At 68.1% G+C, this 56882-nt stretch carries 51 protein-coding genes (2 of these 51 cut by a window edge); 31 read left to right on the top strand and 20 right to left on the bottom strand.

Going from position 1 to position 56882, the window contains the following annotated elements; all coding sequences use genetic code 11:
* The 4 genes in view from BM115_RS17275 to BM115_RS17260 are tightly spaced (at most 29 nt apart) and all read left to right on the top strand, a layout consistent with a single transcriptional unit that may run on beyond the window.
* Positions 1-927, top strand: the 3' portion of a protein-coding gene (locus BM115_RS17275) for an arylsulfatase (protein ID WP_092296493.1). Its footprint begins 909 nt before the window's first position; only the last 927 of its 1836 coding nucleotides appear in the window; its start codon lies off the left edge, out of view; it ends in the stop codon at positions 925-927.
* Between the two features lie 29 nt (positions 928-956).
* Entirely contained in the window at positions 957-3488 is a 2532-nt protein-coding gene (locus BM115_RS17270) for a fused MFS/spermidine synthase (protein ID WP_092296838.1), read from the top strand.
* Complete coding sequence (locus BM115_RS17265; RefSeq protein ID WP_092296490.1) at positions 3485-4462, top strand: AAA family ATPase; 978 nt, start codon at positions 3485-3487, stop codon at positions 4460-4462. The genes BM115_RS17270 and BM115_RS17265 overlap by 4 nt, the downstream gene beginning before the upstream one ends.
* A gap of 13 nt (positions 4463-4475) precedes the next feature.
* On the top strand, positions 4476-5447 hold the full coding sequence (locus BM115_RS17260) for a DUF58 domain-containing protein (RefSeq protein WP_092296487.1): 972 nt from the start codon (positions 4476-4478) through the stop codon (positions 5445-5447).
* A gap of 168 nt (positions 5448-5615) precedes the next feature.
* On the opposite strand, the gene BM115_RS17255 is transcribed toward BM115_RS17260, so the two are convergent.
* From BM115_RS17255 to BM115_RS17240, 5 genes are all read right to left on the bottom strand, one after another.
* Positions 5616-6695, bottom strand: a complete 1080-nt coding sequence (locus BM115_RS17255; protein WP_092296484.1) for a glycosyltransferase — start codon at positions 6693-6695, stop codon at positions 5616-5618.
* An 85-nt stretch (positions 6696-6780) separates the two neighbouring features.
* Positions 6781-8001, bottom strand: coding sequence for a phage tail protein (locus BM115_RS17250; RefSeq protein ID WP_255370877.1), 1221 nt, complete (start codon positions 7999-8001; stop codon positions 6781-6783).
* Positions 8002-8296: 295 nt separating this feature from the next.
* Positions 8297-10531, bottom strand: a complete 2235-nt coding sequence (locus BM115_RS17245) for a phosphocholine-specific phospholipase C (protein WP_092296478.1) — start codon at positions 10529-10531, stop codon at positions 8297-8299.
* 45 nt (positions 10532-10576) lie between these two features.
* Positions 10577-10741, bottom strand: coding sequence for a hypothetical protein (locus BM115_RS27315; RefSeq protein ID WP_177219952.1), 165 nt, complete (start codon positions 10739-10741; stop codon positions 10577-10579).
* Between the two features lie 123 nt (positions 10742-10864).
* Positions 10865-11188, bottom strand: a complete 324-nt coding sequence (locus BM115_RS17240) for a hypothetical protein (protein WP_092296475.1) — start codon at positions 11186-11188, stop codon at positions 10865-10867.
* A 283-nt stretch (positions 11189-11471) separates the two neighbouring features.
* Here BM115_RS17240 and BM115_RS17235 point away from each other — a divergent pair, with 283 nt between their 5' ends.
* The 3 genes from BM115_RS17235 to BM115_RS17225 are packed head-to-tail and all read left to right on the top strand — an operon-like array spanning position 11472 to position 17577.
* The gene (locus BM115_RS17235) at positions 11472-13490 is read left to right on the top strand and encodes a lactonase family protein (protein ID WP_092296472.1); all 2019 of its coding nucleotides are present in this window, start codon (positions 11472-11474) and stop codon (positions 13488-13490) included.
* Between the two features lie 45 nt (positions 13491-13535).
* Positions 13536-15533, top strand: a complete 1998-nt coding sequence (locus tag BM115_RS17230) for a lactonase family protein (protein WP_092296469.1) — start codon at positions 13536-13538, stop codon at positions 15531-15533.
* 46 nt (positions 15534-15579) lie between these two features.
* Positions 15580-17577, top strand: a complete 1998-nt coding sequence (locus BM115_RS17225) for a lactonase family protein (protein ID WP_092296466.1) — start codon at positions 15580-15582, stop codon at positions 17575-17577.
* A gap of 12 nt (positions 17578-17589) precedes the next feature.
* On the opposite strand, the gene BM115_RS17220 is transcribed toward BM115_RS17225, so the two are convergent.
* Genes BM115_RS17220 through BM115_RS17210 form a run of 3 tightly spaced genes read right to left on the bottom strand, consistent with a single transcriptional unit; the run spans position 17590 to position 20863 of the window.
* Positions 17590-18339 (bottom strand): Coq4 family protein, encoded by a 750-nt coding sequence (locus BM115_RS17220; protein ID WP_092296463.1) that lies wholly within the window; start codon positions 18337-18339, stop codon positions 17590-17592.
* Positions 18340-18371: 32 nt separating this feature from the next.
* The gene (locus BM115_RS17215; RefSeq protein WP_092296460.1) at positions 18372-19340 is read right to left on the bottom strand and encodes an alpha/beta fold hydrolase; all 969 of its coding nucleotides are present in this window, start codon (positions 19338-19340) and stop codon (positions 18372-18374) included.
* On the bottom strand, positions 19337-20863 hold the full coding sequence (locus BM115_RS17210) for a flavin-containing monooxygenase (protein ID WP_092296457.1): 1527 nt from the start codon (positions 20861-20863) through the stop codon (positions 19337-19339). The genes BM115_RS17215 and BM115_RS17210 overlap by 4 nt, the downstream gene beginning before the upstream one ends.
* 73 nt (positions 20864-20936) lie before the next feature.
* On the opposite strand from BM115_RS17210, the gene BM115_RS17205 reads away from it, so the two are divergent.
* The 3 genes from BM115_RS17205 (at position 20937) to BM115_RS17195 (ending at position 23536) form a co-directional block, all read left to right on the top strand.
* The gene (locus tag BM115_RS17205) at positions 20937-21566 is read left to right on the top strand and encodes a TetR/AcrR family transcriptional regulator (RefSeq protein WP_092296454.1); all 630 of its coding nucleotides are present in this window, start codon (positions 20937-20939) and stop codon (positions 21564-21566) included.
* Positions 21567-21644: 78 nt separating this feature from the next.
* Positions 21645-22568, top strand: a complete 924-nt coding sequence (locus BM115_RS17200; protein WP_092296451.1) for a bifunctional helix-turn-helix transcriptional regulator/GNAT family N-acetyltransferase — start codon at positions 21645-21647, stop codon at positions 22566-22568.
* Entirely contained in the window at positions 22565-23536 is a 972-nt protein-coding gene (locus tag BM115_RS17195) for a DMT family transporter (RefSeq protein ID WP_255370876.1), read from the top strand. The genes BM115_RS17200 and BM115_RS17195 overlap by 4 nt, the downstream gene beginning before the upstream one ends.
* Here the strand turns inward: BM115_RS17195 and BM115_RS17190 are convergent.
* Entirely contained in the window at positions 23459-24334 is an 876-nt protein-coding gene (locus BM115_RS17190; protein ID WP_092296448.1) for a LysR substrate-binding domain-containing protein, read from the bottom strand. The two genes, BM115_RS17195 and BM115_RS17190, sit on opposite strands and share 78 nt — an antisense overlap.
* Positions 24335-24430: 96 nt before the next feature.
* On the opposite strand from BM115_RS17190, the gene BM115_RS17185 reads away from it, so the two are divergent.
* The 5 genes from BM115_RS17185 to BM115_RS17165 are packed head-to-tail and all read left to right on the top strand — an operon-like array spanning position 24431 to position 29471.
* Positions 24431-25309, top strand: a complete 879-nt coding sequence (locus BM115_RS17185) for an HpcH/HpaI aldolase/citrate lyase family protein (RefSeq protein WP_092296445.1) — start codon at positions 24431-24433, stop codon at positions 25307-25309.
* 49 nt (positions 25310-25358) lie between these two features.
* Positions 25359-26354 (top strand): tripartite tricarboxylate transporter substrate binding protein, encoded by a 996-nt coding sequence (locus BM115_RS17180; protein WP_092296442.1) that lies wholly within the window; start codon positions 25359-25361, stop codon positions 26352-26354.
* Between the two features lie 26 nt (positions 26355-26380).
* Complete coding sequence (locus BM115_RS17175; RefSeq protein WP_092296439.1) at positions 26381-27589, top strand: CaiB/BaiF CoA transferase family protein; 1209 nt, start codon at positions 26381-26383, stop codon at positions 27587-27589.
* A 28-nt stretch (positions 27590-27617) separates the two neighbouring features.
* Positions 27618-28472, top strand: coding sequence for an amidohydrolase family protein (locus tag BM115_RS17170; protein ID WP_092296832.1), 855 nt, complete (start codon positions 27618-27620; stop codon positions 28470-28472).
* A gap of 33 nt (positions 28473-28505) precedes the next feature.
* Positions 28506-29471, top strand: coding sequence for a tripartite tricarboxylate transporter substrate binding protein (locus tag BM115_RS17165; RefSeq protein ID WP_092296436.1), 966 nt, complete (start codon positions 28506-28508; stop codon positions 29469-29471).
* On the opposite strand, the gene BM115_RS17160 is transcribed toward BM115_RS17165, so the two are convergent.
* Positions 29443-30390 carry a 2OG-Fe(II) oxygenase gene (locus BM115_RS17160; RefSeq protein ID WP_255370875.1) on the bottom strand — a complete coding sequence of 316 codons (948 nt, stop codon included), beginning with the start codon at positions 30388-30390 and terminating at the stop codon, positions 29443-29445. The two genes, BM115_RS17165 and BM115_RS17160, sit on opposite strands and share 29 nt — an antisense overlap.
* Positions 30391-30773: 383 nt before the next feature.
* Here BM115_RS17160 and BM115_RS17155 point away from each other — a divergent pair, with 383 nt between their 5' ends.
* From BM115_RS17155 to BM115_RS17145, 3 genes are all read left to right on the top strand, one after another.
* Positions 30774-32924, top strand: coding sequence for an alkaline phosphatase family protein (locus BM115_RS17155; protein WP_092296430.1), 2151 nt, complete (start codon positions 30774-30776; stop codon positions 32922-32924).
* A 115-nt stretch (positions 32925-33039) separates the two neighbouring features.
* On the top strand, positions 33040-34425 hold the full coding sequence (locus BM115_RS17150) for a cytochrome-c peroxidase (RefSeq protein WP_092296427.1): 1386 nt from the start codon (positions 33040-33042) through the stop codon (positions 34423-34425).
* Entirely contained in the window at positions 34422-35090 is a 669-nt protein-coding gene (locus BM115_RS17145) for a hypothetical protein (protein WP_092296424.1), read from the top strand. The genes BM115_RS17150 and BM115_RS17145 overlap by 4 nt, the downstream gene beginning before the upstream one ends.
* A 10-nt stretch (positions 35091-35100) precedes the next feature.
* Here BM115_RS17145 and BM115_RS17140 read toward each other — a convergent pair whose 3' ends face one another.
* The 6 genes from BM115_RS17140 to BM115_RS17115 form a co-directional block, all read right to left on the bottom strand.
* On the bottom strand, positions 35101-35781 hold the full coding sequence (locus tag BM115_RS17140) for a GntR family transcriptional regulator (protein WP_092296421.1): 681 nt from the start codon (positions 35779-35781) through the stop codon (positions 35101-35103).
* Between the two features lie 79 nt (positions 35782-35860).
* The gene (locus tag BM115_RS17135; RefSeq protein ID WP_092296418.1) at positions 35861-36862 is read right to left on the bottom strand and encodes a TRAP transporter substrate-binding protein; all 1002 of its coding nucleotides are present in this window, start codon (positions 36860-36862) and stop codon (positions 35861-35863) included.
* 83 nt (positions 36863-36945) lie between these two features.
* Positions 36946-38211 carry a TRAP transporter large permease gene (locus tag BM115_RS17130; protein ID WP_092296416.1) on the bottom strand — a complete coding sequence of 422 codons (1266 nt, stop codon included), beginning with the start codon at positions 38209-38211 and terminating at the stop codon, positions 36946-36948.
* A 1-nt stretch (position 38212) separates the two neighbouring features.
* Positions 38213-38863: a TRAP transporter small permease gene (locus BM115_RS17125; RefSeq protein ID WP_092296413.1), complete on the bottom strand. Its 651-nt coding sequence runs from the start codon at positions 38861-38863 to the stop codon at positions 38213-38215.
* A gap of 120 nt (positions 38864-38983) precedes the next feature.
* The gene (locus BM115_RS17120; protein ID WP_255370874.1) at positions 38984-39925 is read right to left on the bottom strand and encodes a dihydrodipicolinate synthase family protein; all 942 of its coding nucleotides are present in this window, start codon (positions 39923-39925) and stop codon (positions 38984-38986) included.
* Positions 39926-40210: 285 nt separating this feature from the next.
* Positions 40211-41047, bottom strand: coding sequence for an amidohydrolase family protein (locus BM115_RS17115; RefSeq protein ID WP_092296407.1), 837 nt, complete (start codon positions 41045-41047; stop codon positions 40211-40213).
* Positions 41048-41148: 101 nt separating this feature from the next.
* Between BM115_RS17115 and BM115_RS17110 the strand changes: the two genes are divergently transcribed.
* The 4 genes from BM115_RS17110 (at position 41149) to BM115_RS17095 (ending at position 44233) form a co-directional block, all read left to right on the top strand.
* The gene (locus BM115_RS17110) at positions 41149-41919 is read left to right on the top strand and encodes a GntR family transcriptional regulator (RefSeq protein ID WP_092296404.1); all 771 of its coding nucleotides are present in this window, start codon (positions 41149-41151) and stop codon (positions 41917-41919) included.
* 35 nt (positions 41920-41954) lie between these two features.
* On the top strand, positions 41955-42929 hold the full coding sequence (locus BM115_RS17105) for a tripartite tricarboxylate transporter substrate binding protein (protein WP_092296401.1): 975 nt from the start codon (positions 41955-41957) through the stop codon (positions 42927-42929).
* Between the two features lie 45 nt (positions 42930-42974).
* Positions 42975-43976: a Bug family tripartite tricarboxylate transporter substrate binding protein gene (locus BM115_RS17100; protein ID WP_092296398.1), complete on the top strand. Its 1002-nt coding sequence runs from the start codon at positions 42975-42977 to the stop codon at positions 43974-43976.
* A gap of 62 nt (positions 43977-44038) precedes the next feature.
* Positions 44039-44233: a DUF1059 domain-containing protein gene (locus BM115_RS17095; protein ID WP_092296395.1), complete on the top strand. Its 195-nt coding sequence runs from the start codon at positions 44039-44041 to the stop codon at positions 44231-44233.
* 65 nt (positions 44234-44298) lie between these two features.
* Here BM115_RS17095 and BM115_RS17090 read toward each other — a convergent pair whose 3' ends face one another.
* Positions 44299-44517 carry a DUF2188 domain-containing protein gene (locus BM115_RS17090; protein ID WP_092296392.1) on the bottom strand — a complete coding sequence of 73 codons (219 nt, stop codon included), beginning with the start codon at positions 44515-44517 and terminating at the stop codon, positions 44299-44301.
* Positions 44518-44604: 87 nt separating this feature from the next.
* Here BM115_RS17090 and BM115_RS17085 point away from each other — a divergent pair, with 87 nt between their 5' ends.
* Positions 44605-45030, top strand: a complete 426-nt coding sequence (locus BM115_RS17085; RefSeq protein WP_092296389.1) for a MerR family transcriptional regulator — start codon at positions 44605-44607, stop codon at positions 45028-45030.
* Here the strand turns inward: BM115_RS17085 and BM115_RS17080 are convergent.
* The gene (locus BM115_RS17080) at positions 44999-45934 is read right to left on the bottom strand and encodes a LysR family transcriptional regulator (protein ID WP_255370873.1); all 936 of its coding nucleotides are present in this window, start codon (positions 45932-45934) and stop codon (positions 44999-45001) included. The two genes, BM115_RS17085 and BM115_RS17080, sit on opposite strands and share 32 nt — an antisense overlap.
* 99 nt (positions 45935-46033) lie before the next feature.
* Here BM115_RS17080 and BM115_RS17075 point away from each other — a divergent pair, with 99 nt between their 5' ends.
* The 6 genes from BM115_RS17075 (at position 46034) to BM115_RS17050 (ending at position 53669) form a co-directional block, all read left to right on the top strand.
* Entirely contained in the window at positions 46034-47023 is a 990-nt protein-coding gene (locus BM115_RS17075) for an SLAC1 anion channel family protein (RefSeq protein ID WP_092296386.1), read from the top strand.
* A 113-nt stretch (positions 47024-47136) separates the two neighbouring features.
* Complete coding sequence (locus tag BM115_RS17070) at positions 47137-47427, top strand: hypothetical protein (RefSeq protein WP_092296383.1); 291 nt, start codon at positions 47137-47139, stop codon at positions 47425-47427.
* A gap of 179 nt (positions 47428-47606) precedes the next feature.
* The gene (locus BM115_RS17065; protein ID WP_369823479.1) at positions 47607-47909 is read left to right on the top strand and encodes a helix-turn-helix transcriptional regulator; all 303 of its coding nucleotides are present in this window, start codon (positions 47607-47609) and stop codon (positions 47907-47909) included.
* 102 nt (positions 47910-48011) lie between these two features.
* Positions 48012-48659, top strand: coding sequence for a LysE family translocator (locus BM115_RS17060; protein ID WP_092296380.1), 648 nt, complete (start codon positions 48012-48014; stop codon positions 48657-48659).
* 173 nt (positions 48660-48832) lie between these two features.
* Entirely contained in the window at positions 48833-52519 is a 3687-nt protein-coding gene (locus BM115_RS17055; protein WP_255370872.1) for an autotransporter outer membrane beta-barrel domain-containing protein, read from the top strand.
* Positions 52520-52541: 22 nt separating this feature from the next.
* Positions 52542-53669: an NAD(P)/FAD-dependent oxidoreductase gene (locus tag BM115_RS17050; protein WP_092296374.1), complete on the top strand. Its 1128-nt coding sequence runs from the start codon at positions 52542-52544 to the stop codon at positions 53667-53669.
* Here the strand turns inward: BM115_RS17050 and BM115_RS17045 are convergent.
* A complete protein-coding gene (locus tag BM115_RS17045) occupies positions 53579-54115 on the bottom strand; it encodes an EF-hand domain-containing protein (protein ID WP_143093914.1) in 537 nt (178 codons plus the stop codon). The two genes, BM115_RS17050 and BM115_RS17045, sit on opposite strands and share 91 nt — an antisense overlap.
* Before the next feature lie 193 nt (positions 54116-54308).
* Positions 54309-55001: a type 1 glutamine amidotransferase domain-containing protein gene (locus BM115_RS17040; RefSeq protein WP_092296370.1), complete on the bottom strand. Its 693-nt coding sequence runs from the start codon at positions 54999-55001 to the stop codon at positions 54309-54311.
* Positions 55002-55125: 124 nt separating this feature from the next.
* Between BM115_RS17040 and BM115_RS17035 the strand changes: the two genes are divergently transcribed.
* Positions 55126-56028, top strand: a complete 903-nt coding sequence (locus BM115_RS17035) for a LysR family transcriptional regulator (protein WP_092296367.1) — start codon at positions 55126-55128, stop codon at positions 56026-56028.
* Between the two features lie 383 nt (positions 56029-56411).
* Positions 56412-56882, top strand: partial view of a cupin domain-containing protein gene (locus BM115_RS17030; RefSeq protein ID WP_218158040.1) — the 5' portion only. Its footprint extends 27 nt past the window's final position; only the first 471 of its 498 coding nucleotides appear in the window; its start codon is at positions 56412-56414; its stop codon lies off the right edge, out of view.

Genomic DNA, 56882 nt, shown 5'->3' with positions numbered 1-56882 from the left:
AACTTCACGCGCATGCACCTGTTCACGCACGTGCGCCCCGAGTACCGCGGCAAGGCCGGGCTGGGCGGCGGCCACGAGTACGCGGACGGCATGTGGGAGATGGATCAGAACGTGGGCAAGCTGCTCAAGTCGATCGATGACGCCGGCATCACCAACAACACCATCGTGGTCTACACCACGGACAACGGGCCGAACTTCTTCACCTGGCCGGACGCCGCCAATACGCCGTTCCGCAGCGAGAAGGATTCGAACTGGGAAGGCGCCTACCGGGTCCCGGCGATGATCCGCTGGCCGGGGAAGATCCAGCCGGGCACGGTTTCCAACGGGCTGATGTCCGGGCTCGACTGGTTCCCCACGCTGCTGGCCGCCGCCGGTGATGGTGATGTGAAGGATCGCCTGGTCAAGGGCACCACGCTGGGCGGCAAGAGCGCCAAGGTGCACCTGGACGGCTACAACCAGTTGCCGATGCTGACCGGCCAGACCGAGAAGAGTGCGCGCAACGAGTTCTTCTACTTCAACGACGATGCCGAACTCGTGGCCATGCGCTATGACGTGCTCACGCAGGGCGCCACCCAGCCCACCGCGTGGAAGGTGGTGTTCTGCGAGCAGCGGGCGCGGGGCGGTTTCGAGGTCTGGAAGGAGCCGTTCACCTGCCTGCGCGCGCCGAAATACTTCAACCTGCGCATGGACCCCTACGAGCGCGCGGACACCGGGCCGACCAATCTTTACCACCAGCTCGAAACCGAGAACCCGTACCTGTTCATCGAGGGTAACCGGCGCGCCATCCAGTTCCTGCAGACCTTTGTCGACTATCCGCCCAGCCAGTTGCCGGCCAGCTTCACGATTGACCAGGCCGAGGCAAGCGTGAAACGCAAGGTGGCCGAGCAGATGGCCAAGGCACAGTCCGTCCAACCGCAGAAGAAGTGACGGCGGCGGACCGGAAGCTGGAACCCGCCATGGGCGCGCGCCAGAGTCGTGGCACGCGCACCGCCGCCCAGGCGGCGGTGCGGGCCGGCACGGCCTGGCGGGTGCCCGCCGCGCTGCTGGTCCTGTCCGGCGCAGCCGGGCTGGTCTATCAGGTCCTGTGGGTCAAGCAGCTTTCGCTGGTGCTCGGCGTGGATGTGCACGCCGTCACCGTTGGCGTCAGCGCGTTCTTCGCCGGGCTGGCGCTGGGCGGCTGGACCATTGGCCGATGGGCCGACCGCGCCGCTTCGCCCTGGCGGCTCTACCTGTGGCTGGAATGCGCGATTGCCGTGCTGGCGCTGGGCGCTACCCTGGCGCTGGCCCACGCGGCGGCGCCGTTCGCGTGGCTGGAAACCCGCGCCGGCATCGTGGCGTGGGCCTTGCCCGTGCTGCTGGTGGCCCTGCCGGCGGTAGCCATGGGCGGCACCATGCCCGTGCTGCTGCGCGCGATCCGTCCTTCCGGAGAACTTGGCGCCCATGGCGGGCGGCTGTATGCCGCCAATACCGCCGGGGCGATTGCCGGCACGCTGCTGGCGGCGTTCGTCGCCATTCCGCTGCTCGGTGTGTTCGGCAGCGCCTGCGCGGCGGCAGGGCTGAACCTGCTGGCTGGTGCCGGGGCGCTCTGGCAGAGCCGGCGGGTGCAGGCCGTCGCTGTTGCCTCTCCTTCGCCATCCATCGCGCCTGCCACGGGCACCGCGCAGCGGCGGCTGGCGCTGGGGCTCTACGCCGTGGCGGGCGGCATCGCGCTGGGCTATGAAGTGGTCTGGTCGCAGGCCATCGTCCAATTCCTGAGTACGCGGGCGTTTGCCTTCGCGGTGGTGCTGGCGACTTATCTGGCCGGGCTGGTGCTCGGCAGCGCGCTGGTGGCGCGCCGCGTGGACCGTTCGCGTGACCCGTGGAGTGCCTTCGCGCTGCTGGTGGTCGGGGCGGGGCTGGTGGCGCTGGTCGAATTCGCGTGGCTCGGGGAATGGCTGCCGGCCCTGCAATCCGCCGCCTACGCGCGGGTGCTGGAGGGCACGGGCAACCTGCTCGTCGCCTCCAGCGCGCGCTTTGCCGTGGCGGCGCTGTGCATCGTCTTCGTGCCCACCGTGTTGCTGGGCGCGGCGTTTCCGTACGCGGTGCGGCTCTCGGTCGATCCGGCACGGGTCGGGGCCGGGCTGGGCGCCGTGCTGGCGCTCAACACGCTGGGCGGCATCGCCGGATCGGTGCTGGCGGGCGTGGTGCTGGTGCCGTGGATTGGCGTGGTGCATACGCTGGGCGTGCTCGCTGCCGCCAGCGCGCTGGTAGCCGTGCTGGCGATGGCCTTTGGCGATGGCGTCACGCGTCGCGCCCGGGTGGCGATTCCGCTGCTGGCCGTGATCACGCTGATGGTGGCCGTGGCCACGCCGGCAGACCGGCTGGCTCGCCTGCTGGCGCAGGCGCGTGGCGGCGAACTGGTGTTCTACGAGGAAAGCCGGGGCGCCACGGTGGCTGTGGTGGAGCAATCCAAGGGCACGCAGAGCTTCCGGCGGCTCTATATCCAAGGGGTGTCGAACTCGGGCGATACCATGACGTCGCTGCGCTATATGCGCCTGCAGGCGCTGTTGCCGCTGATCGTCCACAACGGCACGCCGCGCTCGGCGCTGGTGATCGGGCTCGGCACCGGCATTACCGCCGGCGCGCTGCTCCAGTACCCGGGCCTCGAACACCGCGTGGTGGCGGAGCTGCTGCCAGCCGTGGTGCGCGCCGCGCCGAACTTCCGGGGCAATTTCGACGCCAGCCACGACAAGCGCATCGACATCCGCCTGCGCGACGGCCGCCGCGAACTGCTGCAGGGCACGCAGCGCTACGACCTCGTCACGCTGGAGCCGCCGCCGCCGTCCGCGAGCGGCGTGGTCAACCTCTATTCGCGCGAGTTCTACCAGTTGGCCGCCAGCCGCCTGCAACCGGGCGGCATCGTCGCCCAGTGGCTGCCGCTGCCGACCCAGAACCGCGACGACACCCGCTCGCTGGTGCGCAGCTTCCTCGACGTCTTCCCGCATGCCTCGCTCTGGACTACCGAACTCCACGAGATGCTGCTGGTGGGCTCGGCCGAACCGCTGAAGCTCGATGCGCCGACGATCGCCGCCCGCTTCCAGCAGCCCGAAGTCGCCAGCGCGCTGCGCGCCGTCGGCGTGGCCTCGCCGGCGGCACTGCTGGCCACCTACATTACGGACCGCGATGGCCTCGACTGGTTTGCCGGCGATGCCCCCGCCGTGACCGACGACCGCCCGCGCATCGAGTACACCGGCTGGGTGCGCCAGAAGGCGTTCGTGCCAGTGCTGCGCGAGCTGCTGGCGCTGCAATCGGACCCGCCGCTCACCGGCGGCGACGATGCCCTGCAACAGGCGATCCGCCGGGAGCGCGACAACCTCCAGACCTTCTACGCCGCCGGCCTGGACGCCTACGAGGGCAACCGGCAAGCCTGGAGCCACCACATCACCGAGGCGATCCAGGCCGACCCCGACAATCCCTACTACCGCTGGTTCACCGGAGGCGGCCGATGAGTGCCCGCGACGACATCCTCACGCTGCAGGCCCGCATGGGCGAGTCCATCGTCGGGCAGGCGCGCATGATCGAACGGCTGCTGCTCGGCCTGCTGGCGGATGGCCACCTGCTGGTGGAGGGCCTGCCGGGGCTGGCCAAGACCCGGGCGATCAAGAGCCTGGCGCGCCATCTGGACGCGCGGCTCTCGCGCATCCAGTTCACGCCCGACCTGCTGCCGGCCGACATCACCGGCTCCGATATCTATGTGACGGACGCCGGCCGGGGCGACTTCCGCTTCCAGGCCGGGCCGATCTTCGCCAACCTGATCCTCGCCGACGAGGTCAACCGCTCGCCCGCCAAGGTGCAGGCCGCGCTGCTCGAAGCCATGGAGGAGCGGCAGGTGACCGTGGGGGGCCAGACACACAAGCTCGAGCCGCTGTTCCTGGTCATGGCGACGCAGAACCCGATCGAGCAGGAGGGCACTTATCCGCTGCCCGAGGCGCAGATGGACCGCTTCCTGATGCATGTGAACGTGGGCTACCCCGAGGCCAGCGCGGAGGCCGAGATCATCCGGCTGGCGCGCAGCGAGGAAGCGCCGCCGCCGCAGGCCGCTGGTGGCGCCCCGGCGGACAAGCTCTCGCCCGAGTCCGTGTTCGCGGCGCGGGCGGCCATCCACGGCATTGCCGTCAGTGAGCCGGTGGAGCGCTATATCGTCGCGCTGGTGCAGGCCACGCGTGACCCGGGCCAGTTCGACGATGACCTCAAGCGCTGGATTCAGGTGGGCGTGAGCCCGCGCGGGTCGATCGGGCTGGACAAGGTGGCGCGCGCCATCGCCTGGCTGCGCGGGCGCGATCACGTGACCCCGGACGATGTGCAGGCCGTGGTGCACGACGTGTTCCGCCATCGGCTGATCCTGTCCTACGAGGCCCACGCCGCGTCCGTCAGCGCCGATGCGGTGATCGACCGCCTGCTGCAACGCGTGGCCGTGGCCTGACAGCCACCCCACCATGCCGCGCGACTTCGCCGCCCGCGACCGAGCCGCCACCGGTGCCGGCGCGGCCCCCTCGACCGCCACGCCGGGCGTCAACGTCGACATGAACGCGCTGGCCGCCCTGGAGGCCACGGCCCGCGACTTCCACTTCCGCACGCGCCAGCCGGTGCACAGCCTGCTGTCCGGCCGGCACGGCTCACGGGTGCGCGGGCGCGGGCTGGCCTTCGAGGAGGTGCGCGGCTACCTGCCCGGCGACGATGTGCGGACCATGGACTGGCGCGTGACGGCGCGCACCGGCAAGCCGCACGTGCGCGTCTATGCCGAGGAGAAGGAGCGCCCGGTGCTGCTGGTGGTGGACCAGCGCATGAACATGTTCTTCGGCAGCCGGCGCGCGATGAAATCGGTCGTGGCGGCAGAAGTGGCCGCACTGGCCGCGTGGCGCATCGTGGCCGATGGTGATCGCGTCGGCGGCATCCTGTTCGGCGATACCGACCTGACCGCCAGCGCGCCGCGCCGCAGCCGGGATGCCGTGCTGCACCTGCTGGGCGATCTCGTCGCCCATAACCGCCGCCTGCATGCCGAGGCAACCGCCCGGCGCGGCGCCGACCAGTTCAACGCAGCGCTGGAGCGCGCGGTGCGGCTGGCGGGCCACGACCATCTCGTCATCGTCATCAGCGACTTCGACGGCGCCGACGACCGCACGCGCCGGCTGATGCTGGCGCTGCGCAGCCGTAATGACGTGCTGTCGGTGCTGGTCTACGACCCCTTCCTGCTGGAGTTGCCCGATTCCGGCCACCTCGTGGTCAGCGACGGCGAGCTGCAGGTGGAACTGGGCTTCGGCCGCGCCACGCTGCGCGACCAGATCGGCAGCTTCGCCAGCCAGCACAGCCAGGCGCTGTTCGACTGGCACCACGGCATCGGCGTGCCGCTGCTGCCGGTTTCTGCCGCCGAGGACGTGGCGGTGCAGCTGCGGCGGCTGTTGGGGTAGGGGAGAGCGGGGAAGAACCCAGGCATATCAAGCCCTGCCGGTTTGCTCCCCTCGCCCGCTTGCGGGAGAGGGGTTGGGGGAGAGGGCCGGGGTGTCTCGATGCGATGGCGCACGTTGAGCCGCCTACCCTCTCCCCCGCCCCTCTCCCAGAGGGAGAGGGGAGAGACTCTACATCCCGTAATACGGCCGATTCGCCTCGATTCGGGCGCGCTCAGACTCGGGGAACGCCCCTTCGGCGAGCAGCCGGATCAGCGCGGCGCGGCCTTGTTCCTGGGCGCCGATGTAGTAGGCGCAGACCGTCAGCTCGTCCAGCGCACGCCAGCGGTAGACCGAGGTATCGACGAACAGCGCGTCGGCGGGGAGCGGCATCGCCGCCGCCTGCTGGGCGTAGAGGTGCCCGAGCGCGTATTCCCCGCGCTGGCGGTGCCAGCGGGCCAGGTCGCACAGCGGCTCGGCGCGGGTGGGGCGGGCCTGATAGGCGGCCAGGTAGGCCGCGGTCACCGTCTCGGCCGGCGCGCCGTCCAGCGCGAGCATCGCCGCGCACTGGTAGGTGGCGAACCACTGCTCCTCGTCCCATCCCCCCATGGCGGCCCGCGCGCGGTAGTGGCGCAGGGCGTCCGCCGGCCGGCCAGCGTCCCGGCAGCTTTGGGCGAGGTAGAAACGGTAGCGCGTGTTGTCCGGGGCGTCGGCCACGGCGCGCTCCAGCACCTCGATATCGCGCAGATAGGTGTTCGGGTCGCGGGCCCGCGCGCCGTCGCGCGAGACCACGATGGATGGGCCCTGCAGGTCGTCCCAGACCGCCGGGGTATCGCAGGTCAGGTATTCGTGGATCACCCCTTCCCAGCGCCACGGCACCCCCGCCCGCACCAGCGCGTTGCGCTGGTACTGCCAGCCGCTCAGTTCGCAGCGCAGCCGGTAGCCATCCGTGCCGAGCGCCGGCCAGCGGAAGCCGTCCGGCACGCCCAGCATTTCGTCGGCATCGATGAACAGGATGTAGTCGTCCGGCTGGCACTGTGCCCGGGCCAGTGTGAGCGCCTCGTTGCGGTTGTGGGCGAAGTCGCGCCAGGGCCGCTCGTGCACCGCGCCCGGCAGGCCCGCCATGCACGCGGCAATGCGCTGCTGCGTGCCATCGGTAGAGCCGGTATCGACGATCAGCCAGCTATCGATCCATGGGCGCACGGACGCGAGGCAGCGCGCGATGACCGGCGCCTCGTTCTTGACGATCATGTTCAGGCAGATGCGTGGCATGGAGCTTGGGGTGGGGTGGGTTGGGTGGCGCATCTTGCGGCCACGGCGGTGTGGGCTGCCGTGGCCGGAGGCGGTGCTGCTGCCGTCAGATGTGCTGCGGGAACAGCCCCTCGGTACAGATCATATAGGTCAGGTTCGCCGGCGCCTGGCCAGTCAGGTTCGGCAGCGCGAAGTTCGTCGTGCCGTCGCCGCCATACGTGGTGCCGATGAGCGAGAACAAGGCCGTATAGGTCCAGATCGGCAGGAGCTGGCCCTTGGCGACCATGCCGCCCAGCTCGTAGTTCTCCGGGTAGGGCAGGGCGGTCAGCCAGACCTCGCCGAGCGTGCACACGCCGGTTGCGCCGTCCTGGCCTTGATTGCCTTGCGGGCCCTGGGCACCGGTTGCGCCGGTGGCACCCGTTGCACCGGTTGCCCCCGTGGCGCCGGTCGCGCCCGTGACACCCGTAGCACCAGTGTTGCCGGTCGGGCCTTGCGGGCCGGACGGGCCGGTGATACCCGTGGCGCCGGTGGCCCCCGTGGCACCCGTCACACCAGTGGGGCCTGCCGCGCCAGTGGTGCCGGTGGCACCCGAGGGGCCGGAGGCGCCGGTGCTGCCCGTCGCCCCAGTCGCACCCGTGGCGCCAGTCGGCCCGGTTGCGCCCGTGGCACCCGCGGCGCCCGGACTGCCCACATCGCCACGCGCCACGTCCTGCGAGATCGCGCCCAGCGAGGTCTGGCGGGCGGCCAACTGCATGGCGAGGGCTTCGAGCTTGTCGTCATAGGCATCGCCGAACACCGGCTTGAACGGCTGGTTCAGCAGGTTCAGGCCGCTGGTGTCCACGCCCAGGTTGACCAGACGGGCGCGCACGAGGGTGAGCACCGAGGCCAGGTTGGACTGCATCAGGCTGGCCAGCGTGGGGTTGAACGCGTTGAACACCGTGCCGGTGTCGGGGTTCTGCGCGGCGCCCGCGACCACCAGTTCCGTGATCGGCGTGATGTTGGTCGTGCCGGGACCTTGAATGTAGGAATGCAGCGTCAGCCCGGCGGGGCCGGTCACGCGCGCCACGCAGGGCAGCGCCAGACCGGCGGACGACACCGACCATGCACCGTTGGCGTCACTCGTGGTCGAGGCCGTGCCAGCGGCGCAGCGCAGATCGACGGCGCCGTTCTGGACCGGCGCGCCGGTGGCCGCCGTGCCCGAGAGCGTGGCCGCCGCCGGCGCAGCCGCCGCCGGGGCGCTGGTGCCCGAATCGTCGCCGCCGCCGCAGGCGGTCAGCAGTTGGGCCGTGGCCATGGAAAGGGCGAGCGCCCACCGGTTCTGTTTCATCGTATTCCCCTGAATGGCGCGTCGCCGGCGTGTGAGTTGCCGGTCCGGAGCCTGTTATGTATCGAACGTGTGTTGAACGGAAAGGCCGTGACCAAACGGCCGTGGCGTGCGCCGGGTGGAGCCACCCGTCACGCCGGGCGTGATGATATGTCAACAAACCCGGAATTTCTGCCACCGATAAGGGGCAAGTGCGGAGTGCTGGGACTTGCGGGAGGTCGGGGGATGCACATGCGGGGTGTGTGACGTTTAAGCCTCCTGTCACAGCCCCGCATGGCTATTGCGGATTAAAAGCTGCTCAGACCGTGCCCATCGCCGGGTCGGTGATGGTGTGCTGGCCGGTTTCCACGCGGCCGGCAAAGCGGCGGTAGTACGCGCTGTCGTGCGGGGTCGTCACGGCGAAGTCGTACCACTGTCCGCTGTCCTTCAGCGACCAGTGCAGCGTCTGCGTGCCGCCGGCAGCCACCGTGGCTTCCCACGGACCGTCCGTGCGATAGGCCAGCGGGGCCACGCGGAAGGTGCAGGCGGCCTTGCCGGTGTTCATCAGGTCGACGTAGACGTCGCCATTGGCGATGTCATAGCAGACGCGCACCTCCGCCACACCGAGCGCGCCGCCCAGCACGGTCGTATCGCCCTTGAAATGGCGATGGAAACCGTTCGGGCCGAGCACCCACAGGTCGTACTGGCCCGGCGCGGCGGCCGACGTGCTCCAGCTATCGGACAGATTCTTGCCTGCCTCCACCATGTAGCGGCGCGGAATGCTGTTCAGGTCGTTGCGGTCGTACACGTGGAACACGGCCGCCTGCGTGCCCGAGTTGGCGAACAGGATCTCCACCTGGCCGTTCACATGGGCGCGCGCGCTGGCGTGCAGCTCGTAGGGCAGGGCGCGCGACGGACGCGTGCCGGTGGCCTGCTCCGGCAGGTTGATGTCGGAGGGCACCGGCACGGCCGGCAACGCCTGCTGGGCCACGCGCAGGGCGTCCGCCGCAGCGCGCGAGCCGCGGCCGGCGAGCGTGGGCAGCGCCTCGCTGTTCGGCGTCTTGAAATTGAACGCCGAGGTCAGGTCGCCGCAGACCGCGCGGCGGAACGGGCTGATGTTGGGCTCCTGCACGCCGAAACGGGCCTCCAGGAAGCGCAGCACCGAGGTGTGGTCGAACACCTGCGAATTGACCCAGCCGCCCCGGCTCCACGGGGAAATCACGAACATCGGCACGCGCGGGCCCGGGCCGAACACGCGGCCATCGCGGGCCGGCTGGCTGGTGCTGCCTACCGGCGGCGACTGCGTGTAGTACTCGGCGGCCATGTCGGCATCGGTCAGCGTGGTCTTGCCGGCCAGCGTGCTGTCGGCATTGCGCGACGGGGCGGACGGCGACGGCACGTGGTCGAAGTAGCCATCGTTCTCGTCGAAGTTGACCAGCAGCACGGTCTTGCTCCAGACGTCCGGATTGGCGGTCAGCGCGTCCAGCACTTCCTGGAGGAACCACGCGCCCTGCACGGGCGTGGACGGCCCCGGGTGCTCGCAGTAGATCGACGGCGCGTTGATCCACGACACCGCCGGCAGCTTGCCATTGGCGATGTCCTGCTTGAAGGCGTCGAGGTACTGCTCCGGCTGGGTGCCCGGCAGCGTGTTGGCCACGCCCTTGTAGAGCGGATTGGCGGCGTTGTCGGTGGCCGCGTCATAGGCCTTGTACGGCACGGCCTGCCCGGTGTTGGTGTACGGGGCGCCCGGCGAGCCGCCGCTGGACACCGGGAAGCCCGAGTTCAGGTTGGCGCGGCGGAAGGTCTGGAACGCGCCCAGCATGTTGTCGCCCCATTCGTCGGGCATGTTCTGGTAGCTGATCCAGTTGATGCCGGCTTCCTCGAGCCGCTCGGCGTAGGTCTTCCACGTGTAGCCGATGTTGGCGTCGGCGGCCACGCCGTTGATGGCATCCCACTCGTTGTTCACGAAGGCCCGGTTCAGCGGCATCGCGCCGTTGGTGCCGGTCATGTGGAACGAGCGATTGGCGTCGGTGCCGGTGTGCATCGCGCAGTGGTAGGCATCGCACAGCGTGAAGGCGTTGGCCAGCGCGAACTGGAACGGGATCTCCTGTTCCTTGAAGTAGCCCATCGACGTGTCCGTCTTGGCCACCGGCCAGCGCGACATGCGGCCGTGGTCCCAGGCGGCCTGGCTGTCCGACCAGGCGTGCGGCGTGCCGGCCGTGCGCTGGGCGTTGTTGGCGGCGCCGTTCAGGTGGTACGGCGTGATCAGCGAGCCGTTGGTGCGCGCCTGCTGCCAGACGTTGCGGCCACTGGGCATGGGGATGGTCAGGCGGTCGCCAAACCCGCGCACGCCGCTGAGCGTGCCGAAGTAATGGTCGAACGAGCGGTTTTCCTGCATCAGGATGACCACGTGCTCCACATCGGCGATGGTGCCGGTGGCGTTATTGGCCGGAATGGCCAGCGCGCGGCGGATGCTGGGCGGAAAGGCGGCCAGGGCGGCGGCGGAGAAAGCCGTGCCCATGCTCGCCTGCAAGAACTTGCGGCGGGAGATCATTGTTCGGGTTCTGGATTTGTTGGGGAGAGGTGCCGTCAGGGACGGTCAGGGCGCGCAGCGCTTGTCCGGGGCCGGCGCGGAGGCGGGCGGCGGATCGCCGGCGGGCGGCTGGCTCGGGCTGGGCTTGTTGTCGTCGCCGCCGCAGGCGGCCAGCAGCAGCGCGGCAAGGCACGCGGCCGCGAGGGCGGTCGTCAAACTGGCTTGTTTCATGGGGTCAGGGCTGGTTGGATCGGGTCTGCCACATCAGCAGACCCGCAAGCCTATGTGTCAGGAATGACACAATCGTGACCTTTGCTGCATTAGGGTGATCTGTGCAGCACGCGGGGGAGACGCCTACAACGGTCCTCGAAGTGACTTGAGTCCCACCCAGATCACGCCGATCACCACATTGATCGGCACGCTGAGCACGCTAGGGACGTAGAAGATGGCCGACAGCGCGGGCGCGCTCATCATGGATTCGGCGATGCCCCCGAGGGCGAACAGGATCAGGCCGCACCAGAGCCAGCGCCGCATATAGGTGGGCAGCCAGTGGGCGCGCGACTGGTTGAAGCGCCACGCCGCCGCGCGCTCGAACAGGTCGCCCCGGCTGGCGTCCTTGAACAGCCAGCCGAAGAAGAAAAAGCGGTACAGCAGCGTGCGAAACGCAAGCTCTTGCATGATGCGCGGGGCAGCCGGGCTGCCAGGTTGCCGATTCAAGAAAACGGGGCTTCCTGACGTAATAGGCCGAATAGGCGGGTTTCGCAATATGGATGCGAGCCCGGGAAAACGGCGCCCCAAAATGGGGACCGGGTTGGGCTGCAACCCGGGTTTTCCCCGTGGGCGTTACGCCCGCTAGTCCCCCCATTTGGGGACAGTCAAAACGTGACAGCGCTGTTACAGTCGCGCGCAATGCACCGGTCAACAAGGCCGGGCGAAACATCAAAAAAAACGGGTTGGGTCCATGTTTTCACACTTCTCCGCCGGCGCACGCGCGTTCGGCGTCGCCTTGCTTGCCGCCGCGGTGCTCACCGCCTGCGGCTCCGATGACAACACCACGCCGGCCCCCTCGGCCACGCCAGCGGCGACCAGGGTGGTGGTCGACACGACCAGCGCGCAGCCAGTGGCGGGCGGCACGCTGACGCTGAAGGCGACCCTGCTGGCCGCCGATGGAAGCGAGGTCAAGGGCGCCAGCTTCGCCTGGACATCTTCGGACGAGTCGGTCGCCGTGGTCACGGCGGCTTCGGACAAGGCGCCGGCGGGTGTTTCGGCCTCGGTCTTCGTCGGTACCTACGCCACCGTGCAGACCCGGAATGCCGGGGAAGTCGATATCACGGCCACCGCGACGCTGGCCGATGGCAGCCGCGCGACGTCCGTCACCCATCTGGTGGTGCAGGCCGCCCCGGCAAAGTCCTACACGCTGACCCTGTCGCCGTCGAATCTGACCGTGACGGCTGGCGCAGCGGCGCAGACGGTGTCCGCAGCCGTACGGCGCTCGGATGGTGTCGATGGGATCGCCGACCTGACCAACTGGTCGTGGACTACCGGCGACGCCACCTTCCCCGTGACGACGGCAGCGGACGGCCATTCGGCGCAAGTCAGCAGCCCATCCTCGGCCACGTTGGCTGGCTCGGCGGTGCTCGCCGCCTGCGCGGATGCTCCCACCGGCACCCGCCTGTGCGCCAATGCCGCGCTGGCTCGCCCGGCCACGCCGCCGCCGCCCACCTACACCGTGGGTGGCACGGTGTCCGGCCTGGCGGCTGGCAAGAGCCTGCTGCTGGCAGGCCCCAATGGCGATTCGCTGGCGATCAGTGCCGACGGCGCCTTCACGCTGCCCACCGCGCTGGCCGCCGCCTCGGCGTACAGCGTCACCGTGACCGGCCACCCCGCCGGCCAGACCTGCACCGTGCAGAACGGCGTAGGCACCATCGCCGCCGCCAACGTCACCAACGTGGGCATTACCTGCGTGCAGGCGCAGTTCGCGGTGGTGCCAAACAGCATGGGCTCGACGATTTCGGTCTATCGGATCGATCCCGGCACCGGGGCGCTCTCGGACGTGCCGGGCAGCCCGTTCACCACCACGCGGCCGGTCACCGACATCGCCTTCCTGCCGGACGGGTTGGTGGGCTATGCGGTTATGGCCAACGACAGCGCGGTCGAGGCCTACCAGCTGAACCCTGCCACCGGCGCGCTGAGCGTCATCCCCGGCACGAACATGCCGACCGACCCGGGTCCGGAGGTCGTCGCCGTGCACCCCTCGGGCAAGTGGCTGATCATTGGCGCCGGCCGGTCTGTCATGCCGTACAGCCTCGACCCCGTCACCCACGCGCTGTCGCTTCGGCTTGGGTATATCAGCGGCGACCTGGCAGGCCGTACGTCAGGGATCGCCGTGTCGTCGGACGGGCAGTATGTCTATTCGGTGAACACCGGGACCGGCGAGATCTGGTCCATGCCCTTCGATACGTCGCTGGGCAACCTTGGCTTGCCCAGCGTCAGGCAAACGACTGGCTTGGGTACGCGCGGGGCGGCGCTGTCGGCCGATGCGAACTTCCTGTACTTCGTGGGCATGACCGCCAACCTGCTTGGCGCCGGCGTGATCGATGCTGTCAACCGTGCCGTAGGCGCGATCGGGTTCTCCTCCTCGGGCATGTTCCAGCCGACCGACGTCGTCCTCGCCCCGTCGGGCCCGTTTGCCTATGTCTTGACCGGGGGGGCGCTCACCACCAATCAAATTCAAGTGGTTCGGCGCGATCTCACGACGGGTCTGATTGACCGGGACCTGGGGGCCACGCCGACTGGCGTCAATGGGCAACGCCTAAGCATGGATCCGAACGGCCGCTTCCTGTACACGCCGTCTTTCGTCGGCCTGGTGTACGGCTTTGCCATCGACGCGACCACTGGCCTGCTGACGCCGGTGCCGGGCAGTCCGTTCCGCACGGGTATCGGCAATATCGGCATGGCCATTGTGCAGCCGGCGCCATAAGCCAGTCGGCTCCCCACCATTCAAGACAACTACGGGTCAGGTTTCATGTTCCTTCGTCTTCCTGCCGGCGCGCGCTCGCTCGGCATTGCCTTGCTTGCCGCGGCGGTGCTTGCCGCCTGCGGCTCCGATGACAACGCCGCGCCGGCTCCCTCGGCCACGCCAGCGGCGACCAAGGTGGTGGTCGACACCACCAGCGGCGCGCCGGTGGCTGGCAGCAGCTTGACGCTCAAGGCGACGCTGCTGGGTGCCGATGGTAGCGAGGTCAAGGGCGCCAGCTTTGGCTGGACGTCTTCCGATGAATCGGTCGCCGTAGTCACGGCGGCTTCGGACAAGGCGCCGACGGGGGTCTCGGCCTCGGTGTTCGTCGGCACCTATGCCACGGTGGAGACCCGGAACGCCGGGGAAGTCGATATCACCGCCACGGCCACACTGGCCAATGGCAGCCGAGCGACCTCGGTCACCCATCTGGTCGTGCAGGCAGCACCGGCGAAGTCGTACACGCTGACGCTGTCGCCGTCGAACCTGACCCTGACCGCTGGCGGGGCGGCGCAGACCGTGATCGCAGCCGTGCGCCGCTCGGATGGGGTCGATGGGATCGCCGACCTGACCAACTGGACTTGGACCACGGGCGACGCCACCTTCCCCGTGACGCAGGCAGCGGACGGCCATTCGGCGCAAGTCAGCAGCCCATCCTCAGCCACGCTGGCCGGCTCCGCCGTGCTGGCAGCCTGCGCGGATGCCCCGACCGGCACCCGCCTGTGCGCCAATGCCGCGCTGGCCCGCCCGGCCACGCCGCCGCCGCCCACCTACACCGTGGGTGGCACGGTGTCCGGACTGGCGGCTGGCAAGAGCCTGCTGCTGGCAGGCCCCAATGGCGATTCGCTGGCGATCAGTGCCGACGGCGCCTTCACGCTGCCCACCGCGCTGGCCGCCGCCTCGGCGTACAGCGTCACCGTGACCGGCCAGCCTGCCGGCCAGACCTGTGCCGTCCAGAATGGCAGCGGCACCATCGCCGCCGCCAACGTCACCAACGTGGCGATCACCTGCGTGCAGGCCCAGTTCGTGGTAGTGGCCAACCGCGGAGACCGGACCCTGTCGGTCTATCGGATCGATCCCGGCACCGGCGCGCTGGCCGCCGTGCCGGACAGCCCGTTCCCGACGGTGAACCAGGTCAACGACATCGCCTTCCTGCCGTCCGGCCGGGTGGGCTATGCGGTGATGGTGGATAACAACACGATCGTCCCCTTCCAGCTGGATGCCGCCACCGGCAGGCTGACCATGATTGCGGCGGCGAGTGCCCCGACGCCGCTCGCGCCTCAGGTCGTCGCGGTGGATCCGACAGGCCGGCATCTCTATGTCGGCGGCCTAGGTACGCTGGCGAGCTTTGCCATCAATCCCGTGACGCAAGCCGCGGAGTTGACGTCAAGCCTGTCCCCAGGCGGATCGGCCAGTGCGGGCGGGGTCGCGGTGTCCGCCGACGGGCAGAACGTCTATGCCACGAGCATCGCGACGGACGCGTTGTGGCACGCTCCCGTCAGTGTGGCGACGGGCTCCCTTACGTTCGCCTACACCCGATCATCGCTTGGCTCACGGCCGATGGGGACGGCCCTGTCACGCGACGGCAGCGCGCTGTACTTCGCCAACATGGGCACCAATAGCTTCGGTAGCTGCACGCTCGATGCCACAGGGGCGATTACGAGCGTCATGGACATGCTGATTGGGGTGTCGCGTCCCATCGACGTCGCTGTCACGCCGTCGGGCCAATTTGTCTATGTACTCGGTTCAGGGAGCAACAATATCCAGACGATGCGGATCGACCCCATGTTTGGCCCCTTGCCGCTCGCCATCACGCCCGCCAGCATCAGCGGCCAGCGTCTGCGGATCGAGCCGAACGGGCGCTTCCTGTACACGCCGTCCCTCAACGGCACGCTGTACGGCTTCGCCATCGATGCAGGCAGCGGCGCGCTGACACCGGTGCCAGGCAGTCCGTTCGCCACGGGCAACGTCAACGCTGCCATGGCGATTGTCCAGCCGGCGCCATAAGCCAGTCGGATCAAACCATTCCAATCACATTACGGGGTCGGGTTCCATGTTCCTTCGTCTTCCTGCCGGCGCACGCGCGCTCGGCATTGCCTTGCTTGCCGCTGCGGTGCTCACCGCCTGCGGTTCCGATGACAAGGCCGCGCCGGCCCCCTCGGCCACGCCAGCGGCGACCAAGGTGGTGGTCGACACCACCAGCGGCGCGCCGGTGGCTGGCAGCAGCTTGACGCTCAAGGCGACCTTGCTGGCCGCCGATGGGAGCGAGGTCAAAGGCGCCAGCTTTGCCTGGACGTCTTCCGATGAATCGGTCGCCGTAGTCACGGCGGCTTCGGACAAGGCGCCGACGGGTGTTTCGGCCTCGGTCTTTGTCGGTACCTACGCCACCGTGCAGACCCGGAATGCCGGGAAAGTCGATATCACCGCCACGGCGACGCTTGCCGATGGCAGCCGCGCTACCTCGGTCACCCATCTGGTCGTGCAGGCCGCGCCGGCAAAGTCATACACGCTGACCCTGTCGCCGTCGAACCTGACCCTGACCGCTGGCGGGGCGGCGCAGACCGTGACCGCAGCCGTGCGGCGCTCGGACGGTGTCGATGGGGTCGCCGACCTGACCAACTGGTCTTGGACCACGGGCGATGTCACCTTCCCCGTGACGCCGGCAGCGGACGGCCACTCGGCACAGGTGAGCAGCCCGTCTTCGGCCAGGCTGGCCGGCTCCGCCGTGCTGGCCGCCTGCGCGGACGCCCCCACGGGCACTCGCCTGTGCGCCAACGCCGCGCTGGCGCGTCCGACCGCGCCGCCGCCTACCTACAGCGTCGGCGGTACGGTCACCGGGCTGGCGGCGGGCAAGAGCCTGACGCTTTCCGGCGTGAATGGGGATACGGCGGTTGTCAGCGCCAACGGCGCCTTCACCGTCTCCAGCGGGCTGGCCGATGCCACGCCCTACAACGTCACCGTGTTCGCCCAGCCGGCCGGCCAGACCTGCACGGTGCAGAACGGCAGCGGCACCATCGCCGCCGCCAACGTCACCAACGTGGCGATTACCTGCGTGCAGGCGCAGTTCGTGGTGGTGCCCAATAACATCGATCTGACGATTTCGGTCTATCGGATCGATCCGAATACCGGCGTGCTGGCCGCCGTGCCCAACAGTCCGTTCCCGAGCGTGAACCAGATCAACGACATCGCCTTCCTGCCCTCGGGACTGGTGGGCTATGCGATAGCGGGGGACAACAGCACGGTCGTCGGATTCCGGCTGGACCCGGTCACCGGCGCGCTGGCGGCCATCCCCGGGGCGACGGCCCTGACCCTGCCGGGTCCGGAGGTTATCGCCATGCACCCGTCCGGCAAGTGGCTGTTTGTTGGTGGGCTCGTATCCGTGGCAACGTATGGCATCGACGCCGCGACGTACGCGCTGACGCCTTCGACCACGCAGCCGAGCGGCATGTCGAGTGTCACGACGGGGCTCACCGTGTCCCCGGACGGCCAGTATGTCTACGCGATGAACGCCATGCCGGACCTGCTCTGGAGCATGCCTTTCGATGCGATGACCGGTGTCCTGTCCACGCCGAACACCGCGCCGAGCCTTGGCGCCCGGCCGGGCGGGGGCGCCGTGTCTGCCGATGGCCGTTCCCTGTTCTTCGCGAACCTTTTCAGCAATTCGCTCGGCATCGGCCTGATCGACACCAGCACTGGGATGGTCACGGCGGTCGCGGACTTCCCGACGGCCGCGGCCGGGCCGACCGATGTCGCGCTCGCGCCTTCGTTCGCCTATGTCCTTGGCTCGATGAGTAACAGCATCGAAGTGTTCCGTCGCAATCTCGCGACGGGGTTGGTCGACTTCAGTGTCGGGAGCACGCCCGCCAGCGTCACCGGCCAGCGCCTGCGGATCGAACCGAACGGCCGCTACCTCTACACGCCGTCCTACACGGGGCCGGTGTATGGGTTCGAGATCAATGCGACGACCGGCTTGCTGACGCCGCTGCCGGGCAGCCCATTCGCCTCGGGCAGGGGCAATGTCGGCATGGCGATTGTGCAGCCTACGCCATAAATCGGCGGATCGTTACGCCGTCCAGGCCTGCGCCGGGTTGCAGGCCAGGTAGCGCGCCGGTTCGGCAATCCCGAGCCGGGCGCGCGCCGCGTCCATCGGCTCGTGCAGCAGGGTTTCGTAGTCTTCCCCCAGCAGCCAGCCGGCACGGCGGCCCCGGCGGTAGCCTTCCAGCACCGCGCGGGCGAAGGCCGTGCTGCGCGAGACGCGCAGGCTTTTCAGGGCGGCGGCCACGGCGATGAAGGCCCAGCCGGTGCCGCCGGTCTGGGCGTAGCTGAAGGCCACCAGCGCCGCCTCGCCCAGGCTCTCATCGGCGCGATAGCCGGTCAGGACGTGCCAGATGTCGTGGATGTCCCGCGTGCGGCGCCCAAACCACAGATAGGCGTCCTCCATCACCGGCTCCTGGTTCAGGTTCGACACCTTGGCCAGTCCATCGGCGCTATAGCCGGTCTTTTCCAGAAATTGCCGATAGGCAGCGCCCACCGTGCCCGGCGCGAAGCTGGCGATAAAGGCCGGGTCGGTGAGCCGCTCGGCCAGTTCGATGCGCTGGTAGGCCAGCCGCCGCCCCTGCCGCGTACTGAGCAGGCGGCGGTAGTTCTTCGGCATGGCGGGGCCGTTCAGCGCCCGCATGATGAGGAAGACCTGCTCGGTGTCGTTGCCGTCCGCCAGCAGTTTGCGCACGGCGCGGAAGGCGGTGAGCAGGTCGCGCTGGTAGGGATCGGACGCAGTCGAGGGGGCGGGAGAGGGGGAAGCGGAACTGGCCATGGCAGGCTCCTCGGTCATCACGGGCAGGAAGGTCAGGCGGGCACCGCCGCGCGCAGGCTGGCGGCGGCGTTACGCACGAAATCAACACTGGCCTCGACGGCCGTCACCGGCAGCATATGCCCGCCGGCCACCAATGTCAGCCGGGCTGCCGGCAGCTTGGCGACCAGCGCCTCGCCGTTCTCGCGGTAATCGAGAATGCGGTCCTCGCGGCCGAACAGGATGCTGACCGGCATCTTCAGATCGCCATAGGTGGGCAGCAGCGGCGGCAGGCTGTGCGCCACGCCGTGCAGGTCTTCGGACGCCCCGAGGAAATGGCCGGGCCGCAGCCCCAGCAGGCCGCCGCCGCGCGTGGGGAAGTCCGCTGGCGCCGCGTCCGGGCCGAAGACGACCTCCATGACCTGCTCGCGGTTGCGGATCGACATCGGAATCAGCAGCGTCCAGGCGATCAGCTTGCGCATCAGCGCGCTCTGCATGGCCATCGCCTTGAACACCGGCGAGACCACCTCGGGCGGATGGGTGAGCGGGGCGATCAACGCCAGCCCGCCCACGCGCGCCGGGTGATAGGTGGCCAGCGCCAGCGCGATGGCGCCGCCGAGCGAGTGGCCGACCACCAGCGGCTGCTCCAGCCCGAGAAGGTCAATCAGCGCGGCGAGCGTGTCGGCCTGCGCGCGCAGGTCCGCCGGGGCGCCGGGCGTGCGGGTGGAGTAGCCGGCGCCGGGGCGGTCGACCGCAATCACGCGGAAGTCACGCGCCAGCGGCGCGATCATGCCGTAGTCGAAATTGGCGAGCTGACCGGCCAGGCCGTGCACCAGCAGCACTGGCTGCCCCTCGCCACGCTCCACCACGTGCAGGCGGGCGCCGGGCACCTCGACGAACCGGCCGGTGGGCGGCAGGGCCGCCTCGATCTTGCGTGCCGTGCGCCAGGTGAACAGGAACAGCAGCGCCAGCAGTACCAGCACCACTATCGCTATGACGAGTACGAAAATCAGCAAGGCATTCATGATTGGGCTTCGGCGAGGGGGTCTTGGGTGGGCATCGTGGTGGCCTGCGTGGTGTCGAAGCGGAGCACGCCATCGTCGATGCGGCCATGGCGGATCGTCAGCATGTCCATCAGATAATTCTGATACACGCGCCACGGCTTGCGGTGGCCCTGGCGCGGCAGCACGGCGGCGGCGCGCTGCACGTAGCCGGAACTGAAATCGAGGAAGGGCACGCGCTGCACGTCCGGGTCCACCTGCGGCAGGGCGTAGCGATGGCCGTGGTGATCCATGTACTTGAGCAGCCGGCAGACGTACTCGGCGGTCAGGTCGGCCTTCAGCGTCCAGGACGCATTGGTGTAGCCGAAAGCCAGCACCAGGTTCGGCACGTTGCTCAGCATCATGCCCTTGTAGGCGAGCAGCTCGGACGGCCGGCGCGGCTGGCCATCCACATGGACGGCGATGTCCCCGAGCATGTTCAGCTTGAGCCCGGTGGCCACCACCACCAGATCGGCCGGCAGCGTCTGGCCGGACTTCAGCACGATGCCATCTTCGGTAAAGCGTTCGATCTGATCGGTGACGATGGAGGCGCGGCCGTTACGGATCGACTGGAACAGGTCGCCATCGGGCACCAGACAGACGCGCTGGTCCCACGGGTTGTAGCGCGGGGTCAGGTGCGTGGCGGCGTCGAAGCCCGGCTGGAGCTGCGCGGCGGCCATGCTGACCAGCCGCTGCTTGACCTTCTCGGGCCGGCGGCGGGCGAGCTGGAAGAAGAACATCCCCAGCAGCACGTTTTTCCAGCGCGTGGCGCGGTAGGCCAGCCGCTCCGGCAGCAGGCGCCGCAGCTTGTTGGCGATGGCGTCCTCGCCGGGGCGGGTCACGATATAGGTGGGCGAGCGCTGGAGCATGGTCACGTGCGCGGCGGTGTCGGCCATGGCCGGCACCAGCGTCACGGCGGTGGCGCCGCTGCCGATCACCACCACGCGCTTATCGGCATAGTCGATCGACGGATCCCAGAACTGCGGGTGCACCATCTGGCCCCGGAAGGTTTCCTCGCCCGGGAAGGCGGGGCGGTGCCCCTCGGCATAGCTGTAGTAGCCGGCGCAGACGTAGAGGAAGCGGGCGCGCAGCCGCACGCGGACGGCCGGAGTGGTGTTTTGCGCACGTTCGGCGTCGATGGTCCAGCAGGCGTCGCGGCTGTCCCACGCCGCGCCCACCACCTTGTGGCCGAAGCGGATGTGGGGCGTGATGCCGGCTTCCTCGGCGGTTTCCTGGATGTAGCTGAGGATGGACGGGCCGTCCGCAATGGCCTTGGCGCCGCGCCACGGCTTGAAGCGGTAGCCGAGCGTGTACATGTCCGAGTCGGAGCGGATGCCGGGATAGCGGAACAGGTCCCAGGTGCCGCCCAGGGTGTCGCGGGCTTCGAGGATGGCGAAGCGCTTGTCGGGGCAGCGCTGCTGGAGCTGGCGGGCGGCGCCGATGCCGGACAGGCCGGCGCCGACGATCAGGACATCGAGGACTGCGTCATCGGGAGTGGGGGCGGTCATGACGGGCATCCGGATCTTGGGAGTTCTGACAACATAGGTTGTCAGACGCCATCTGACAATAGGGAATGTCATACTGGCGCCCATGACTGCCGAGCTGATCCCCGCCCGCCGCTATCGCGGCGCCGAAGCCGAAGAGCGGCGCGCCCAGCGCCGCGCCCAGCTGATTGCCGCTGCCGTGCAGGTCTACGGCGAGCGCGGCTACCAGAACGCCACGGTCAAGGCCGTGTGCGAAGCCGCCGGCCTGACCGAGCGTTACTTCTACGAATCGTTCGCCAATAGCGAAGCGTTGCTGCTGGCTTCGTTTGAAACGGTCACGCACCGGTTGCTGTTGCGCATCGAACAGGCGGGCGAGGATGCCGGGGGCGATGGCGAGCATCGCGCGCTGGCTATCCTGCGTGCTTATTTCGGCACATTGCAGTGCGAGCCCCGCTCGGCCCGGGTGTTCCTGGTGGAGATCCGGGGCGTGAGCCGGTTGGTGGACGAGGCGCTGGGGCGGTCCCTGCGCGAATTCGGCGGACTGCTCGCCCGGACGCTGCTGCCGGGTGCGCCCGAGCCCGATCCGATGCTGCTGGCCGGCGTGGCGGGCGGCATCATCCACGTGGCGCTGCACTGGATTCGTCACGGCCATGTGCCGGAGGTGGATACGGTGGCCGCTACCGCGCTGCAGTTGGCGCTGGTGTTGAAACTAGGCGCGAGGGACTGAGCGCGTCCATCGGAATTTCTTGATTTATTTGCCTGAGGCAACCAATAATTTGCCTCAGGCAAATAAATCGTCCCCGACATGTCTCCCAATCCGCAAGTTCTTGCGCGCGCGGAAACCGTGCGCCGCTTCAATCGCTTCTATACCCGCCAGATTGGCCTGCTGCACGAGCATCTGCTGGAAAGCGAGTTTTCTCTCACGGAAGCCCGGATCCTGTACGAGCTGGCCCATCGCACGGGCCTGACCTCGTCCGACCTGTGCCGTGAGCTGGGCCTGAACGCCGGCTACCTGAGCCGGGTGATCGCCGGTTTCGAGAAGCAGGGGCTGGTCGCCAAGACCCGCTCGCAGGCCGATGCCCGCGTCAGCGAACTGGCGCTGACCGATGCCGGCCGGGCCACCTTCGAGGTGCTGAACCTGGCCTCGCGCAACGAGGTGACCGCGATGCTGGGCCGCATGACCGAGTCCACCCAGCAGCAACTGGTGGACGCCATGACGCAGATCGAAGCCCTGCTCGGCGAATCGACCCCGAGCTACATCCTGCGTGACCCGCAGGCGGGCGACATGGGCTGGGTCGTGCGCCAGCAGGCGGTGCTGTACACGCGCGAGTACGGCTGGAATAGCGAGTTCGAGGCGCTGGTGGCGGAGATCGTCGCCAAGTACCTGCGCGACTACGACCCGAGCGCCGAGCGCTGCTGGATTGCGGAGAAGGACGGCAAGGCGGTGGGTTCGGTGTTCGTCGTGCGGCATGACGCGGAGACCGCCCAGCTACGCATGCTCTATGTGGATGCCAGCGCGCGCGGGCTGGGTATCGGCCATCGGCTGGTGGATGAGTGCCTGCGCTTCGCGCGCGGGGTGGGCTACAAGCGGATGATGCTGTGGACCAACGACATCCTCACCGACGCCCGCAAGATCTACGAAAAGGCCGGCTTCACGCTCGTGGAGGAGGAGGCCCACCACAGTTTCGGCAAGGATCTTGTCGGTCAGATCTGGGCGCGGGATCTGTGAGGGGCGACCCCTCGGCCATCGTCGCGGCCGCGCTGACTGGCATTCTGGTGGGCGCGGCGATGGTGTCGACCCGGGCGGTGTCGGCCGATGCGTCGCCAGCCACGTTGGCCTTCCTGCGCTATCTGATTGGCCTGTGCGTGCTGATCGGGCCGGCCTGGCTCGGCATGCGCGCCCGGACCCGCACCCGCTTTGCCCGGAAGGATGCGGCGGTGCTCGCCGGGCTGGGCGTGTGCCAGTTCGCCGTGCTGATCGTGCTGCTGAACCACGCGCTCGGCGTGCTCTCGGCCGCCACCTGCGCGCTGGTTTTCTCGACCATGCCGCTGTTCACGATGTTGCTGGCCGTGCTGAGCGGGCAGGAGGCGTTCAGCCTGCCCAAGCTGACGGGGCTGGTCTGCGCCGTCTCGGGCGTGGCGGTGTTGCTGCATGGGGCGCCCCTCGGTGGCACCGGCGGCGGCACACACCTTGGTGCGATGGCCGCGCTGATCGGGGCGACCGTGATCGGCGCCGTGAGCAGCCTGTTGGTTCGGCCCTTGCTGCAGCGCTATCCCGCCTTGCCGACCAGCGTGCTGGCGATGTGCGCGGCGGTGGTGTTCCTGCTGGCGCTCTGCGCGACGACCGGGCAGCCGCTGTGGCCGTCCCTGTCGTTGACGCAGTGGGGGCATGTCGCGTTTATCGGGCTGTCCAGCGGCGTGGGGTACTTTTGCTGGCTCTGGGCGCTGACGCGGCTGGAAGCGAGCCGGGTCGTCGGCTTCCAGGCGCTGGGGCCGGTGACGGCGGCGGTGCTGGAACTGCTGGTGGGCCGCCAGTGGCCGTCGGGGTCGTTGCTGGTGTCGATTGCGCTGGTGGTCAGCGGGCTGCTGATCACCCAGCAGGGCCGCACGGTCGCGCGATCAGGTACCCGCCGCCAGCCGGGCCTGCTCGAGGAAGGAGCGGATCACGCTGGCCCCGGGCGACGTCCGGCGCCATAGCAGGCCGAAGCGGCGCGGCTCCGGCTCGATCGGCAGATGGAGCTTGGCGATATGGAGCCCGGCGGTCAGCGGCGAGGCGATGTCCGGCACCAGCGACACCCCGAGCCCACGGTCCACCATCATGGCGATGGCCAGCAGCGAACTCAGCTCGAAGCGCTCCTGCGCGGGCGTGATGCCGGCCCGGCGCAGGTAGTCGCTGGCCTGCTTGCCGCCGCCCAGGCTGCGGTCATAGCGGATCAGGGGCCGGGTGCGCAGGAGTTCGTGCGGATCGGCGTCGCGGTCCTGCGCGGGCGCCAGCACCACCAGCGGCTCCTGCCGCAGCAAATCCCAGGCGAAGGTCTTGGGGAGGGCGAAGGGCGGATGCAGGCAGACCGCGGCATCGAGTGATTCATCCTTTACCGCATCGAACAATTCGTGGGACAGCGCCGAGCGTATATGCACCGACACCCCGGGGTGCACCGCCGCGAACCGCGCGAGCGCGTCCGGCAGCAGGCTGTGCAGCGCGGTGTTGATCGTGCCGATGCGCAGTTCGCGTACGGCGTCCGCCTGATTCACCCATCCCCTCAGTTCATCCACTTCCCGCAGCAGGGTCACGCAGCGCTCCGCCAGCCGTCGCCCGGACTCGGTGGGCGCCACGGTACGGCCGGCCCGGCCCAGCAACGTGGTGCCGAGTTGCCGCTCCAGCACCTGGATCTGCTGCGAGATCGCCGCCGGGGTCACATTGAGCCGCCGCGCGGCTTCCGCCAGCGTGCCGGTTTCTACCACCAGCGCGAAAGCCTTCAGGTAAGCGGTTTCCATAGAATTTCTAATGTACGAACGTAGTAAAGGATAGTTTATCTTTTTCATCGGTTCGCGGACACTGCCTGTCACCCCCACGGAGATACGGTATTCGCCATGAGAAGCAAGCTGTTCGTGCCCGGTTCACGCCCCGAGTTTTTCGCCAAGGCGCTGGCGAGCGATGCCGACGCGCTGTCGTTCGACCTCGAGGATGCGGTGGCCCAGGAGAAGAAGGGCGAGGCCCGGGCGCTGCTGTCCGGCCTGCTGCGCGCCGCCGAGACGCGCGCCAGCACCAAGACGCTGATCGTGCGCGTCAATGGTCTCGATACGCCACATTTCGAGGCTGATCTGGCGGCGGTGGTCGTGCCGGGTTTGCATCTGGTGAACCTGCCCAAGCCGGAAAGTGCCGATGACGTGCGCCGCGCGGCGGCGGCCATCGAACAGGCCGAACGGGCCAATGGGTTTGGCAATAGTGATGCGAAGGTTGGACTGCTGCTGAATATCGAAACGCCCCGGGCGCTGCGGCTGGCCGCCGAGCTGGCGGGCGCCCATCCGCGCGTGGCGGGCCTCCAGCTTGGGCTGGGCGACCTGTTCGAGCCGGCTGGCGTACATCGACGCAATACGGCGGCGATTGCCTCCGCCATGTTCGCCGTGCGGATGGCGGCCGCCGAGGCCAATGTCTATGCCTACGACACGGTGTTCGCCAATATCCGCGACACCGAGGGCTTCCGCGCCGAGGCCGAGATGTCCCGCCAGATGGGCTTCCTGGGCAAGAGCTGCATCCACCCGAGCCAGATTGCACTGGCCAACGAAGTCTACCGGCCGTCCGACGAGGAAATCGCCCACGCGCTGCGCGTGGTGGTGGCTGCCGAGGAGGCGGACGCCAAGGGCGTGGGCGCCTATGTGGTGGACGGCAAGATGATCGATCCCCCGTTTGTGCGCCGCGCGCAGGCGATTGTCGAGATTGGCCGGAAGCTTGGATTGATCGCCGCCTGATCGGATTCCCCGCAGTATCTATATAAAAAACACACAGGAGACAAACACCATGACGAATCCATCGTCGCTGCGTGCCGTGGCATGCCTTGGCCTGACGGTTGCTGCAACGGCCGCGATCTCTGTGCCGGCTGTGGCCGTCGCCGAGGGCGCCTACCCCTCCAAGCCCATCACCCTGATCGTGCCGTACCCGCCGGGCGGCTCGAACGACATCTTCGCGCGCATCGTGGCCAAGGAGATCGGCGAGGAACTGAAGCAGCCCGTGGTCATCGACAACCGCCCCGGCGCGAGCGGCAACACCGGCACCGGCCTGGCGGCCAAGGCGGCGCCGGACGGCTACACGCTCGTCGCGGTGTCCTCCAGCATGACGACCAACGCGGCCATCCAGAGCAAGCTGCCGTTCGACGCCGTGAAGAGCTTCGCGCCGGTGGCGATGGTGGCCCACGGGCCGTTCATCGTGGCGGTCAGCAATGACTTCCCGGCCAAGACGCCGCAGGAGCTGGTCAACGCCATCCGCGCCAATCCGGGCAAATACAACTACGCGTCGTCCGGCCCGGGCAGCGTCAACCAGTTCGGCACCGAACTGCTCAAGGCGCAGGCCGGCAAGCTCGCCATCACCCACGTGCCGTACCGGGGCATGGGCCCGGCCGTGACCGACCTGATCGGCAACCAGACGCAACTGCTGATCTCCAGCGGGCCGTCGCTGCTGCCGATGGTGCGCGCCGGCAAGGTCCGCGCCGTGGGCATCACCAGCCTGAAGCCCAGCCCGATTGCGCCGGATCTGGTGCCGATGGCCACCGCCGTGCCCGGCTACGAGTTCGAACTCTGGTGGGGCTTCCTGGCGCCGGCTGGCACCCCGCCGGCGATTGTCGCGCGGCTCAACGCGGCGGTGAATCAGGCGCTGGCCAAGCCCGCCGTCAAGGAGGCGATCCTGAAGGAAGGCGCCGAGGTCACGCCCGGCACGCCGCAGAAGTTCGCCGAGACGATTGCCGCCGATGTGACCCGCTGGAAGGCGCTGGCCAAGCAGCAGAACATCGTCGCGGATTGAGTATTTAGAGAATTTTCGGAGTGAGTATGCAACCCAACACCAAGGGCCAGACCGAGGGCCAGGCGGGCGGTTTCGGCGCGCCACGGGCAGGACAGCCCGGTCCGCTGAGCGGCGTACGCGTGCTGGACCTGAGCGCCTATATCGCGGGGCCGTACGGCTGCTCGCTGCTGGCGGATCAGGGCGCGGACGTGATCAAGGTGGAGCCGCCCGTCGGCGACAACCTGCGCAAGTACCCGTCCACGCTGGAGACGGAGTCCCGCGCCTTCCTGGGCGTGAACCGCAGCAAGCTGGGCGTGGTGCTCGACCTGAAGGCTCCGGCCGATCTGGAGCGACTGCTGGCGCTGGTGCGCGAGGCCGACGTGCTGGTGCACAACTTCCGGCCCAGCGTGCCGGGGCGGCTGGGGATCGGCTACGCGCAGTTGGCCGCCGTCAATCCGCGCCTGATCTACTGCGCGGTCACCGGCTACGGCGAGGCCGGGCCGCTCAAGGACAAGGCCGGCTACGACCAGGTGCTGCAAACCATGACCGGCATGTGCACGCTGCAGGGCAAGCACGGCGGGCCGCCCGAGATCCTGTACGGCTCGGTGGTGGACTACTACGCCTCGGCGCTGGTGGCGGGCGGCGTGGCGTCCGCGCTCTATGAGCGGGAGAAGAGTGGGGTGGGGCAGTACGTGGGCGTGTCGCTGCTGCGGGCGGCGCTGACCATGCAGTCGGCCCGCATGGTCTGGGCCGATTCGGAGCCGCGCGACGTGGGGCGCGACATGCGCTCGGGCGGCATCACCGGCATCCATCCCACCCGGGACGGCTATCTCTACATCTCGGCCAACACCCCGCACTTCTGGCGCGCCCTGTGCGAGAAGACGGGTTTGGGGGAATTGCTCTCCACCGACCGCTACGACAGCGTGCGCAAGCGCGCCCAGCATCAGGGCGAGATCCTGCCCAAGCTGCACGCGGCCCTGCAGCAGCGGTCGGCGCTGGAATGGGAGGCCGAGTTCGGCGAGGAAGTGCCCTGCGCGGCGGCGCGCTCGGTGGAAGACATGTTCGATTTCCCGCAGGTGCTGGCCGAGGAGATGGTGACGACGTTCGATCACCCGGTGGTGGGCCGCTATCGCGGCTTCACGCGCGCCGTGAAGTTTGGCCGCACGCCGGGCCCGGAGCCGTTTGCCGCGCCGGCGCTGGACCAGCACGGGGACACCGTCCGCGAGGCGGCCGACCGGCTGGCTGGCCGTGGCTGAGGGGGAGACCGAGGCTGGCTTCCATCCCGTGCCGAACAGTTCGGCCAGCGCCGCGCCACGCAGCACGGCATGGCCGGACGCCTGCGACGCCCATCTCCATATCTACGACTCGCGTTTCCCGGCCATCGCCCCGGCTGTGGCCAACGCCACCGTGGCGGACTACCGGCGCGTGCAGGCGCTGCTGGGCACGCGTCGCGCGGTGATCGTCCAGCCCCGCTGCTACGGCACCGATCACAGCTGCACCCTCGATGCGATCCGCCAGCTTGGCCTCGCCAACACGCGCGGTGTGGGGGTGGTGCGGCCCGATGTGTCCGACGAGACGCTGGAGACGCTCCATGCCGGCGGTATCCGGGGCATCCGCTTCTCGTTGTACACCCCGGCCCACGCCGTGGTGGGCTTCGAGATGGTGGAGACGCTGGCGCACCGCATCGCCGAACTGGGCTGGCATCTGCAACTGCACTGGACTGCCGACCAGATCGTCGCCCATGGCGACCTGCTGGCGCGGCTGCCCACGCCGCTGGTATTCGACCATCTGGCCCGCCTGCCGCTGCCCGGCGGCACGGCGCACCCGGCGTTCGCGCTGGTGTCCAGGCTGCTGGCGGAGGGCCGTGCGTGGCTGAAGCTGTCGGGCGCCTATCTGGATTCGATGGTCGGCGCCGGCGGTGGGTATGCCGACATCGCGCCGGTGGCCCGTGCGTGGGTGCAGGCGGCGCCGGAGCGGCTCGTCTGGGGCAGCGACTGGCCCCATTCCACCGAGCCGCACGCCAAGCCGGACGATGCCTTGCTGTTCGACCTGCTGGCCGATTGGGCCGGCACCGAGTCGGCGCGCCGCCGCATCCTGGTGGACAACCCCGCCGCGCTGTACGGATTCGAGGCCGCGTAAGCCGGTCCATAGAACTCAAGAACGGAGACAACCATGAGCAAGACCCTGCAACGCCTCGGCAAGGCCGTGGCGACCCTGGCTGCGGCCGTGCCGCTCGCCGCTTTCGCCTTCCCGGACAAGCCCATCCGCATGGTGGTGCCGTACTCGGCCGGCGGCGGGGCGGACAACACCGCGCGGGTCGTCGCCCAGAAGGTGGGCGAACTCCTCGGCCAGACCGTGGTGATCGACAACAAGCCGGGTGCCGGCGGCGTGATCGGCGCGGACGCCGTGGCGAAGGCCCCGGCCGATGGCTACACGGTGCTCTACGACGCCTCGGCCTTCGCCGTGAACGGCGCGCTGCGCAAGCTGCCGTTCGACCCATCGGCCGATTTCATTCCGATCTCGCTGGTCGCCACGGCGCCCCAGATCCTCGTGGTGGCCATCAACGCGCCGTACAAGACCGTGGCCGAGTTCATCGCTGCCGCAAAGAAGACGCCCGGCAAGCTGACCTACGCGTCCGCCGGCGCTGGCACGGGTTCCCATCTGGCCGCCGAGATGTTCAACGAGCAGGGCAAGATCGAATTGCTTCACGTGCCATACAAAGGCGGCGCGCCGGCGCTGACCGATGTGATGGGCGGGCAGGTGGCGTCCTACTTCGGCAATACGGCCTCTACGCTCCAGTATGTGACCGGCGGCAAGCTGCGCGCGCTGGCGGTGACCTCGAAGACGCGCCTGAAGGCGCTGCCCGATACGCCGACGCTGGCCGAGAGCGGCATGCCGAACTACGAGGTGCTGGAGTGGAACGGCGTCTTCGTGCCCAAGGGCACGCCGCCGGACCGCGTGCAGACCATCGCGAACGCGGTGCAGAAGGCGGTGGCGGACCCGGCCGTGCGCGCCAAGCTCCAGCAGGCCGGGCTCGATCCGGTCGGCAACACGCCGCAGGCGTTCAAGAGCTTCCTGCACACCGAATCGACGCGCTGGCAGGCGCTGGTCAAGGCGCGCGGGATTCGGGTGGAGTAAGTTCCTGGCGCTCGGCTTCGGCAGCGTGCACGAAGCGCCGCTGCCGCATCCACTTCGTCGCCACCCATTTCTCGCCGGCCAGCACTTCGGCGGCTGCATGCAAGGTGCGGCCGTCTAGCTGGCCGTGGTCGTCGCAGTACTCGAAGTACAGCGCATTGCCCTTGCGCGGCACCACGGACAGGCCGATCTCGGGGAAGAGCGTTTCCCCGCCCGCCGGCACGTCGTTCAGGTAGATCACCATCGTGCTCACACGCTGCCCGCTGCGCGCAATCGACGCCTGATTGGCGGCGTTGTTCGGCATCAGGAAGTCGAAGTGCGGGCGGCTCTGCGCCCCCGGGGCGTAGCGCAGCACCTGCAAGCCCTCGCCGTTCTCCATCGGCATCTGCATCAAGGCTGAAATGCGGGCGTCGAGCGTAGCCAGCCACGGCGCCTCGGCCAGGCGGAAGAACATGCCCTCGCTGGTGCGGTCCGGGCTCACGATGTGCTCGCCGGTGCGCGGATCGACAAGGGTCGATGGCGCGAGGCGAGGCCGCGCCGCCGCCATCAATGCATCGCACTCATCATGGCTGAGCACGCCTTCGAGCACGGCCACCACGGGGCGCTCGGTGCGGGATAGCACGGGTACGTCGCGGTCGCCACCGTGCAGCACCGACGCACGCGGCAGCCGGGGCTGGGCTGGCGCCGTGGCGGGGGCGGTGCGCTCCACCGTGATGCTGCCCTCCGGCAATGGCAGTCCCTCGCGCAGCACGCGGGCGAAAGCCTCCACCAGTTCGCGCGCCACGTCCGGCGCAAAGCGCTGCGCGGCCAGCGCGCGCACCAGTTCGTCCGGACGGCCGCCGCGCTGCAAGGCCTGCACGATCCAGTCGCGCAACTCGGCGGTGAAATGCAGCGTGGCAAGCTGGCGCGGCGGGGTAGTCAAGGATTGGGGCGAGGCGTGCATGGGACGGCATGGGTAACGGGCGGCGCCAGTATCCCGGCATTGCGCGCGGCATGCAACCGGTTGCCGGCTTGAAATTTTCTGTAACTTTCGTGTGGTACCGGAGCAATCAAACGGTCATATTTGGCTCCTAGGATCAGGGCCGCTGCACACATGACAGGGAATCGCGTACCGGCTTTCCCCCGTCGAAAAACTCCCTCGCGCAGGCGGGCCACCCGCCAGAACCATCGCGACGGGGCGGGCTTTTGGGTGCGGCACTCCAACGATACCCACTACATATCGCCCTAGCCCGGCGAGCCAAAAATACAATGCACCCAAACCACCACAGCTTTGTTCCGTTACTCACGGCGCTGGCCGCAGCCGCCATGCTGACCGCCTGCGGCGGCGATGACGGCGGCACCCCGGCCGCGTCCACGCCCAACGCCACCCCGGCCACGGTCAGCGGCAGCGTGATGGGCACGGCGATCAAGAACCCGACTGGCGTCGCCCAATCGTCCGCCACGGGCGTGGACTACGCCAAGAGCAGCACGGGCGATGCCGTCCAGCAGACCATCGTCCCCATCGCCTATGCCAACGCCACCGTGTGTGCCGACACCAACGGCAACGGCGCGTGCGACAGCGGCGAAGCCTCCACCCGCACCGGCGCCGATGGCCGCTTCACGCTGACCACGGCGGCCACGAGCCTGGTGGCCGTGGTCGGCACGGACGCCACCTACACGGACGCCAGCGGCGCCCCGGCCAAGGTCGCCAGCAAGCTGGTGCTGCGCAGCGCGGCCGACCAGGCGGCAAATGGCGCTCAGGTAGTCATCAGTCCGTTATCGACGGAAGTGGTGCGCCTGACCGAAGCCGAATCGCTGACGGTGGCCGATGCCAAGACCGCCATCGCCAGCCGGCTGAGCCTCACCGGCGGCACCGCCGATGTGACGGTCAAGGCCGATGACGTGCTGGCCCTGCCGGCCAGCGTGGCCGACGCCCACGCCGCCACCGCGCTGCTGACCGAGTCGAACACGCTCGCGGGGCGCTACACGCTGGCCTCGAAGATCCTCGACCGTGGCTTTATCAGCGATGCCGCCACCGATCCGGTCACCACGCTGAAGGCTGCGCAGGACGCTGCGTTCAACCCGGAAGGCATCCCGCGCTACGACCACCTGTTCGTGGTGGTCTTCGAGAACCACAGCAACCAGACCATCGACGATCCGGCCTACCCGAACTTCTACAAGTACCTGAACCAGGAAGGCAACAAGGCGGCCAACTATTTCTCCACCGGCAACCCCAGCGAGCCGAACTACATCTCGCTGGCCAGCGCCGACGACTGGGGCGTGGCCGACGACAACGCCTGGAACTGCCTGCCGGCCGGCGACACCGCCAACCAGCCGACCGACGTCTACCAGCCGCTGGCCGCCTGCAACGCCGACACCAAGGTCCACAACCTCAAGGGCCGCCGCAACCTGTTCACGGCGATGTACAACGCCGGCATGGGCACGCGGGTGTACAGCGAGTCGATGGACCCGGGCCAGGACCCGCGCAAGGACGGCGCCGGCAACGCGGCCATCACCGCCGTCAACGTGACGTCCGGCGCGGGCGCCACCGAGCCGATGATCTCCAGCCTGTACAAGACCAAGCACCACCCGGCGGTGAATTTCGACGAAGTGCGCAATCGTCCGGACTTCTTCAAGAACCTGAACCGCACCGTGGGCGGCGGCCAGTGGGATGCGGCCATCCAGACCTATGCGCAGGGCCACGGCATCACCTGGAACACCCACCAGTTCGAGGATGACCTGAAGAGCGGCGACGTTGGCGCGCTGAACTACATCGTCCCCGACCAGTGCGATGACATCCACGGCACCGGCTCGGCGGTGGCGGACTGCACCTCGGGCGTGCCGGGCATCAAGCGCGGCGACGCCTACGCCAAGTACCTGGTGGAGACCATCAAGGCATCGCCGGTGTGGCAGAACACCAGCCGCCGGTCGGCCATCGTCATGCTGTTCGACGAAGGGTCGAGCTTCTTCGGCAGTTCGTCGTGCTGCGGCTGGAACGTGGGCGGTACTGCCACCAGCGGCGCTCCGCTGGACGAAGGCATCACCACGGCGATTCCGCGCTACAACGGCGGCAACAAGGGCGATGGTCCGACCATCTTCGGTCTGCTGACCAACCAGCCGGGCGCGCCCAAGCAGGTCATCGACTCGGATGCCTACAGCCACTTCTCGTTCGTGCGCACGATGCAGGACATGTTCGCGCTGGCCGACCCGGGCGTGCCGACGTCGTACATGAACCGCTCGAAGTACACCGAGCAGTACATCGCCCAGAACCTGGCCAATCTGGCCGAGTACTCGGGTAGCGCCAACACCCACTTCGATTCGGTGCGTCCGATGAACCACAACTACGTGGTCAAGGCCGGCGATATCGTCTCGGGCGGCGCCACGCGCGGTGTGAGCGGCAGCGGCACGCTGAGCGGCGGCAACACGGCCAGCGGGCCGGATGCCACGCAGACCAATATCTGGGCGATCAAGTCCTGATGTGGCGGGGCGCCGGGCGCGCGGCGCAGGCCGTCGCCCGGGGCCCCGATCTTCTTATGGTGCGCAACCGGGCCTGGCCCGGCTGTGCGCCCGGCTGCCACCGCTGATCCAGACCATGTCCCACTCCATTCTTGCCGCCAGCCTGCTGGCGGCCGCGTGTGCTGTCACGCTCGTCGGCTGCAAGCCGGCCACCGAGACGGCGCCGCACGCTGCCACGCCAGCCAAGGCCGCCGTGCAGACCGTTTCCGCGCCGGCGCCATCGGCTCCGGCATCGCCCCTGTCACCCGCCGCGCAGCTCGGCGCGAAGCTGTTTTTCGATCCCTCGCTGTCCGGCACGGGCAAGATGTCCTGCGCCACCTGCCACGACCCCAACCACGCCTACGCACCAGCCAATGACCTCTCGGTGCAGCTGGGCGGGGCCGACGGCAAGGCGCCGGGCACGCGCGCGGTGCCCACGCTGATGTACAAGGAGTACACCAACGCCTACTCGGATACCTTCGAGAACCCCGACATGGTCAGCCCGCCCGGTCCCGGCGGCGGCCTGACCTGGGACGGCCGCGCCAACACCATCGCCGAGCAGGCCGCGATTCCGCTGCTGGCGTCCAACGAGATGGCCAATGCGAGCAAAGCCGCCGTGGTCGAGGCCGTACAGCACGGCGCCCACGCCGACGCCTTCCGCCAGACCTACGGCGCCACCGTGTTCGATGACACCGAGCGCGCCTTCACGCTGGTCGGCGCCGCGCTCCAGGCGTTCCAGGTGGAAGACCGCAGCTTCCACCCCTACAGCAGCAAGTTCGACCGCTACCGCAACAACAAGCTCGGCGGCGCGCTGACCGATGCGGAGGTCCGCGGCCTGCGCGTGTTCCTGGATCCCAACAAGGGCAATTGCATGGCCTGCCACCTGATCGGCGGTGGCAACGACGGCAGCCAGGACATGACGAGCGATTACTCGTTCGCCGCCATCGGCGTGCCGCGCAATATGGAGATCCCGGCCAACGCCGATCCGAAATATTTCGACCTCGGCCTGTGCGGCCCGCTGCGCACCGACCATCGCCCCGGCAAGGACAAGGGTGCGGCGGCCACCTGCGGCATGTTCAAGACGCCGGTGCTGCGCAACGTGGCCACGCGCCACGTGTTCATGCACAACGGGGTATTCAAGTCGCTGGAGGAGGTGGTGCGCTTCTACAACACCCGGGACACCGCGCCGGAGAAGTGGTACCCGCGTGATGCCCGGGGCCGCGTGAACAAGTTCAACGACCTGCCGGCGTCGTACCGCGCCAACCTGGACGACCAGATGCCGCTGGACTTGCGCAAGCCGGGGAGCGCCACGCCGATGACTGACTCGGAGATGCAGGACCTGATCGTCTTCCTGAAGACGCTGACCGATGGCTTCGTGCCGCCGGCGGGCACCGCCGAGAGCGGTCCGCAGGCCCACACGGTGGCGGAAGCCGCGGCCGAGAACGCCGCCCGGAACGCCGCGCACAAGGCACAGACGCCATGACCCCTTATTCCATCGACACCAAGACCATGAAACCGATCCTTTTCGCCACCCTTGCTGCGCTGGCTATGCTCGCTGGCTGCAGCGCCCCGGACGCCCCCAACGAAGCCAACTTCCGCGCCGCGCTGGAGAAGCAGCTCGAAGCCCACGGCGACCTCTGCATCGGCCGCCATAGCTGGCCCGTGGATGTGCCGGACCTGCCCGTGGCGGGGACACTGCGCGACGGCATCCAGATGCCCGCGCTCGAACATGCCGGGCTGGTGGCGCACACCAGTGCCGAGATGACGCTGCGTCACCAGAACGGCGAGACGGAAACCGTGAAGGCGCTGCGCTATGACCTGACCGACAAGGGGCGCGGCTTCGTCAATGCCCATCCCGGGACGGCAGCGAAAGGCACGGACACCGCCGAGCCGGATCTCTGCTACGGGCACGTCCGCGTGAACAAGGTGACTGGCTGGGACACGCCCAAGGCCAGCGGCGTGGGCGACAAGGCGGCGCACGCCACCACCACCGTTCGCTACACCTACATGCTCGATCCGGCCCCGTGGGCCAGTGACGCGGCGGTGCAGGGCGCCTTCCCGGTGCTGGCCCGCGTGGTGCGGGGCAGCGGCACGATGGAGTTGACGCAGCAGTTGGTGGCCACCAGCGGCGGCTGGCAGCCGATGTAAGGAGGGGAAATCAGGCGTTGACGACGCGGCGCGCGAAGCGCTCCAGGTAGTCCATCAGCCGCTCCGCGCCGTCGGCGGCTTCGGCTTCGTTACCGCTGGCGATGGCCTGCGCCATGACCAGGTGGGCCTGGGCGCCTTCGGCAATCTCGCCCTCGTGCTGATAGGCGTACCAGAAGCGCCGGCATTGCACGATCAGCGGGATCACCGCCTTGACCGCCGAGCGGTTGCGGCAGGCCGCGTGGTTCACGTGGTCCAGCGCCTGGTCGGCGGCCATGTATTCGTCGAGGTTGCCACGCTGGGCGGCCTTGACCATCTTCTGGGCGCTGGCGATCAGCGCCTTGCGCTGGGTATCGGTGGCGCGGCGCGCGGCATTGGCGGCAATCAGCCGCTCCAGCACGCGGCGCGTGGCCAGCACGTCCAGATGGTCCATGACGTCGATGGTCGAGACGATCAGCCCGCGCCGGGGCTGCTGGAGCACCAGCCCCATCGACACCATGCGCACCAGCGCCTCCCGCACGGGCGTGCGGCCCAGCCCGGCGAGTTCGGCCAGCTCGGCCTCCACCACGGGGCTGCCGGGGGCGATCTCGAGCTTGGAGATCAGCGTCTCGATGCGGTCGTAGGCCACGTCGGCGGCGCGGCGCTTTTCACGGTTGTCAGTCTCGGCGCTCTGGTTTCTGGAAGGTGTCGGCATCTCGAACAGGTTGGCAGCGGGGCGGCGGTCGACATTATGCCGTGACCGCCGCCGGGGGGCTCAGGGGGCCTTGGCGCACTCAGAGCGTGGCGCCGATCTTGCGCAGCTCCGGAATCGCCGGGGCCTTGGCCACCCACAGGGCGTCGAACTTCTGGATCGCCGGCGCCGGGTCGTAGTTGGCGACGCTCTTGAAGTGGACCGACGACTGCTTGAGCTTCTCGATCAGCCCCGCCTCGGTGGTGACGATGTCGTTGATCTGCGCGGTCAGCGACTGCGTGACCAGCGCGCGCACGATGTCCTTGTCCTTCGCGTCCAGCCCTTGCCAGATCCGGCCCGAGACCAGCGGCGCGAACGGCATGAACAGCGCGTTCATCGGCAGCAGGGACTTGGAAATCTTGTCGTAGCGCTGGTTCCAGGACAGTTCGATGTCGGCCTCCAGCCCATCCACCTGGCCATTGGTCATGGCGTCGAACACAGCCGGCGTGGGGATCGGCGTGGGCGCGGCGCCCAGCATCGAATAGAAGTCGCGGTAGACCGGCGTGGGGTTGATGCGCAGCTTCATGCCCTTGAGGTCGTCCGGCGAATTGATGTCGCGCGTGGCGAACACGACCCGCATGCCGGTGATGCCCCAGCCCAGGCCGATGGTGCCGGTTTCGCGCGGCAGGGCGTCCAGCAGCTTCAGGGCCGCCGGCGTGCGCACCAGCTTGGCCACGCTGCTGGTGGAGCGCACCAGATAGGGCGCGTTGATGGCGGCCACGCTGGAGACGCGCGAGCCGAGTTCGGCCGCCTGGATCCAGCCCATGTCGAGCGCGCCGGACTGGAGCTGCTGCATCATCGCCGACTCATTGCCAAGCTGGCCCGAGTGGAACACGGTCACGGTCAGGCGGCCGTCGGTTTCCTTCTTGAGCGACTCGCCGAAGGCCACGGCGGCCCGGTTCCACGAGTGCCCGGCGGGCGTGATCAGCCCGAGGCGGAACTCCTTGGTCGTGGCGGCGCGCGTGGTCGAGGTGATGACCATGGGCGCGGCAACGGTGGCCAGCGCGGTGGTCTTGAGGAAACGGCGGCGGGTGATGAGGGTCATGGCGGCTCCTGTGCGGTTCGATGGGTAACGGCGAGGCGGATGGGACGGCTATGGATCGGGTTGGATCGGGTTGGATCGGTCGGCTAGTCCAGCAGGGCGATGGACAGGCTCGGGAACAGCGAGAGCAGCACCAGGGCCACGCAGCTGATCAGGAAGAAGGGCAGCGTGACCATGAACATCTTCCCCGGCTTGGCGCCGGTGACGGCGGAGGCCACGAAGAAGCTCAGCCCCACGGGCGGGGACATCAGCCCGAGCACGAGGTTGATGACGATGACCACCCCGAAGTGGCGCGGGTCGATGTGGTAGACCTCGGTGGCGATTGGCAGCAGGATCGGCACGGTCATGATCAGGCCCGGAATGCCGTCGATCACCGTGCCGATGATCAGCAGGATCACGTTGGCCAGCAGCAGGAATTCGACCGGGCTGTGGGCGATGGTCTGGATCCAGGCCGCCACCATCTGCGGGATCTTGCCGTAGATCAGCAGCCACGAGAACACGGCGGCGGCTGCCACCAGGAACAGCACGATGGCCGAATAGATGGCCGAGCGCAGCAGGATGGCCGGCATCGTGCGCAGGTCGAACTCCTTGGTCACGTAACGGCCGACGAGCGCCGCGGCCAGCGCGCCCACGGCGGCGGCCTCGGTCGGGTTAGCCACGCCGGCGAGGATGGAGCCGACGATCACCACCGGAATCAGCAGCGTCGGGCTGGCCTGGATCACGGTGGTGGCGCGCTCGCGCAGCGTCTTGCGCGCGCTGCGGGGGTAGTTGTAGAAGAGCCCCATGATGGCGATGATGATGAAGAACAGCACCGTCAGCAGCAGCCCGGGCAGGATGCCGGCGATCAGCATGTCGCCCACGGCCACCTGGGCCAGCACGCTGTAGACCACGAACATTACCGAGGGCGGGATGATCGGCCCCAGCATGCCGCCGTAGACGGTCAGCCCGGCCGCGAAAGTCTTGTCGTAGCCCTGTTTCTCCATCTCGGGCACCATCACCTGCGACATGATCGCCACCTGGGCCGTGGCCGAGCCGATGATCGACGACACCAGCATATTGGCCAGGATGTTGACGTAGGCCAGGCCGCCCTTGATCGAGCCGACGAAGGCCATCGACAGATCCACCAGCCGGCGCGTGATGCCGCCGCTGTTCATGATCTCGCCGATCAGGATGAACAGGGGGATGGCGATCAGGCCGTAGCTGTCCACGCCCGCGAACATCTGCGAGGGGAACGATTGCAGCAGCACGGTGGCGCCGGTGCTGAAGATGAACGCCAGTCCGGCCAGGCACAGGCAGATGCCGATCGGCACGCCGACCAGCATCACGCCGCAGAAGAAGAAGGTTGTCGGCATGTCAGTTCACCGTCTCGGAGTTGCCCACCTGGAACTCGGGGTAGGCGCGGCGCGGCGCCAGGTCGAGATCTTCGAGCAGGTTGGCCAGCGCGTGCAGGCTCAGGGTGCAGGAGAACAGCGGCATGATCAGCTGGAGCACCCAGACCGGCCATTCGAGCGTCTGGGTGTGCTCGGTGTAGAGGAAGTTGAACGATTCGGCCGCGTACTCGCGGGCGTCGAAGCCGTAGCGGACGATGCCGACCGGGTCCATCCAGACCCAGCACATCGCCAGCAGCGCCAGCCCGAACAGCAGCACGCCGCCCGTGGAGATGGCCTTGGCAGCGCGGGCGGCCTTCGGGGGCAGGTGCTCGGTGAGCAGTCCCACGGCGAAATCGAGCCGCAGGCGCGTCATGACCGACGCCCCGACGAAGGTCAGCCAGACCACCGCGTAGACCGACGCTTCGTCCACCCAGTACAGCGGCAGCCCCGCGTAGCGCGTGACCACGTTGAGCAGGATCAGCAGCACGAGCAGCGTCATCAGGCCGCCGAGCGCATGGCGCTCCACGGCGAGCACGGCGTCCGAGGCGCGCATCACCCAGCGCACCGGCCGCTTGACGGTGGCCGTGGCCGTGGCGGGCGCATCGGTGGCAGTGAGGGAGGGAAGGTCAGGCATGGCAGGCAGACTCCAGGACGAAGGGGGCGGTCGTGACGATCACGGCCACGACGGCTGGTGCAAGTTGGATGCCTGCTGCGGCCCCGGGGGCCGCCGCAGGCATGCATCACGCAGTTGGCCTCATACCACCGACTGGTACTTCGCCGGCCGCGTCTCCAGCGCCTGGCGCACCACGCGTTCGACGAAGGCGCGCTCCTCGCCCACCAGCGGCAGGCGCGGGCGGCGCATGAACTCGGAGCCCACGCCGACCAGGGTGTCGATCAGCTTGAGGTTCTGCACCAGCTTGTTCGAGACATCGAGGTGGAGCATCGGGGTCATCCACTGATACAGCTTGAGCGCCTCGGCGAAATCGCCCGCTTTCATCAGGTCGAACAGCGCCACGGTTTCGCGCGGGAAGGCGCAGCCCACGCCGGCCAGCAGGCCGTCGCAACCCAGCGCCAGCCCTTCGTAGGCCAGGTCGTCCACGCCCATGAAGATCTGGTAGCGGTCGCCCAGGGTGTTGCGCAGGTCGGTCACGCGGCGGATATCGCCCGTGCTTTCCTTGATCGCCGCCACCCACTTGCAGTCGGCCAGCTCCACCATGTGCTCGGGCTTGAGGTCCACCCGGTAGGCGACCGGGTTGTTGTAGACCATCACCGGCTTCTGGGCGGCTTCCGCCATGACGCGCACGTTCTGCATCGCCTCGCGGGCATCGGCCACGTAGATCACCGAGGGCATCACCATGAAGCCGGACACGCCGAGCTTGTTCGCGCCGTCGATATAGCGCAGGGCGTCTCGCGTGCTGGTCTCGGAGACGTTGGCCAGCACCGGGATGCGGCCATCGGCGGCTTCCACGGCGATGCGCGCCACGTCGAGCTTCTCCTCCAGCGACAGCGTGCTGGCTTCGCCCAGCGAACCGCAGGTCACCAGGCCATGGATGCCATTGCGGATCTGGAATTCGATGTGACGGCTAGTGCCCTCGGCGTCGATCCGCTCGTCGGCGTGGAACTTGGTGGTGATGGCGGGGAAGATGCCGGTCCAGCGGGGATTGGTGGCGTTGCTCGAATTGGTCGAATTGGTCACAGGGGACTCCTCGGTTGGGTCGGGTTGGGCTCGCAAATATCTGCTTAATATATTTAGGATATCTTCCAGCATTGGTCTAGCAAGAGCAATGCCAGTGAATACCCTGATAGCCGGCGCGCCCGGAATCCGGCTTGGGGACTGGGATTGGGGGAAATGGGGAGGGAAAGGCGGGCGGAAGGGGAGGAAGCCCGGGCCCCGGAGCGGGGCATGCCGTGCACCGCCGGCGGGTCCGGTGCACCGCCGCGGACGCGCCGCGTCAGCTAGATGGGCGGCTGTGTGGGCGCTTCAGCCCGCCAGTGCGAAGCCGTAGAGCGCGGCGGCATTGCGCCAGCGCAAGCCTTCCGACAAATCCGGCCGCTGTGCGAGCCAGGCCATCACCGCGCGGCATTCGTCGGCACGTGCGGGGGCCTCGTGGTTGGTCCACGGCCAGTCGCTGCCCCAGAGCAGGCGGTCCGGCCCGGCTATCTCGGCCCAATGCGCGGCCAGTGTCGGCCACTGGTCAGGGCTGGCCAGCCGGTAGGGCGCGCTGATCTTGATCCAGAGCGGGCGTCGCACGGCCACGGTGCGGGCCGTGTCGAAGACCGGGTCGTCCACGCCGAGCGGGCCGGGGCGGCCGAAGTGATCGAGCACGATGGGGGCCGGCGCATTGTCGAGCGCGGCATCGAGCGCGGCCAGCACCATCGCGCCGTCGCCATTGTTCGTGTGGACTTCCACGTGCCAGCCCAGCGCTGCCACGCGCTGGAACAGCGAGCGCCACGGCGCGGTGTCGATGCGCCGCCAGCCGGCATCGCCATACAGGTTCAGGCGGATGCCCCGGACCCCGGCGGCATCCAGCGTGGCGAGTTCGGCGTCGTCCACGGCCGGATCGACCACGGCCACGCCGCGCAGCCGCCCCGGCATGCGGCGCAGCGCAGCCAGCATCGCCGCGTTGTCGGTGCCGAGGAAGCTGGTCTGGACCACCACGCCGTAGGGGTCCACCGACGGGTCGCCCATCGACCCGGCCATGGACAGCCAGTCCGCCAGCGGCGCGGCGTAGGGCGGCCGGTAGCGTGCCGACGCCACGGCCACGCCGGCATCGAAGACATGGAAGTGGCAGTCCACCAGCGTCTGGCTTGTCGTCATCGGCACGATTCTCCTCTGTGCGGGTTAGCCCCGATATGGCGGGCTGGCCCGGTCCGGGTACTCTAGTCCTCTATAGGAGTGGAATCTAACACGGACACCAGATGCCAGACAATGCCACGCGCCAACCGGCCGCCGCCTCGGCAGGCATGAGCCGCTACGGGCAGATTGCCGCGCTATTGCAGCAGAAGATCGTCACGGGCGAGTGGTCGCCGGGCACTGCCATTCCGGCCGAAAGTGCGCTGGCGGGCGAGTTTGGCATCGCGCTCGGCACGATCCGGCAGGCGATTGCCGTGCTGGTGCAGCAGGGGCTGCTGGAGCGGGTACAGGGCAAGGGTACTTTCGTGTGCACCGGGCTGACCGGGGGGAGCGGCGCCAGCATGATGCGCTTCTTCCGCTTCCGCTCGGAGGCCGATGCCGATGCGGCGCCCACGGCGGTGCCGCGCTCGGAGATCCTGTCCTGCCGCAGCGTGCGGCTGGACAAGGCCATGGCCAGCCGCTTCGGGCTGGAGGCCGGCGCGCGGGGTCTGGCCATCTCGCGCCGGCGCTGGGTGGCGGACACCCCGCGCCTGCTCGAATCGATCTGGCTGCCGTTGCCGCGCTGCGCGGCGCTGCAGGAGACGCCGATGGCCGAGTGGGGCGAGCTGCTCTATCCGCTGCTGAGCCAGCGCTGCGGCATCACCGTGCACCGGGCGATGGACGAGGTGACCTTCCGGCTGCTCGATGCCGAGGAAGCCGAGCTGCTCGCGCTGCCGCCCTCCCATCCCTGTGCGCTGGTCACGCGTCAGGCGTTCGATATCCAGGGCCAGTGCGTCGAATACCGGCTGACCCGGGGCGATGCCTATGCCTTCCGCTACACGGCCGAGATTCGCTGACCTCGCCCCAACATTGATTTGACGGAGACACCCCCATGCGTTCCCTGATCCCCCTCACGCTGGCAGGCCTGGCCTTGCAGCCGACCTTGCTGCACGCCGCCGACGCCGCCCAGCCGTGGCCGACGCGCCCGCTGACCATCGTCGTCACCTATCCGCCCGGCGGTGGTGCCGACCTGATGGCGCGGCTGATCGCGCCGGGGCTGGGACGGGAACTCGGCCAGACGGTGATCGTGGAAAACCGCCCAGGGGCGGGCGGGCAGATCGGCGCGTCGTACGTGGCCAAGGCCGCGCCCGATGGCTACACGCTGATGGTGGACGCGTCGTCCTACGCGGTGAACCCGAGCCTCTATCCGCGCCTGCCCTACGACCCCGCCAAGGCGTTCCGGGCGGTGGGCGTGCTGGCGCGCTATCCCAATGTGCTGGTGGCCAATCCCGCCTTCCCGGCGACGAACGTCAAGGACGTGCTGGCGCTGGCGAAGCAGAAGCCGGGCACGGTGGCGTTCGCCTCGTCGGGCAATGGCTCGGCGCAGCACCTGTCCGGCGTGCTGTTCGAGCAGCGCGCCAGCGTGGACCTGCTCCACGTGCCATACAAGGGCGGCGGTCCGGCGATGACCGATGTCATCGCCGGACAGGTGCCGCTGTTCTTCGCCAACGTGGCTTCCAGCCTCCAGCACATCAAGGCAGGCAAGCTGCGCCCGCTGGCGGTGACCAGCCATACGCGCACCTCGGCGCTGCCCAACGTGCCGACCATGCAGGAAGCCGGCGTGGCGGGCTACGAGGTCTATGAATGGAATGCCGCCTTCCTGCCCGCCAACACGCCGGAAGCCGTGGTGGCCAGGCTGTCGGACGCGCTCCAGAAGGTCATGGGCAGTCCGGAGATCCGCCAGCGCGTGGCCGAGCTGGGCGGCGAGGTGGTAGGCGCCCCGCCGGCCGAGGCGGCGCGTTATATCGACACCCAGACGCGGCTCTGGGCCAAGGTCATCAAGGACGGTAACGTCAAGCCGGAATAAGCGCCGGCTTGACGTCGTAGCACACTAAAAACGAAGGAGACCCCCATGTCCACAGATTCCCCCTTTGACGCCGATCGCCGGCACCTGCTCGGGTTGATGGCTGCGCTGGGCGCCGGCGCCCTGGCGCCCACGCTGGCGCGCGCGCAGGCAACCTGGCCGTCCAAACCCATCCGGCTGGTGGTGCCGTTCGCGCCGGGCGGCAGTTCCGAGATCGTGGCGCGCTCCACGGCGGCGGAGCTGACCAAGCTGCTCGGCGTATCGGTATTCGTCGAAAACAAGCCGGGCGGGGCGGGCAATATCGCCATGGGCGAGGTAGCGCGGGCCGACGACAACCACACGCTGATCCTCGGCCATATCGGCACGCTGGCGGTCAATCCGTACATCTTCCCCAAGCTGCCGTACGACCCGAACAGGGACTTCCGGCCGATTTCGCTGCTGTCGAAGGTGCCCAGCCTGTACGTGGTGCACCCGGACCTGCCGGCGAAGAACCTCAAGGAGTTCGTGGCCCTGGCCAAGAGCAAGCCGGGCAAGCTGAACTACGGCTCGGCGGGCAATGGCAGCGCCGGCCACCTGGCTTTCGAGTACCTGAAGGCGACCACCGGCACCTTTATCACCCACGTGCCGTATCGCGGCAGCGGCCCGCAGATCACCGACCTGCTGTCCGGGCGGCTCGATGCGGCGGCGGTGGGCGCGCCGGCCATCATCCAGTTCATCAAGACGGGCAAGGTGCGCTGTATCGCCACGGGCACGGCGCAGCGCATTCCGCAGCTCCCCGATGTGCCGACGGTGGCGGAGCAGGGCTATCCGGGCTTCGAGATGACGCAGTGGTACGGGCTGCTGGCGCCGGCCTCGCTGCCGCAGCCGGCGGTGGCCAAGCTGGCGGAGGCCACGATCAAGGCGGTGAAGAGTCCCACCTCGGTGGAGCGGCTGGGCGCGGACGCCGCCCTGGTGGTGGGCAGCACGCCCGAGGAATTCGCCCGCTTTATCGCGGCAGAGCAGCAACGCTGGAAGCCGATCGTGGCGCGCGCGGGCATCAAGCCGGACTAGGCGTTGCCGCCGTCCTACCTATACTTCAAGGCACCGGCCCCAGGCCGGTGTCAGGAGGCGATATGGGACGCAAGTACATCGATTGCCGCGACTATCCGAGCGAGAAAAACTGCACTGTGGCGCTGAGCGCCGACAATGAAGACGAACTGCTCGAGGCTGCGGTCCAGCATGCGGTGGCGGTGCATCAGCATCAGGATTCCCCTGAACTGCGCACGCAGCTGAAGTCCTTGTTCAAGGAGGGTGCCCCGCCGGCCTGAGCGCCGGCGTTGTCAAGCGAGAGGCGGGACCGGCCAGCGGCTGATCCCGCACTTCCGGCGCGCGGCTAGCGGTCCTGATACGGGTCGTACCATGCCCTGCGCAGGTGCACGTCCCCATCGTGACGATGGATGTGCAACTCGGCGTGCTCGCGCCGGGCCATGTCCCAGCCGGCGGCGATGGCCGCTTCCATGGTCGTGAAGCGCTGGGGCTTGATATCGAGACCACCGAACTGCAGTGCCCAGCCATACTCGGCGGGCAGAACGCGAATGATGCGCGATTGCATATCGTTCTCTCTCCGTATTCCCCGCCATTTTCTTCCGTCAGATTTACCGCTAGGCTAGATCCGTACCAAGGTACGGAGTCAAGCGCAATGCATCACACCATGACAATCGGGAAGCTGGCCCAGGCCGCAGGCGTTGGCGTGGAGACGGTGCGTTACTACCACCGCTGCGGGCTGCTGCCGATGCCGGAGCGCGCGTTCGGCGCCGTCCGCCAGTATCCGGAGGCGAGCCTGCAGCGGCTGCAGTTCATTCGCCAGGCGCAGTCGTTCGGCTTCACGCTGGACGAAGTGCGAGTCCTGCTGCGGCAGGGCCATGGCGACACGTGCGGCACGGCCCGGGTGCTGGCCGAGCAGAAACTCGGGCTGGTGGAAGATCGATTGAAGGATCTGCTACGCCTGCGCGACGAACTGAAGACCCTCATTGCGCAATGCCACGCCAATGGCAGCGGGACGTCCTGCCCCTTGATCGATAGCTTGTCCAACGTCAGACGGCAATCGCCGCCACCCGGGCCCTGAGCCGGGGCGCGGCGAAGTCCAGGAAGGCGCGCAGCTTCAGCGGAAGGAGGCCCTGCCCGGTGTGGACCAGGCTGATGGGCCACGGCGGCGGCTCGAACGCTTCGAGCACGATCTGCAACGCGCCCGCGCGCAGGGCGCCCGCCATCTGGTAGGACACCACGCGCGTAATGCCCACGCCGGCCACCGCCGCATCGACAGCCGCCTCGGCCGTGCTCACGGCCAGCCGCGAACGCACCGGCACCGCAATCTCCGCCTTGCCCGCCTTCGCCCCCTTCGCCACCTTGCCCGCCGTGAAATGCCAGACCTGCCGGGAGGTCATCTGCTCGAACGTGATGCAGGCATGCTCGGCGAGATCCTGGGGGCGAGCGGGCGTGCCGTGCGCGGCGAAGTAGGCCGGGCTGGCGCACACCACCCGCCGGACGGTGCCGATCGGCATCGCAATGAAATTGCTGTCCGGCAGGTCGGCAATGCGCAGGGCGATATCGACATGCTCGTCCAGCAGGGCCACCACGCGGTCGGTCAGCACCATGCGGACGTCGATGTCCGGATAGGTTTTCAGGAAATCCGCCACCACGGACAGCAGGTGCAGGCGGCCGAAGACGATGGGCGCCGTGATGACGAGTTCGCCCTTGGGCGCGGCATATTCGCCGGACGCGGCGCGCTCCGCCTCGCCTACCTCCTCGAGGATGCGCCGGCAGGCGGCCACGTAGGCGTGGCCGGTCTCGGTCAGCGAGAGCTGCCGGGTGGAGCGATGCAGGAGCCGGGTGTTCAGGTGCGCCTCCAGCTCGCCCACCTTCCGGCTCACGGTGGCAAGCGGCATCCGGAGCTGGCGCGCGGCGGCGGAAAAGCTGCCGGCCTCCACCACGGCCACCAGGATCGACATGGATTCGAAACGATCCGCCATATTCTCGATTTTTGGGAGAGTGATTCCCGATCGTGCCAGATTATCTTTATGGGTGGAAGGGCCTAGTATCGGGCGAACCCCTCAATCTGGAGTCCTGCCGTGTCCACGCTTTCGAACCCTCACCCCCAAACCCTGCGCAAATCCGCCTCCGTCAGGCACCTGCCCGTCAACCTGTTCGCGTCGGTGATGGGGATTGCCGGGCTGTCGCTGGCATGGCGGCAGGCCAGCCAGGCGTTCGGGGCCAGCCCGTGGATTGCCGATGTGGCCGGCTGGCTGGCGCTGGCTGTGTTCGTCGTGCTGGGCACGGGCTATCTGGTCAAGGCGGCGAAGTACCCGGCGGCGGTGGCCAGCGAGTACCGGCATCCAGTCGCGGGGAATTTCTTCGGCACGATCACCATCGCCATCCTGCTGCTGTCCACGGTGGTCGCCCCGCTGAGCCAGCCGCTGGCCGAGGGGATGTGGACCGTGGGCACCGTGGCGACGCTCGCCATCTGCTTCGCCATCTCCAGCCGCCTGCTGCGCGGCAAGATCGACGCGGCGCACGCCGTGCCGGCCTGGTTCATCCCCGGCGTGGCCACGCTCGATATCGCCGTGGCCGGCGCCACCATGCCGATGCCGTGGGCCCATGAGGTGAACCTGTTCGCCATGGCCGTGGGGACGATGATCGCGCTGCTGTTCTTCACGATGATCATGGCGCGCATGATCCACCACGAGCCGGTGCCGGCCGGCATGGTGCCGTCGCTGCTGATCCTGATGGCGCCGTTCGAGGTCGGCTTCCTGGCCTATACGAACATGACGCAGCGCGTGGATACCTTCGCCGCCTTGCTGTTCTACTTCGGCCTGTTCATCTTCCTGGCGCTGGCGCCCAAGGTGTTCCGCCGCGGCCTGCCGTTCGCCTCCGGCTGGTGGGCCATCAGTTTCCCGCTGGCGGCGCTGGCCATCGCCGCACTGAAGTACGCGATGTTCGTCCAGGCCTGGCCGGTGACGGCGATTGCCATCGTCCTGCTGGCCCTGCTGAGCATCGCCATCGTGGTGCTGTTCGTCCTGACCCTGCACATCCTGTTCAACGGCGATTTGCTGGGCGGTTGATATAGATGCAAGCCCGGGGCCTGCCGAGGCCGCTGGCACCTAGACTGGTTCCGTTGCAGCTTATCTTTGCGCACTGCGCGAAAGGCCGGGGTTCAAGCATTGGAGGACCCATCATGCACACCGTCGTCAGAACGTATTCAGGAAGCGGCGCCAGCGAGCTATTCGACCTGCTGGCACAACACAAGGATGAGATCGAGCCGTTGATGCGGGAGGTTCAGGGCCTGCTCAGCTACACGCTGGTGCGCGGAGACGCCGGCGGCTTTTCGGTGACCACCTGCACCGACAAGGCGGGCACGGACGAAAGCGTCAAGGTCGCCAAGACCTGGATCGCGGAGCACGCTACCGGAATCTCCGTGGGCGCACCGACGATTACCGAAGGCACAGTGATCGTGCAGTCGAAGTGATGGATAGGGCAAGGCGCGGCGGTTCCTCGAAGGTAGAATCGCCGCCATGACTGGCCCCGATGACACCACCGAGTTCTGGCGCGACCCCGCCATGCCCTGCGCCGAGAGCCGCCGGGCGTGCCGGAGCCGTGCCGCCTATCGGCCGCACAGCCATCCGACCTGGTCGATTGGCGCCGTGGATGGCGGCGCCAGCGTTTTCACGGGGGCCGGCCCCGCGCCGGTGGCGCTGCCGCCAGCTCGCGGAACTGGCGGCGCTGGCCGGCCTGAGCCGCTACCAGCTGATCCGCGCCTTCCGCCGGGCCACCGGCATGACGCCGCACGCGTGGCAGGTCAACCAGCGCGTCAACTTGGCTCGCGACCGCCTGCGTGCCGGCGAAGCGATTGCCGAGGTGGCTTACGGGCTCGGTTTTGCGGATCAGAGCCACTTCCAGCGCGTGTTCAAGGCGCACGCGGCCGTGACACCGGCGCGGTATCGGGCCTGATCGGGCCTGATTGGGCCTGATCCTCCCAATCCTGCAATTTCCTTCAAGACGCGGCCCGCGCGGGGCGGCAGACTCCGGCGGTTTCCTCAGCGAGTCTGCGTCATGCACCTATTCCTCATCGTCGCCACGGCCCACTTTCTGGCGCTGCTATCGCCCGGCCCCGACTTCTTCCTGATCGCCCGTACCTCGCTGGCCGCCGGCTGGCGACGCGCCGCCGGGGCGTGCCTCGGCATCGCGCTGGCCAACGGCGTGTTCATCGCCGGGGCATTTGCGGGGGTCTCGGCGATGCGGGCCGACAGCGCGCTGTTCAGCCTGACGCAACTGGCCGGCGGCCTGTACCTGCTCTACCTCGGTTGGCAGTTCGTGCGGTTCGCCGGGACCACGCCTCTGGGAGAGGCAAAGGCGGGCGGCGGGGCGGCGACCGGCTTCGCGCAGGCGGTGGCTAGCGGCTTCCTGTCCGGCATCCTCAACCCCAAGAACGCCTTGTTCTACGCCAGCCTGGCCGCCATGCTCAGCGGGCCGCACGCCAGCGTGCCGTGGAAAGTGGCGTATGGCGTGTGGATGTTCGGCGCGGTGCTGGCGTGGGACCTGCTGGTCGCGGTGTCCATCGGCCACCCGCGCGTGCTGCGGCGCTTCGCCCGGGTGCTGCCCAAGCTGGAGCGCGCGGCGGGCGGCATGCTGATGGTGTTCGGGGCGGGAGTGCTCGTGGCGGTGGGCCGGCGGGCAGTCGGCGCGGTTCAACGTCTTTAACTCGCTTTGCCAAAAGTTTCACTTGCCCGACAGATTTGACATTCCATACTGGTTCGACCACGTCTGACTGTGACACGGGAGACTCTATGGGCCGGCCGGCACGTTGTGTGAGGACGCGGATCGCACTGGGCGCCGCAGCATTGTTCCCCTCGGCCCTGCAAGCGCAGACGTCCATGTGCAGTACGAGTATCAGCGGAACGTTCTCGGTGGGCGTGTTCTGCCAACCGGCTGCGGGCACGCCATCCAATATCGGCACCTTGACGGGCACCACGTTCAATACGACGACCGGGGCCAGTATCCGGGCGACCACGTCCGCAGCCAACGCCACGGCGACCGTGGCGGGCACGACCATTACCAACCAGCCGGCCGCCGCCGCAAACGGGGTGACGGCCCAGGTCACCGGCACGGTAACGGCCGGCAATGCCGCCGCAAACATCGATGGCGGCACCACGTCGATCACCATGCAGGGCGCTGGCCTGGACGGGATTGGCGTGATCAACCTGAGCCCGGGTAGCTCGACGATTACGGTAACGTCCGGCACGACGCTCAACGTGACGAACCGGGTCACCGGCAACGAGCACGATGGGCTCGACATTACTGCCAACGGCGGCGGCAGCGCCACTATCGTGCATCAGGGCAGCGGGACCATTTCGACGGTCGGTGGCCATGGCATGAACCTGAAGACCACGGCGACCAGCGCGGGCGCGGTCTCGGCCACGGTCGGCAGCGGCGTGACCTTCCTTATCGACAACACCACGGCAATCGAGGATCCGTCGGACCCGGGTCTCGAGGCTGGCCCCGCCAATCATGCCGGCATACGCGCCTACAGCCCCGGCAGCGGCACCATCACCATCGACAGCAACGCCACGGTCCGCGCCACCGCGACCAATGCGTTCGGCATCATGACCGATGCCGGCACCGGCACCACCCGCATCCGCAACGGCGGCGCCATCACCACCGACGGGCTGAACGGCTTCGGCATCCGATCCAGCACGCAGGGCGGCGACGTCGCGGTGGTCAACGAGGGCGCCATTTTGGCCACGGGGCAGGCGGGCCATGGCATCTATGTCACGTCGGGACTGAACACGTCCGGCTCGCTGTCGGTCGACAACCGGGCGCCGATCACGGTTGGCGCCACGGGGAATGCCGAGGGCTCACGCGGCATCTATATGATCGCCCGGGCTGGCGGGACGGCCACCGTCACGGGCACTGGTGACATCACGGTGTACGGCAACCCGGCGACAGTGCGCGCCTTCGGCATTACCGTGGGCGCGGAAGCTGGCGCCGTCACCGTCGATTATTCGGGCAACATCACCACCTACGGCGATGGCTCGGCTGCCATTCGCGCGCATTCCGTCAGCGGCAATACGCAGGTGACCTACACCGGTGCCCGCCTCGAAACCTTCAACGGCAATGCCAACGGGATCTACGCCACCACGGGTGCGGCGACCAACACGGTCGGCATCACGGCGCAGGGCACGATCATCACGCACTCGGACAATGGCGGTGGAGAAGGATCCGGCGGCGGCTCGTTCGGTCTGCAAGGCACCAGTCTGGGCGGCGACGTCGACATCAATTTCGTGAGCGGCAGCATCGACGTGAATGGCAGCGGCGCGGCCATCGTGGCGGGCAGCGGCTACAACGGCGGTACGGGGCTGGGGAAAGTCACCGTGCAGAATGCCGGCACGCTGACGGCGCGCGGCAACGCCCAGCGTGGGATCGCCACGCTCTCGGGAGCGGGCGCGCAGACCATCATCAATCGCGGCGCGATCCAGACGCTCGGCGCGATCGACGCGCAGGGCATCCTGGCGCGGGGCAGCGGCGCGGCGGCGATGTCCGTCGTCAATGAAGGGGCGATCTCGACCGTCGGGAACAATGCGTCGGGCCTGGAGATCACCTCGGTGGGCGGCGCGGTCGATGTGCAGAACCTCCAGCCGGTTCGGGCGGGATGGGGCACGAGCGCGGGCATCGCCACGGCCGGGCTGACACAGGCCGTGCGGAATGCGTCCTCCATCGAGGCCCTGAGCGATCAGGCCGTGCGCGCCGACAGCAACGGCTCGGCGGGATCGTTCCGGCTCGACAACGCTGGCACCATGACGGGCGTGGTCTCGGCGGCGACGTCGGACGTGGCGCTCGGCAACAGCGGCACGTGGAACCTGCGCAGCTTCGCGGATAGCACGGGAAGCGGTTCGCGGGATAGCTGGAACGTCGCCATCGCCAACCTCGGCACGGGCTTGAACAACACGGTCGACAACACCGGCACGCTGGCGCTGGCCGCGCAGCCGGTGAGCGGGGCGGGCGGCACGCGGCAACCGGCGGACGCCATCGTCACCTTCAACCCCGCCGGCGCCTACCTGCCGCTGGGTCAGACCGCCAACACGCCGGTGGCTGGCGGCGCGGTGCAGGGACAAATCCTCGGCGTGCGGACCTTCACCAACAGCGGCACCATTGATCTGACCGGAGGCGGTGCGGCGGTCGGCAACGTCCTGGTGATCGGGGGCGGCCAGACGGCAGGGCAGTACGGCGGGGGCCTCTATGTCTCCAATGGCGGGACGCTGAAGCTCAATGCCGTGCTCAATGAGGGAGGGCCCGCCTCCCGTGCCGACATGCTCGTGGCGGATGCCACGGCGACCGGGGCCGGCGGTGCCACGCGGCTCCGTGTGAACAATGTCGGGGGGCAGGGCGCGCTCACGGTCGCCAACGGGATACCGCTCGTGGAAATCCTGAGCCCCGTGGCCACCGACAGCGCTCCCGGTGCCTTCGCGCTGGACGGCCGCGCCGTGGCGGGCGCCTACGAATACCGGCTGTTCCAGGGCGCGCCGGATGGCAGCGCGGGTAACGTCTGGTATCTGCGGTCCGAGCAGGACCCGAATCCAACCCCAACTCCGACGCCGGGCGGGGCGCTCTATCGGCCCGAGGTGGCGGCCTACCTCGCCAATCAGCGCCTGGCTGGCCAGATGTTCGTCCATAGCCTCCATGACCGGCTGGGCGAGCCCCAGTACGTGGAAGGGCAGGATTTCGACCACGAGAACGACAAGCCGCGGTCGGGCTGGCTGCGCGCGGTGGGCAAGTGGGAGGGCAGCCGCAGCAGCAATGGTGTGTTCAAGACCAGCACGGACGCCTTTCTGTTGCAAGGGGGCGCCGAAATGGCCAAGTGGAAGGTCTTCGGCGAAGCCGCCCGCGCCCACCTTGGCCTGATGGGCAGCTACGGCAACGCCTGGACGGACGCGCAAGCGCAAGGCAACGCCTTCCGCGCCAAGGGCAAGGTGGAAGGCTGGAGCGTGGGCGCCTACGGCACCTGGTACCAGAACGATGAGCACAAGCTCGGCGCCTACGTCGACACCTGGTTCCAGTACGGCTGGTTCACCAATCGCGTGGAAGGCGACCTGCTGCCGGTGGTCCGCTACCATGCGCAGGGTTTCGCCGTATCGGCGGAGGGCGGGTATGCCATGCCGCTGCGCAACGATTGGGTGATCGAGCCGCAAGGGCAGCTGATCTACGTCGGCTACAGCGAGGACGACATCACGGAGCCGAATGGCACGCGCGTGAGCGGGGCGGACTCGCACGGCTGGATCACGCGGCTCGGGGCGCGGCTGCATCGCACCTACGTCCGCGATGACGCGCGCAAATGGCAACCGTACCTGACCCTCAACTGGTGGCATACCAGCGTCGGCAGCAACGTCTCGTTCAATCAGCTTCCCGTGGGCAGCATGTACCCGGATAATCGGTACGAAGTGAAAATCGGCGTCAATGTGGATTTGCGCAAGCGCTGGACTGGCTGGACCAATGTGTCCGGCGCGTGGGGCGCGCAGAGCTTCTATCAGTATGTGGTGCGCGCCGGGGTGAAGTACACGTGGTAGCTGTCGTCAGGGCAAATAGAGCATGAAACTCGCGGTAATCGGACGTGGAATGATCGGCGCGGCGGCGGCGCGCCATTTGTCGAAGATGGGCCATGAGGTGGCGCTGATCGGGCCCGATGAGCCGGCCGACTACGCTGGCCATGCCGGGGTCTTTGGTAGCCACTACGATGAAGGCCGTATCACGCGGCAGTTCGATTCGACGCCATTCTGGCGGGACATGAACCGCGCATCGATTGCGCGCTACGGCGAGATTTTTGCGGAAAGCGGGGTCGAGTTCTACCGGGAAGTCGGCGTGCTTCACGTGGGCCCTGGTCAGAGCCCGGACGTGTCCTCCATCGGCGGCATTGCGGCGGACGCCGGCATTTTTGTAGAGGCTTATGACGATGCGGGGCTCGCTCAGCGATTCCCGTACCTGGGATTTCCGGCTGGAACCCGGGGCTATTTCGAGCCGCAGCATGCCGGTTATATCAGCCCGCGCCGCCTGGTCCGTGCGCAGACGATTGCGGCGGAGCGCGCCGGGGCCCGGATTCTCGCCGAACCCGCGCTCGGCATCTCGGAAAGCGCCACTGGCGTGACGATCCGGACGCGATCGGGCGATGTGGAGGTGGAGCGCGTTCTCGTTGCGGCCGGCGGACATACCCAATCGCTGCTGGGCCAATCCCTGGGTTTCGTGGTGTACGCACGGACTGCCGCGATGTTTCGGCTCGATGCGGCGGAGGTGCAACGCCTGGCCGGCATGCCATCGATGCGTTGTTTCGGACCCAAGGGTGCCGATCCCTATATCCTGCCGCCCATCCTCTATCCGGACGGCCAGACCTGGCTGAAGCTCGGCGGCGATCCGGTGGATATCCCCCTCGAAAGCGAGGGGAATATCCAGGACTGGTTTCGGTCCGGCGGCTCGATTCCCGTGGCGGAAGGGCTCGAAGCGCAGCTCCTCGAGCGTATCCCCGGCCTGCAAATCGAAGAACGGCGCGTCGTGCCCTGCATGACCACCTTCGGCACAACGGGCCTGCCGCGCATCGGGCCGCTTTCGGATCGCGTTACCGTTGCATTCGGCTGCTACGGCAAAAGCGCGAAGTGTTCGGACGAATTGGGCAGATTGGGATCCATGGCGCTGCTCGGTGAAAACCACGGGGTGCTTGCGGCTTGAAATATGCCGGCACGTACTTGCAATGCCGCCCCTTGCGCGCTGAAACGAGCCATTAACGCGTCTTGGTTACTGGCCGTTGCCACGCTGTTGAAGAATTCATCGAGGGGAATGCTGTCCTTGAATTCCGCGCCAGATACCTGACCGTCCTTGTCGATGTCCATGGCCTCATGGATGCTCGCCAGTTCCGCCTCACTCTTGCCGGCCAACTGCTTGCCCAGTTCGCTGAGGGATACCACGTTATCGCTGTTGAGGTCGGTGGCCTTGAGCTGCTCTGTCTTGAACGCGTCGACCATGTCCACCAACTTCAGGGCCATGCCCCGTGCCTTGAAACGATCCACGGCACCCGCATTCGCACTGGCCGTTTCTGCGGCCTGCGTGCGCCTGAGTGACGACGATGCCTGTGCACTGCGAATCGCATCGAGTCCACCGAGTCTGAGTTGGCTCATCAATATTTCCTTAGGAGAAAAGTGATGCCGGGGAATTCCGGCGCTGACGATTCTAGGCAGTGCGATAGGTCGCAATGCGCGGAAAAAGGGGTGTTTACTAAGTCACTTTGAATCTGCCGAGGCATCTTTCAAAAGTAGGCCGCCACGTTGTCAGTTATCAAGGGAAACATGGCAGTTTCCCTTGATCAGCGCGTCATGCGCGCGCCAACTCGACTTGCCCGCGGAGCGCGGCGACGATGGCCTCGCCGACGGCGCTGCCCGATGCCGGATTCTGGCCAGTGATCAGGCGACCATCGACCACGAGCTTGGACTGCCACGGATCGGCGGAAGCGAACTCGGCGCCTGCCGCGCGCAGCGCATCCTCCAGCAGGAACGGGACGTCCGCCTTGGCGTAGCCCTCTTCCTCAGCGTTCGAGAAGGAGGTCAGGCGGCGACCCTGGACCAGCGGCGTGCCGTCCTCCAGCGTGACGCCGAGCAGCGCGGCCGGCCCGTGGCAAACGGCGGCGACGATCTTGCCGCCGTTCCAGGCGCGCAGCACCGCGCGCTTGACGTCGGGGTCGTTTGCGATATCCACCATGGGGCCAAGGCCGCCGGGGAAGAAGATCGCGTCGTAGTCCAGGACATCGACTTCCGAGAGCTTGCGGCTATGCGCCATGCGCCGGATCGCCTGGCTCTTGCTGAACGCGAGCTGCGCGGGATCGGTCTCGTCGTAGCCGTCGAACGGTGGGTTGCCACCGAGGGGCGACGCGTACTCCACGGCAATGCCGGCGGCGTCGAGCACTTCGAAGGGGTGGGCCACCTCCGGGTAGAAGTAGCCGGTGGCGCGCTTGTTCGGCCCGATCTCGGCCGCATTTGTCAAAATGAACAGGACATGCTTGACGGTCATGATGAACTCCTTCTGGTCTGCATTTCGCCGCACAGCGCGGTTGAATGAACTGTAGCCAGACAGGCAGCCTGGGAGTAGATAGCATCGCATTGACACATTGGCTCATGGAATAAGACAATCGGCCATGGACCCGACCAATACGATCCTCGACGAACTCCGCGCGATGGCGATCTTCGCCACCGTCGTGCGCTGTGGCAGCTTCGCCGCCGCGGCGCGCTCGCTTGGGCTCACCCGCGCCGTGGTGAGCCACCACATCCGCGCCCTCGAAACGAAACTTGGTGTGCCCCTGGCCCAGCGCAGCACACGCAGCTTCAGCCTCACCCCGGCGGGGCAGGCGTTCCGCGTGCATTGCGAGCGGCTACTCGATGAGGCCGTGGACGGCATCCGTAGCATGGAGTTGATGCGCGCCGAGCCACGCGGCGAGGTGTGGCTGACCTGCTCGCACCACTTCGGCACCAAGCGGATCCTGCCGGCGCTGGTCGCGTTCCGGCGGCGCTATCCGGCGGTTCGCCTTCATGCCGCGATGTCGGATGCCAACGTGGATATCGTCCACCACGGTGTGGAACTGGCCGTGCGGGCGGGGCCGCTGGCGGATTCGTCACTGCTTGCTCGCCGCTTGCTTCGGGAAGCCACCATGCTGTGCGCATCCCCGGCCTACCTACGTCAGCACGGTGCGCCCGGTTCGGTCGAGGAACTGGACGGTCATCGCTGGGTCGTCTATCCGCCGAGCCAGCGCACCACGGTCGTACGCGCTGGCGGCAAGGACATCGAGGTCCCGGTGCAGGGCGATGTCGTGACGGACAGCGCCGCCTCGCGGCTCGCGTTCGTGCTCGCGGGTGACGGCATCGCCAGGCTGCCGGCCTACGACGCCGCGTCGCTCCTGGCCTCCGGCGATCTGGTGCGCGTGCTGCCAGACGCCGAGACCGCGCCGCTGGAGATCTTCCTGGTCCATTCGAAGCAGATCGGCCCTAGCGCCAAGCTCCTGCGGGACTTCCTGCTGGCCACCGCGAGCGAGGACAACTGGTGATCGATTTCGGATAGCCTCCGGCGAACCGCCTCAGGCCCGGGGCGGCTGTGTTGTTCCTGTCGCGCACGCTTCGTGGCGCGGAATAGTGCTGGGCGGAGAATGCCTACCCGAAGCTGATCACTTCAACCGCCTGTCCAAGGGCGGCCACTTCGCGGCCTGGGAACAACCGCAAGCGTTCACGGAAGACGTCCGCAAGAGCTTCATGTCGTTGCGATAGCGCGGACACGTGAGTCGGGGACTTTGGGGCGCGGACTTGTTCCACCATGTATCAATTCAAGTTCTCCTGGATGGCTTCATCGGGCCAATCCGCGCTTCTATAGTGCTCTCCATCGCTGGAGGCAAGGCAGCACGCCGATGCTTCAGGCACGTCAGGAGATAGACACATGACATTCTTTGCGAAACGCATCGGCGTAGGGTTGGCACTGGCCACAACCCTCGCGGCCGGGACTGGATGGGCGGCCGGCCTGTCGCCCACGTCCAACGGGGCCATCCTGCAGGAGGACATTCAGTGGTCGTCCTTCCCAGCCTTTCCAAAACGTGCGCGCCTGTCGGTGCTGGTTGGAGATCCGTCGGCCGCGGGGCCTTACGTGGTGCGCGTCAACGTGCCCGCAGGCGTGAAGTTGATGCCGCACGTGCATCGAGAGGATCGGGTTTACACCGTGATCTCAGGGGTGTTCTATATCGGTATCGGCGAGGAGTTCGAGCCGCAGAAGCTGGTCGCATATCCCCCGGGCAGCGTCATCGTGTTGCCGGGTGGCACGCCGCATTTCCACTGGGCCCGGTCGGGGGACTATGTCACCCAGGTAAGCGGGAATGGCCCGCTTGGGATCGACTACGTGAACGTCGAAGACGAT

The organism is Cupriavidus sp. OV096, from assembly GCF_900115455.1.
Classification (GTDB): Bacteria; Pseudomonadota; Gammaproteobacteria; order Burkholderiales; family Burkholderiaceae; genus Cupriavidus.
The sequence above is the reverse complement of the archived record's forward strand: the minus strand, read 5'-3'. Positions and strand labels throughout refer to the sequence as shown.

Excerpts from the sequence above, each read along its gene's own strand:
- BM115_RS17270 (WP_092296838.1), top strand. The coding sequence starts at position 957 with ATGGGCGCGCGCCAGAGTCGTGGCACGCGCACCGCCGCCCAGGCGGCG.
- BM115_RS17265 (WP_092296490.1), top strand. The coding sequence starts at position 3,485 with ATGAGTGCCCGCGACGACATCCTCACGCTGCAGGCCCGCATGGGCGAG.
- BM115_RS17260 (WP_092296487.1), top strand. The coding sequence starts at position 4,476 with ATGCCGCGCGACTTCGCCGCCCGCGACCGAGCCGCCACCGGTGCCGGC.
- BM115_RS17255 (WP_092296484.1), bottom strand. The coding sequence starts at position 6,695 with ATGCCACGCATCTGCCTGAACATGATCGTCAAGAACGAGGCGCCGGTC.
- BM115_RS17250 (WP_255370877.1), bottom strand. The coding sequence starts at position 8,001 with ATGAAACAGAACCGGTGGGCGCTCGCCCTTTCCATGGCCACGGCCCAA.
- BM115_RS17245 (WP_092296478.1), bottom strand. The coding sequence starts at position 10,531 with ATGATCTCCCGCCGCAAGTTCTTGCAGGCGAGCATGGGCACGGCTTTC.
- BM115_RS27315 (WP_177219952.1), bottom strand. The coding sequence starts at position 10,741 with ATGAAACAAGCCAGTTTGACGACCGCCCTCGCGGCCGCGTGCCTTGCC.
- BM115_RS17240 (WP_092296475.1), bottom strand. The coding sequence starts at position 11,188 with ATGCAAGAGCTTGCGTTTCGCACGCTGCTGTACCGCTTTTTCTTCTTC.
- BM115_RS17235 (WP_092296472.1), top strand. The coding sequence starts at position 11,472 with ATGTTTTCACACTTCTCCGCCGGCGCACGCGCGTTCGGCGTCGCCTTG.
- BM115_RS17230 (WP_092296469.1), top strand. The coding sequence starts at position 13,536 with ATGTTCCTTCGTCTTCCTGCCGGCGCGCGCTCGCTCGGCATTGCCTTG.
- BM115_RS17225 (WP_092296466.1), top strand. The coding sequence starts at position 15,580 with ATGTTCCTTCGTCTTCCTGCCGGCGCACGCGCGCTCGGCATTGCCTTG.
- BM115_RS17220 (WP_092296463.1), bottom strand. The coding sequence starts at position 18,339 with ATGGCCAGTTCCGCTTCCCCCTCTCCCGCCCCCTCGACTGCGTCCGAT.
- BM115_RS17215 (WP_092296460.1), bottom strand. The coding sequence starts at position 19,340 with ATGAATGCCTTGCTGATTTTCGTACTCGTCATAGCGATAGTGGTGCTG.
- BM115_RS17210 (WP_092296457.1), bottom strand. The coding sequence starts at position 20,863 with ATGACCGCCCCCACTCCCGATGACGCAGTCCTCGATGTCCTGATCGTC.
- BM115_RS17200 (WP_092296451.1), top strand. The coding sequence starts at position 21,645 with ATGTCTCCCAATCCGCAAGTTCTTGCGCGCGCGGAAACCGTGCGCCGC.
- BM115_RS17190 (WP_092296448.1), bottom strand. The coding sequence starts at position 24,334 with ATGGAAACCGCTTACCTGAAGGCTTTCGCGCTGGTGGTAGAAACCGGC.
- BM115_RS17185 (WP_092296445.1), top strand. The coding sequence starts at position 24,431 with ATGAGAAGCAAGCTGTTCGTGCCCGGTTCACGCCCCGAGTTTTTCGCC.
- BM115_RS17180 (WP_092296442.1), top strand. The coding sequence starts at position 25,359 with ATGACGAATCCATCGTCGCTGCGTGCCGTGGCATGCCTTGGCCTGACG.
- BM115_RS17175 (WP_092296439.1), top strand. The coding sequence starts at position 26,381 with ATGCAACCCAACACCAAGGGCCAGACCGAGGGCCAGGCGGGCGGTTTC.
- BM115_RS17165 (WP_092296436.1), top strand. The coding sequence starts at position 28,506 with ATGAGCAAGACCCTGCAACGCCTCGGCAAGGCCGTGGCGACCCTGGCT.
- BM115_RS17155 (WP_092296430.1), top strand. The coding sequence starts at position 30,774 with ATGCTGACCGCCTGCGGCGGCGATGACGGCGGCACCCCGGCCGCGTCC.
- BM115_RS17150 (WP_092296427.1), top strand. The coding sequence starts at position 33,040 with ATGTCCCACTCCATTCTTGCCGCCAGCCTGCTGGCGGCCGCGTGTGCT.
- BM115_RS17145 (WP_092296424.1), top strand. The coding sequence starts at position 34,422 with ATGACCCCTTATTCCATCGACACCAAGACCATGAAACCGATCCTTTTC.
- BM115_RS17140 (WP_092296421.1), bottom strand. The coding sequence starts at position 35,781 with ATGCCGACACCTTCCAGAAACCAGAGCGCCGAGACTGACAACCGTGAA.
- BM115_RS17135 (WP_092296418.1), bottom strand. The coding sequence starts at position 36,862 with ATGACCCTCATCACCCGCCGCCGTTTCCTCAAGACCACCGCGCTGGCC.
- BM115_RS17130 (WP_092296416.1), bottom strand. The coding sequence starts at position 38,211 with ATGCCGACAACCTTCTTCTTCTGCGGCGTGATGCTGGTCGGCGTGCCG.
- BM115_RS17125 (WP_092296413.1), bottom strand. The coding sequence starts at position 38,863 with ATGCCTGACCTTCCCTCCCTCACTGCCACCGATGCGCCCGCCACGGCC.
- BM115_RS17115 (WP_092296407.1), bottom strand. The coding sequence starts at position 41,047 with ATGACGACAAGCCAGACGCTGGTGGACTGCCACTTCCATGTCTTCGAT.
- BM115_RS17110 (WP_092296404.1), top strand. The coding sequence starts at position 41,149 with ATGCCAGACAATGCCACGCGCCAACCGGCCGCCGCCTCGGCAGGCATG.
- BM115_RS17105 (WP_092296401.1), top strand. The coding sequence starts at position 41,955 with ATGCGTTCCCTGATCCCCCTCACGCTGGCAGGCCTGGCCTTGCAGCCG.
- BM115_RS17100 (WP_092296398.1), top strand. The coding sequence starts at position 42,975 with ATGTCCACAGATTCCCCCTTTGACGCCGATCGCCGGCACCTGCTCGGG.
- BM115_RS17095 (WP_092296395.1), top strand. The coding sequence starts at position 44,039 with ATGGGACGCAAGTACATCGATTGCCGCGACTATCCGAGCGAGAAAAAC.
- BM115_RS17090 (WP_092296392.1), bottom strand. The coding sequence starts at position 44,517 with ATGCAATCGCGCATCATTCGCGTTCTGCCCGCCGAGTATGGCTGGGCA.
- BM115_RS17085 (WP_092296389.1), top strand. The coding sequence starts at position 44,605 with ATGCATCACACCATGACAATCGGGAAGCTGGCCCAGGCCGCAGGCGTT.
- BM115_RS17080 (WP_255370873.1), bottom strand. The coding sequence starts at position 45,934 with ATGGCGGATCGTTTCGAATCCATGTCGATCCTGGTGGCCGTGGTGGAG.
- BM115_RS17070 (WP_092296383.1), top strand. The coding sequence starts at position 47,137 with ATGCACACCGTCGTCAGAACGTATTCAGGAAGCGGCGCCAGCGAGCTA.
- BM115_RS17065 (WP_369823479.1), top strand. The coding sequence starts at position 47,607 with ATGGCGGCGCCAGCGTTTTCACGGGGGCCGGCCCCGCGCCGGTGGCGC.
- BM115_RS17060 (WP_092296380.1), top strand. The coding sequence starts at position 48,012 with ATGCACCTATTCCTCATCGTCGCCACGGCCCACTTTCTGGCGCTGCTA.
- BM115_RS17055 (WP_255370872.1), top strand. The coding sequence starts at position 48,833 with ATGTGCAGTACGAGTATCAGCGGAACGTTCTCGGTGGGCGTGTTCTGC.
- BM115_RS17050 (WP_092296374.1), top strand. The coding sequence starts at position 52,542 with ATGAAACTCGCGGTAATCGGACGTGGAATGATCGGCGCGGCGGCGGCG.
- BM115_RS17045 (WP_143093914.1), bottom strand. The coding sequence starts at position 54,115 with ATGAGCCAACTCAGACTCGGTGGACTCGATGCGATTCGCAGTGCACAG.
- BM115_RS17040 (WP_092296370.1), bottom strand. The coding sequence starts at position 55,001 with ATGACCGTCAAGCATGTCCTGTTCATTTTGACAAATGCGGCCGAGATC.
- BM115_RS17035 (WP_092296367.1), top strand. The coding sequence starts at position 55,126 with ATGGACCCGACCAATACGATCCTCGACGAACTCCGCGCGATGGCGATC.